The sequence below is a fragment of the Fructilactobacillus sp. X2R6C1 genome, from assembly GCF_059901295.1.
Window position 1 is genome coordinate 1 of sequence record NZ_JBWXUZ010000004.1, and the last position, 57,671, is coordinate 57,671.

The following is a 57,671-nucleotide window of genomic DNA, read 5'->3' on the forward strand; positions in this document are numbered from 1 at the left end:
CTCATTATTATTTGTTGTTATTCTTTTTCAAAAGAATTAAAAAGCGAATTGACTTCGCAAATGTTTAATTTTAAGTTGTAGAACTTAAAATTACCTTACACTTGTAATCAAAATCTTGTTCAGTTTTCAAAGATCTACTCTGACGCAACGTCGTCTCATTGTACCTCAACGCCGCACGTAATAATATACCATGTGGTTAATTTATTGTCAATAGAAAAGTTTGACTAATTTTAACCAAATTGATATGCCGCACTTGACGACAACTAATACTATACTATCTATCACAGTTAACGTCAATACTTTTTTTAAATAAACCCAAATTAATTTAAATAAGAAAAAATTAAATTCAAAAATCCTCATTTTATTGATACACTTAAATAGTTAATGACTTATATAAAAAGAGGAAAAACATGGATTTTTTTAAATTTTTAATTGACTTTATATTACACATTGATCATCACTTAATCACGATCGTAAACATGTTTGGCGATTGGACATACTTAATCTTATTTGCAATCATATTTATTGAAACTGGAGCGGTCATTTTACCTTTCCTTCCTGGAGATTCACTTTTATTTGCAGCCGCTGCCCTATCTGCTAACTCCAATTATCATCTTAGTATCTGGATATTCATCATTATCTTCTTCTTAGCATCTGCCGGTGGAGACTCCCTTAACTTCTTTATTGGAAGAAAAGTTGGAAACGCACTAACTGAACACCACTTTTTTGGTAAATTTATCAAGGAAGAAGATCTAACTCGTGCACGTGAATTCTTCGATAAATACGGTGCAATTGCCATATTTTTGGCTAGATTCATGCCAATTATCAGAACCTTTGCCCCATTTGTAGCCGCTGGCACAGATTTCAGCTATAAAAAATTCCTTAAATACAACCTCATTGCTTGTATCAGTTGGGTACTGATTTGTTGTGGAGCCGGGTATTTCTTCGGAAATATTCCATTCGTTCAAGAACACTTTTCACTAGTAATCATTTTGATTATCGTAATTTCACTAATTCCAGCTTTAATTGGATATCTAAAAAGCAAGATTTCTACATCGAAATAGGTTTCAAACAAAAAGAGCCTGTCTATTAGATCTTAATCTTCTAGACAGACTCTTTTTTTAGTTGTCTTTTACCAATCCAAATTATAAAAGATAATCCCAAAAGAATAATTAAAAAAAACAACAAAAAGCACATTAAAAAATATTGATTCGGCAATACGTTAATGATTGGATCTTTCTTTGGCGTAAAAACCCAATCCTGATTTCTAAAAAGAACATCATGGAAATAAATAAAAACATCTTGAAAATCCAAAACACAAAAGACTCCAAAAAAAATTATAAATAAAATCGTCATCTCTGAAAGCAACTGAAACTTCCATAACTTCTTAAAGTAAAGGAAACGAATCATAATGACAAGTAAAACCATGGATACAATTAACAATACCAAATTATTAGTTAATACCAACGCTCTTACATTGTTAAAATGTACCATTCCATTTGCCGAAATTGGAAACTGGTCCAAACTTAATTTAGACGCAAATGGATTCTGAATGAAACCAATCATTTTATAAAAATTACTCATTAATAATCCACTTGAAACATGAAATTGATTAGTTAAATTCAACACGGAAAATGCAACATAATAAAGCCAACTAGCATTGATAACAAAAAAAACGGCAAATGTTATTAAAAAAAGTAGTATTAAAACAAATACTACTAAATCTTTCAAACTATAAAGTATTCCATTCATCTAAGCTATTTACCTCATAAGTAGGTTGAACTTCTTTCTTTTTTACCTGTTCCCTGGTAGACACACCAGTATAAGTCAGCAAAGTATCTACTCCATCGTTAATGCCGGCCATAATATCAGTGTCATAATTATCGCCTACCATGATTACGTCTGCTTTGCTTAAATTCAATTGATCTAAAGCTTTTCTAACAATTAAGGTCTTGGGTTTGCCAATCATCACCGGCTCAACCCCTGAAGCATACCGAACTGAGTCGATAATTGAACCAGCACTTGGCAGCATCCCATATTCGCTTGGAATTCTCGCATCTGGATTAGTTCCAACAAATTTAGCTCCGTGGGCAATCCCCAGCACTGCTCGTGCTAATTTTTCATACGTCAAGTCACGATCAAGACCAACCACTACATACTCTGGATTATCTGTAAAAATATTGAAACCCATTTTCTCCATGGATTCCTTTAATCCATTTTCTCCAATAACGTACGCCGTTCTGGCTTTATCATCATGCGACTTCGCATCCTCACTAACAAAAGCAGCTGTAGCCATCCCCGAAGTATAAACGTTGTCATTTGTAACATGAATATCGTGATTAAGTGCCAAATTATGGACCACCTCACTTGGAGTCTTGGTTGAATTATTCGTAACAAATAAAAAAGGAATGTGATTTTTCTGGAGTCTCTCAATAAAACGCTTAGCCGCTGGGATTCGCTTTTTTCCTTGATAAACGGTTCCATCCAAATCAATTAAATATCCCTTATAACTCTTCATCAAGATTTCACCTATTTCTGTCTAATGGTAAAGCTACGCTTGCCATCTCTAAAATGTTTTGATTTAAAATTATTATTTGACGTCTGATTAGCATTATGCTTGCTTGCAGTTCCTGCTTTTCTATTTTTTCCACCAGCACGTTGTCTTTTTCTACTAGTTTTATGGCTTTGATTCTTTTCCTTTTCGGCTTCCAAATTGTGTAAGACAAAGTAATTAGAACCAAAATTGGCATCCTCAATAATATAATCTGGAATTGCCGCATGACGTAAACCCTTACTAACATTTCTAAAGTCAGCATAAAAACCCTTTAGCCGTAACTGATTATATCCCCAGTCACCAACAATGTAATCAAAACGTGTCAAAATGGGATTAAATTTATTGGCAAATTCACCTAAATCAAAAGCATTTCTAATATTAGCTTCAAGAACGTACACGTGGCCATTAATGCTTAAAGTTGTTTCATCAACCTGCTTAATAGTAGCCAAGGAATCTCTCTCATCATTCCTTGTTTCAATCAAACTCTCAATTTCGTTGTGATCCATTTTACTTCCCCTCGATCGGAAACTTCTTTGCTAGATAATCACCAAAAACATCCCGCAAAGTTTCACCATAAAAAATGTTATTTTTACCCACAATGCTAATCGCCGGGAAAAACGGAATAAAACTATAATGATCAATCAAAGCAATCGTGTATTTTTTATCGGGTTCTACTAGTTGATTATGATAGAATAACTGCTTTTTATTAGTGTCGTATCGAATCCCATCATAAATGAGCCTTCCAAAATATTTTCCCCGAAAACCCATTCCTTTTTGCTCAAAACGAACTAAAAAGTCCTTGTTCTTTTCCATTTCCATAATCATTTCCCACAAGTTATAACCATAAAATTGACTTTTCATAACGTGAATTGAATGTGGTAATAATTTATGGAGTTCGTTTTTGTCAACAATTCCCTTTTTTAAATCACCTAAAAACAAACCCGTGTTCAAAACGGCAGCAGTCGTCCCAGCTTTAGCTTCAATGGCCTTTAGTCCCAAGTCAACCAGTTCATTATCATCAGTTAGTGACGTTGTCATTGTATGAGGAATGTCAGCAACCTTACTACTTGCTAAAATTCTCTCACCGCGATCTTCAAGACGCTCAATCTCCTCTGCATCTTGCACATCGGTTTCCATTTCAGACGTTTTATATACACGTGCCTTAACGTTCTCTACTCTTTTTTCAGCGTTAACGTCAAAAGTAATTTCACCGACGTAGTGGCCCCATTTCTCAGCCGCGGTTAACATGGTTTGATTAACCATTTCACCATGAACTAACAAATGATGAGTGTGGCCCCCAACAATAATATTGATATCAGGAAATGCTTTCGCAATTCTTCGATCATTGCTAATCCCTAAGTGGGAAAGCAAAATCAGAACGTCATATTGCCTTTTCCAATCATTCAAGCAACGCTCAATAGTACTTTTAATTGGAAGTGAATTCCAATCCATGTATTGGTACGTGGGATAAGGTGCCGTTAAGCCCATAAAACGGACCCGAACATCATTTTTTAGCTTAAAATCACGATACGGGATCGCCCATTTTGGAAGTTGACCAGTTCTTTCATCAATCACATTATCCAAAACAACGGGAAAATTGGCATCATCATAAAGATGCGCCAGTTCGTCATGTGACATTGTTAGTGCTTCATTATTTCCAATTGTGGCAGCATCATAACCAACCGAATTCATCAATTCAATGTTGGCCTTACCAGTAGTAGCATCAGTCAGCGCGTTTGATCGGTCAATGGCGTCACCGTCATCAACTTTAAACACTCGATAACCCTGCTTTTCCAATTGTTTTGTTCTTAGTTTCATAAATCTTCTGATCTTGGGCCAATTTTCAAAATGAGAATGAAGATCATTGGTATGCAGAATTGCTACTTTATCATCCATAAAATTACTTCCTCAAAATGTTTTCTATAACTATCGCTAATTTCTATTTTAACATCCATCAATAACTATAATCAAAAAGTCGATGACTTTAATCATCGACTTCTTTGTTTTCTCTTCTTTTATCATTTAAAACTTTAAATCCATATAGAACAAGAAGCCAAACAACCGATCCAATTAATGCGATCAATGTTTGCATTTTGAAAATTAAAACAAAAGCAACGAAGACCATAAATCCAACAACGAAAAAGTCAGAATATGGGAAAAATGGCATCTTGAAGGTAAGTTTGTTTGTCTGTTCTTGGTTAAGTGACTTGCGATATTCATAGTGTGTAATAACAATTAAAGACCAAACAAACAAGAAACAAGTGGTAGCGATACTTGAAACTAATTCAAAAACACCGTCTGGCATCAAAATGTTTAACAACACTGAAATAGCAATCACAATCGTTGAAAACAAAATTGCATTTGCAGGAATGTGCCTTTTTGAAAGCGTTCCAAGCTTCTTTGCAAATTTATTTTGGCTCTTGTCGGTTAGAGAAAATAACATTCTACCGGTAGTAAAAATAGCACTATTACAAGAAGAGGCTGCAGCGGTCAAGACCACGAAGTTAATAATAGCAGCTGCTGACTTAACTCCAATGTTTGAAAACACTTGGACAAAAGGACTCGAATTTGCTGAAATGTACTGCCAAGGAAAAATACACATCAGAGCCAATAACGAACCAACATAAAAAATAATGATTCTAGTTGGGACTTCATTAATACATTTAGGAATGATTCTCTGCGGATCTTGGGTCTCTGAAGCAGTCATCCCAATCATTTCAATTCCTGCAAAACTAAAAAGAACCATTTGAAAAGAAAGGACAAATCCCGATGCACCATGGGCAAAAAAGCCATCAGAATACAAATTAGACACCTGTGCATAACCAACACTTGTCTTGTAATGCATCAAAACCAAAACAATTCCAATAATGATTAACGCCACAATGGCCACCACTTTAATCAATGCAAACCAGAATTCGGTTTCACCAAAAGCAGACACGGTGATTGAGTTCAACAAGAATAAAATCAAAATTAAGAAGGCAGCAGTTACCCACTGTGGCAGGTCAGGAAACCAAAACTTCATGTATAGACCAGCAGCGGTTACTTCTGCCATTGCAATGGCAATCCAGCAAAACCAGTAGGTCCAGCCTGCCACAAAACCAGTTTTTTCTCCTAGGTACTTATTAATAAATTCAATGAACGAAACACTATTCGTATTTGAAAGTAGTAATTCACCAAGTGCTCTCATTAAGAAAAAGCAAGCAACTCCAGCAATTATATATGCAATGATAATGGATGGACCAGCCAAATGAATTGATTGACCAGCTCCTAAAAACAATCCGGTTCCAATGGTCCCGCCTAGTGCCATTAATTGAACGTGACGACTTTTAAGTCCACGTGACATTTGGTTTTCATTATTTGTATTTTTTTCCAACAAAAACATCCTTTCTTTACGTATGCCTACATTATACACGGATACGTGAAGCTGTTTGCTACTTTTTATGGAAATTATACAGATATTTTGTAAGAAAAACTACCAAAATTTCAAAAAAGGTTAAATCAATGACATAAAAAAGAAATCTTGGATTTACCAAGATTTCTTTTAGGTTATTTACTTGCTTTCTTTTCCTTTTCAAGTCGCTGAACATCAAGGGCAATCATCAATTCTTCGTTGGTTGGTACCAAAAGGGTCTTAATCTTTGAGCCATCAGCACTCAAATCTCTAACCACCCCACGCACATTGTTCTTTTCTTTATCAACGCCAATCCCGAAGTATGACAATTGGTCAGTAACTTCTTGTCTAACGGTAATACTATTTTCACCAACTCCAGCAGTGAACACGATTGCATCAGCACCACCAAGTTCAGCTAGGTAGGATCCAATGTATCTAACAATTCGATTAACATAGATCTGCCGAGCAATTCTAGCACGATGATTAGTCTTTTGAGCAGCCTCAACCTCACGCATATCAGCAGAGACGCCCGAAATACCAAGTAATCCAGACTTAGTATTTAAGACTTTAATCATATCGTTGATATCTGTCATTCCTTCTTTTTCCATAACATAGGCCAAAAGAGAAGGATCAACATCACCTGAACGCGTAGCCATGGTTAAACCAGTAACTGGGGTAAATCCCATCGATGTGTCATAGGACTTACCGTTCTTAACGGCACAGATTGAGGCACCCGCACCTAAATGCATGATAATCATCTTTAAATCTTCTACGGGTTTACCCATTAACTCAGCTGCTCTTTGAGAGACATAGCGATAACTAATCCCGTGGAATCCATATTTACGAGCCGTATATTTTTCGTAGTACTCATAAGGAAGACTGTACAGATAATTTTTCTCGGGGATGGTTTGATGAAATGATGTATCAAAGACGGCAACGCTAGTCACGTTTGGAAGCACCTTTTCAAATGCCTTAATTCCTAAAACATTGGCTGGCTCATGCAAGGGTGCCAATTCATCCAAACTTTCGATCTTTTTGAGAACTTCAGGAGTAATGATTACCGATTGATCGAAATATTCTCCCCCGGCAACGACTCGATGTCCAACTCCGGTAATTTCGTTATAGTCCTTGATAATATCAAGATCGAGTAATTGATCTAACAAAATTTGGATTGCTTGTTCATGATCCTTAACATCTAATGTTTCCTCAAATTTCTTCCCATCATCATATTTAATTTCAACATGTGATTTTGGTAAGCCAATCCTTTCAATTAAACCTTCTCCAAGAACTTCTTCTTCTGGCATTTTAAACAACTTAAACTTTAAAGTCGAACTACCAGCATTAATTGCAATAATCTTACCCATGAGTAATCTCCTTAATTTCAACTATTTCTTCAATAAATCGTTTTCTTCCCAATCAACAATCTCAGCCATGAACTTTTGAAAGGCAGTCGTATCCTTAAACGAAGGAAACTCTCCTAACATCACTTTTTGAACTTGGTGACTATCTCCACCACGATTCTGCAAAATTAAAATGGCTTTTTGAGCACTTTTATCCCCAAACAACTCTTGGGGTAAATTCAGTACTCCCTGTAAATAAACCGAATCTTGAAACCACTTCAAAAGTCCCTTTGCTTCACTCGTTTCAAAAAGATTGCTTGGAACTAGGAACACTCCAAATCCAGCAGGCTTTAAGTAATTCATTGACTGCTCAATCAATAAATGATGAACATATGAATGACCAGATTGTGACCGCGTCGCATAACTTTTTGTCTTTTCATCAATTGGATAATAACCAACTGGGAGATCAGAGACAACTAAATCAACCTTAGGAACCAACAGATATTCAATACTATCCTGCTGAATTAGTTCAACATCTAAATCTTGCATTTCAGAACTAATACTAGCAATTGAAATCATTGAATCATCATTATCGATTCCATATCCCTTAACAGTATCATGAAGTGAATCGTGTAGCTGATTCATGACCGCTGTAAGTAAATTCCCAGTTCCAACTGCTGGATCAAGGATGCTCACGCTAGACTTGTGTTCATAAATCCGCGTAACTATGTATCCCATGATGTAAGCGATTGTATCAGGAGTTATTTGATGATTTGCCTGAATCTTATCTTCTTTAGTAGCTTTGATCATAACCATTTGAATAGCACGTCTAATCGATTCATTATCCATCTTTTTATAGTCAACCGTTTGATACAACTTAGTCAGTTCATCAACAACGTTGGATTTCGGAATACCATCCTCGACCCGAACGGTATTGTTATCAATCATATTATCGGCGGTTTCGATGAAAGCGTCTAGATACGAAGTACCTAACGCCTGACTCAAGACTTTACTGGATTGATCAAAAACTTGAAACAATGATATTGATTCTTTCTCAGACAGAATATCAACCCCTCTTCTTATATATCTAGGGTTAATATTACCAGAATTCACGCATATTATTCAAGATTTCTCATTTATCTATTAGAATTATTCAATTCTTTCGTTAGTCTTTGATATTTTGCGGTTCGAATATGATTATTTTGAATTTGAAAATTAATCTTTTGGTAACGATAAACAACTATTCCAGACAAAAAAGTTAAAAACAAAATTGCAACTAACGTTAAACTCCCGCTTCTCTTACAGGTGACTTTTGGCTTCATAATTGACCCCATTAATTCTAATTTGACTAGTTAATATATGATGATGTAATGACCAAGATGCCTTACTAACGTTTAATATGATTGGAATATGTCCACCATTTACTCCACGCAATCGAACCATGTCATGATAATGTTCCATTATATATTCCTTATTTTCCTTCTTACTCTTTAATTTAATGGCATCTTTAGTGACTTTAATCATCTTAAACTGATAATCAGGTGATTCAATCACATCAAGATAACGATAAAAGGTTCCCTGATTATCACTCCACTTTTCCTTTTGAACTAATTGACTAGTAATCATAATCAAGCTAAACGCCAACGAGACCAACAAAAGTGAACAAATGGACTCAATCAACGAAAAACCGGCTCGATCATTTATATTTTTTAAGTAATTCACGTTCATAGTTCATCCTAACCTGATGTGTTTCATACTGACTTTTTCTTAAGCAATGATATTCAAAATCATTAACGTTTAAATAAAAGACCACACCGCTGCAAATCAGAATTAGACCAACTAAAGAGTCAATCAACGTGAACCCTAATCTAATTTTACTTAATAGTCTCAAGATGATATGCACCCCATCCAAGTTGAATTTTTTGTAAAATCGTTTTCCTTTGGTTCTGCGAATACCATCGAATTGTTTGCGGTTTAACGTATCCATCACTTTTGATCTCAATATCATGGTAACTTTTAACGCTTAATCCCTTTGGCATCCTAATTATCTTATCTTTTTGTTTCGATTTGCCACACTTAGCAAACACCACTTCATCATCTGGATAAAACAATACGTCCGTTGAATGATGACTATTCTGTGACTCTAGTAACGCGTCGTTCCACCCTGAATCTAAAGTTTGAAAAAAGCGTTCCTCTTTACCCTCAAAAAATCCCAAATAGTTCCCGGCAACCAATGTGATCCCTAAAATAAGGGATGTTACAAACAAAACGAGGAGACTTTCCACTAACGTAAAACCCTCTTGATTATCTTTGAACGGCATGATTTTTTACTACGACCACTCTTTCCACTTGAGCTTGTTTAGCCTGCTTACTCGTTAAATAATGGCTTCTAACTAACTTGTTAATGGTTATATTTCCGTCATGCTTTTCGTCTTCATAAGCATCGATTTGAGTTTGAATAACCGACACCATCGCCGATCCATGAATTTTTTTGGCGTGATCCTTTTGATTGCTTAAGTTCGGAATAATAATTAGAACCAGTAGCGAGATAATGAATAAGACAATTGTCATTTCAATTAGTGTGAATCCTTTTCTCTTCATTAGTAAATTCCTTTCATTGAGTTATACATTGGCAGTAACATCTGCAAGTAAGCACCCACAATTAGGATGCCGATCACCGCAAATGAAATCGGCTGGATTAACTTAATCAGTAAATTCGACTTTTTGATCATGTCTTTAAAGCTGAGCTGACTTAAAGCTTTTAAATTTTGGGCTAATTCAGACTGAGTACTTCCATTTGATAGAAATACAATCATTTCCTCGGAAACAAAGGAATAATGAGCTAAACTTGATCCAAAACTAAGTCCATTGTTAAAACCATCTTGCATGGTCTTCCCAACATCATATAGAAGACTCTGATGATCAAATTTTAATAAACTAAAAACAACTTGTTTTAAGTCCAATCCTCCTTTGATCATTAGCGCAAAGTTGGAGGTCACAAAATATTGGTAATATGACTTAAACAATGAACCAAGTAATGGGATCTTTACCAACAAATTAATTCGATCAATACACTTTTTATTTTTAAAACTTTGATAACCAAAAATTCCCGCCACAAGCGCCATGAATATTAATCCATAAACGACATATTGAATAAAATGACTTCCATTAGAAGCTGATTTACCGGTTAAATCAGCAGTTTGGGGCATGATCAAAAACCTAACTGCAAAAATAATACTAAACAAGACCACAAACAAAAATGCTGGATAAATTACAACTCCCTTAATCTTTTCATTTTGAGCAATTCTTAACTTTAAGAACTCCCCGACCTCTTTCATCTCATTAATCAAATCTCCATGTTTATCGGCAATTTCTAATTGGTAATAAATTGATTCACTCAAAAAGAATCTCATCGATTCTGGCAGCGAATTCCCGTCCGCCAAACTTTGCATGATCCTAGTAACTATTTTCTGATTTTTTGTTGACACCACTTTAATAAACTTCAAGCTTTGTTGGATAGAAAATCCCATCGATAAAAGGTCTCCCAAGGTTGAGAACAAGAATGACTGTTGTTTAAGGGAAACACATTTACCCGTAATAGTATTCATCTTTAACTTTTTCACTAATTATTCCTTTCCTCGAAAGCTCATCAATTCGATTCTTCCAATCACTCATATCGTCTTTTAACAGCGCATGATCACCAAATTTATCTTTAATAGTCATAAGAGTCTCAGTCTTCTTTGAAACGGTTGGTATTAATCGTTGATACACCACTAAATTCAAAGCTGATTTGATTCTTTCATAATCAACCCCGAGCTCTAGCAATCTTTGAATTGTTCCTTCAGGAGACCTTGCATGAACTGTGCTTAGCACTAAATGTCCCGATAGAGCCGCTGAGATTGCCACTTCGGCCGTTTGATGATCACGAATCTCACCAATTATAAAAACATCAGGACGTTGTCTTAATCCCACTTTAAGTAAATCAGCGTAAGTCATTTGGGCCCGATCATTAACCTCAAGTTGTAAAAAATTTTCTTCATAAATTTCAACTGGATCTTCAATTGTCATCACGATCTGATTTTTACTAATGCTTCTAACGATTCGATAAATCGTGGTCGTCTTACCAGAACCAGTAGGACCAGCAAACAAAAGTAAACCACGTTTTTTACAAGAGGACTCGATCTTTTGAATTTGATCAGCATAAAAAAAGCCACTATCGACATGATTACTGTCATAGATAATCCTAATTACCATTGATTCATCTTGACTGAAATTACCCACCGATGACAATCGTAAACGTAATTTTTGACCTTTGATTACATAGTCCATCGATCCTAATTGGGGCCTGCGATTATCCGTAACCGACATCCCACTTTGATATTTACAATATGAAATGACTTTTTTAGCCATGTCTTTGCTCAAATCCGTAATTTGAATCGTCCGAACGGCCGTATGAACTTTGATACAATAGTCTTTTTCCTTAGGTAAAATAAAAACATCCGAAGCTTGTCGTTGAACTGCAAATTCCATAATATTGTTCAACCATTGTGTCACTTTCACTTTAATCACATCCTTCATAACTAAATACGAAAAAAAGATGCAATCTAATTAAAGATTGCATCTTTTATAAACTAATTTAATTATTTAGCTTGATTAGGTAATACGGCAGCTTCATAAACATCTTGAACATCGTCGTTATCTTCTAATTCATCAATTAGACCACTGTACTGTTCAACTTTATCTGAAGGAACTTCTGTCGTATTCTGTGGAATCAACTTAACTTCGGCATCCAATTTGTATCCTGCATCTTGTAATGCATCACGAACACTAGCCATGCTAGCAGGATCAGTAAGAATTTGATACTCATCATCCGTTGATTTCATATCATCAGCACCAGCATCCAACGCTGCCATCAACATACTATCCTCGTCGTCATCAGTATCTGACTTTGAAATCGTAATAAGACCCTTTCGGTCAAACATATATGAGACCGATCCGTCAGTTCCAAGGGAACCACCATGGTGAGTGAAAGCTGAACGAATAGCAGCAGCGGTTCGGTTTTTATTATCGGTTAAAGCAGAAACCATAACGGCAGTTCCACCAGGTCCATAACCTTCATATGTTACTTCTTCAAATTTAGCTCCACCAACTCCTGAAGCCTTGTCAATTGCTCGTTGAACGTTATCTTTTGGCATGTTTGCTTCACGAGCTTTTTCCATTTCTAGTCTTAATTGAGGATTTCCTTCGGGATCACTTCCACCAGCTTTTGCAGCTTGATATAAGTTACGTGAGATCTTCTGGAAAATCTTTCCACGCTTAGCATCTTGGGCGTTCTTTCGTCCTTGAATGTTATGCCACTTTGAATGTCCTGACATGATCACAACTCCTCTCTCTTTAAACATATTAACTCTACAATTATATCAATTGGTGGCCCTAGTATCAAGCATAGTTCTATTTGGTCGATTCACGCTTCTTTAATCCAAAGGGTAAAAAGACCTTGTTTTCATCAATTTCTTCATTATTCATCAACTTGGTTAAGAGTCGCATGGCAACAGCTCCAACATCATAAAGCGGCTGAGTAATAGTTGACATAGTTGGTCTAGTCATCTCAGTCAGTTTAGTATCATTACTAGTGGCCAGTTCAAATTCCCCGGGGACACTGACACCGTCATCGGTCATTGAGTTCATCACCCCAGCAGCCATATCATCATCGGTAACAATTGCCGCAGTTACTTCATTCTTTTTTAGTTGCTCTCTTAAAGCATATCCACCAGAATAGCTTACATCGGTCTCAAATAATAATGCTTTCTCAAACGGAATTCCAGCATCTGAAAGCGCGTCTTTATACCCTTTTAACCTGAAATCTTTATTAATCGATCGGTTTAAGGGTCCGGAGATAAAAGCAATACGATCGTTCCCGTTACTAATCAAATGGGTAACCTCGGAATACACGGCTTGGCGATAATCAATGTTCACACTAGGAATCTTACCACTAGCATCAACTGAACCTGCCAAAACAACTGGGGCGTGTGACTTTTTAAATTCAGTCCGAAGTTCATCAGAAATTTCATTTCCCATAAATACAATTCCATCAACTTGCTTGGCTTGCAATGTATTCATTGAAGTGAGTTCACGCTGATTGTTCCCATCCGAATTAGTCAAGATAATATTGTACTTATACATCGTTGCTATATCGTCAATCCCGCGTGCAAGCGAAGCAAAATAGGTATTGGTAACATTGGGGATAATAACTCCAACCGTCGTTGACTTTTTGCTTGCTAGTCCCCTAGCAACTGCGTTAGGTCGATAGTCAAGTTTATCAATGACACTCAAAACCTTTTGTTTGGTAGCATCTTTCACATTCTGATTCCCATTTACTACCCTTGAGACAGTTGCCATTGAAACATTGGCTTCACGAGCTACATCATAAATTGTCACATTTTGTTTTTTCAAATTTGGTTTCTCCTATTATGTACTACTAGACCATTAATTATTATAAATATATCAAAGTAAAAGAACTCATTCAAGTGAAATCGGTTACATTTTGAGGCAAAAAAAACCGGACTACCGTCCGATTTGGGTAAATAAATTACTTTTCGTGATGTTCGTGAATTGGATAAATTGTTTCTGCTCGATCTTGATCACTAAAGGCATCATCAGGATCAATCACAATGTCATCAGATTCTTTTTCTTTAGCAAGATCATCTAATTCATTTCTAGGAGCAGGATGTTCCTCAACGTTCGCCCTTAATGAATTAACAGCCTCTTGCAAATCAGATAACTTATCCCCCAGTGATTCATTTACTTTTTGCACTGAGTCTTTAGCATCATCCATCTTATCTGAAGCAAGATCCTTAAGGTCTTCAGCAGTATCATTTGCGTAATAGACGTAATCTAGCGCACGATCTTTAACATCTTCAGTGGTATCAAGAAGAAAGTCTTTGATCTCACGCTTTCTCGATTCATCTAATAATTTGTATGCTATAAATGCAGCAGTTCCACCGATTACTGATCCTAAAAGCATTCCCTTTTTAAAATTCATAACCAATCCACCCCTTAATTTGTTCCTTCAGAATTTTTGTTGCGTTTGGAGAACAATCTACCAATCATTTTACCAGCAAAAGTTAAAGCCGAAGTCTTAGCTAACAAACCACTCTTCGATCTAACTTTTTCAGTTGCAGTTCTAGTTGCTTCATTTAAATCTGAAACACTAACACCTAAATCAGCAGCAGCCTGAAAAACTGGGTCGACTTGATCCAACTTTGAGTTAACATTATTTAACAATGTATTTGAAATCACCATAATCTGCTCACACTCTTTGCTAATATGATTTGCATCATTAGTAAGACTATCAACATTTTCACTTAAGTCTTTAACCGTTTTTGATAAACGGACCAAAAACAAGCATAAAAATACAACTAATACTAAAAAAGCAATTGCAGCAATTAGCGCTGCTAACTCACCAATCCCCATTTAATTATCCTCCTAATGGCTTCTTCTCCATTTAGAATAGCATTATCTAACCCATATGACAATTTAAAAAGCTTAATTTTATTTGGGTCTCGTCTCTGTTAAAATGTTGATAATCGAAGAATTAGGAGTGGAGGACATTATGAACATATTTATCCAATTAGTGGCTAACGGAGCTAACGCTTCATCGGCCCTTAAATCAGGATCCGTTGAAAACGTAGCAAATCCATCGTTTTTAACTAAGTATTTTAGAAGTTTTGACTGGGCTAAAATATTCTCTAATCTTACTACCAAGATTATCAGCATTATCTTAGTTTCAATTTTATTCTTAATTATAATAAGAATTGGAAGAAAATTTATTAAACACTATTTTAACAAACGTCAAAATGATATCTCGCAAAAACAAGATAAATTGCCAAAAATAACCGGAACGTCAGAACCCATTGCTGCCAGACGAAATAAAACGATGTACACCCTTACCACCAACATTTACTACTACACCGTCGTTTTCTTCTGGTTATATTCCCTATTGTCAATGATTGGAATCCCAGTTGGAACGTTACTCGCAGGAGCCGGAATCTTCAGTTTAGCAATTGGACTTGGAGCACAAGGATTCGTCAGTGATATTGTTAGTGGCTTTTTTATCCTAGCTGAACATCAAATCGACGTGGGGGAACGCGTTATTATTAACAATATTGAGGGGTACGTTAAAGCCGTTGGACTTCGCACGACTCAAATCACAAGTATCAATGGAACTTTAAATTTCATCCCTAATCGTAGCATCACCACCGTTTCCAACCTTTCCCGTGGAGAAATGATGACCATCATCAATATTCGAATTACTCCTGAAACCCCAATCCACAAGGTCGAAGATATCATTGCTAAAGTTAACGAAGAAAAGTGTCCCAATGACCCTGACATTGTTGGTAAACCAGTCATCTTCGGGACTAACTTCTTACAAGATGGCTCGCTTGCAATCTCCGTTTTCTTACACACTAAGAATGAACGTGAATTCGACGTTAACGCTGAATATCTAGGAGCATACCTGACTGCTATTAATAAGGCCGGAATTAATCTCCCACTTTCACCTTTAGTGGTGCCAGAACCACCACAAAGCACAAACTAAAAAAGAGCCTATCACTAATCGTGATAGGCTCTTTTTTACCACCAATCTTCAATTACACTAGTTAACTTACGCAAAGCACTGCCACGAGCACTGTAGTGATTCTTTTGGGCGTCCGTTAACTCCGCCAAAGTTTTACCAACGTCAGGAAGATAAAAGAGAGGATCATAACCAAATCCATTTGTCCCTTTTGGAGTTTCTACAATCTGACCGTTAACTCTTCCCACCACCACTAGTTGTTTACCATCCGGTCTTCTCACAATCAGTGTTGTATTAAAATGGGCGGAACGATCCTTTTGACCCGCCATGTTCTTTAACAATTTAGCTTTATTAGCCTCATCATTATGATTGCCAGCATAACGCGCTGAGTGAACTCCGGGCGCTCCACCTAAAGCATTAACCACCAAACCTGAATCATCAGCTAACACCGGCAAATTTAAGTAGTCAGAGACGACCCTGGCTTTAATACTTGCATTCTCTTCAAAGGTTGAACCATTCTCATCAATCGGTGGAACATCTTCAAAATCATTAATTGATTTCACGGTTAAGCCTAATTTTGAAAGCATCTCCGAAAACTCATTGATTTTACCAGGATTTTTTGAGGCAAGAACAATTTGATTATTTTTCATCAGTATTTCTCCAATTGTTTAACAGGAATCAACTTAGCATCAATATCAGTATGCAACCAGTTTTTACCCACTTTATCAAATCTTTCAACATCGGCAGTGGTGTAAAAACAATCACTAGCCGATTCCACGTTTGCTAGTTCACCCTTTTGTTTTAATTCATTTTTAACAGCATTAACCGTTTCATACCCAGGATTAACCAAAGTAACATCGGGACCCATCACATCCGCAATTAAGTCCGCAATAATTGGAAAGTGAGTACAACCTAACACTAATGTATCAATGCCACTATCCTTAAACGGTTTCAAACCGTCAATAATCGTTTTCTTAGCAGTCGAACTTTGATAATCACCACTCTCAACAAGTGGAATAAAATCTGGACACGCCACTTCTTTCACAGTGATATTAGAATCAATGCCTTTAATGGTATCTCGATAAGAGTGACTAGTAACCGTGCCCTTGGTTGCAATCACACCAATTTTTTGATTTTTAGTTTTTTTAACTGCAGCTAAGCTTCCCGGTTCAATAACTCCAATCACGGGAATTGGAAGGATCTTTCTTAAATACGAAAGAGCTGCTGCCGTGGCAGTATTACAAGCAATCACCATCATCTTAGCGCCTTGATCAACAAAAAAACTCCCGATCTCAGCTGAGTACTTGCGAACCTCATCTGCGGTTTTTTCGCCGTAAGGAAGTCGTGCTTCGTCTCCAAGATAAATCATGTTTTCATGTGGTAATTTTGAAAGTGCCACTTTTGCAACTGTCATTCCACCAATTCCAGAATCCATATAAGCTACTGGTGATGATTTCATATTATCCCTCCTATTAACTTCAAATCTAATTATGGCGTTTTTTTAAATTTAGTTCAAGTTGCCTTTCTCCTTTATTTCACGGTGTTCTATGATAAAATGTTATTTGTAAAGTATCTTTTTGGAAGAGGACTCTGATATGAATAAATACGAAAAGTTTCGCAAAGAACATTCTGATTCACCCTTTTGGGGAATCGAACTTTTAAGAGATAGTCTTTTACCAGATTTGTTGGATCAAGATATTCACGACATCTTATACTGGGCTGGCAAGGATCTTGCCACTAAGTTCCCACTAGCATCAAATGATGATCTTCAAGTATTCTTTAAACAAAGTCAGTTTGGTAATCTAGAACTTAAAAAGGAAAGTCTCAAAAAAATCAACTGGAAATTAGCTGGACCAGAAGTCGAAACCAGATTAAAGCTGAACAAGGATCCCGATTTTATGCTTGAAGCTGGCTTTTTAGCACAAACGAAACAGCAGATCGATCAAATCGCAACCGAATGCGAAGCAACCATTAAATTAAACAGTGTGAACTTTATAGTTGTTTCTGATCCCAATGCTCCGGTCAACAATCCTAGTGATTTTAAACCAATTATCATCGCAAAATAAAAAAGAGCCATTTGGCTCTTTTTTTATGCTGTATATGCAGACAACAATTTCTTTAACTGATCCTTTGAATGAAAGCCGACAATTTGGTCGATAACCTTGCCATCCTTAAGCACCATCAAAGTTGGAATACTCATAATTCCAAATTCACGTGAAGTATTTGGATTATCATCAACATTCATTTTAAAGAATTTAACCTTATCTGCTACTTCAGGATCCTCAGACAAGTCTTCAACTACTGGTGATTGCATCTTACATGGGCCACACCATGGTGCCCAAAAATCAACAACTGAAATCCCATCGGCAGTGTCTTCTTTAAAGTTTGCATCATTAGTTTCATTAACCATAACATTTGCCTCCTTAACTTCTTACTATGAGTAAGTATAAACACGTATTGATTCAAATGCAACTAAGTTGCATACAATCTACTTAAACTTGACAACAGTTGAGCCGTCCCCACCAGCATTTGCTGGTGAAAAACCAAATTCCTTAACGCGGCGATTGCGTTTTAGATAATTTATGACTCCCTTACGTAGAGCCCCGGTTCCCTTCCCATGAATAATGGTAACGGACGGATAACCAGCCAAAAGAGCGGAATCAATGTAACGATCTAGTTGTTGCATGGCTGATTCATATCTTTCACCACGTAAATCAAGGGTTGGTGAAATCCCACTTGAACGCGTTCGCCGCACACTAGGCGTGTGCTTTTTCGGCTTTGAAGTCTCTTTTTGAACCTTTTCAAGGTCAGACTCGGAAACTTTCATCTTTAAAATTCCAAGTTGCACTTCCCAATTATCTCTACCAATCTTATTAAGCAGAACACCCCTTTGCCCATAAGACTTAACCAGTACGTCATCACCCTCTTTAAAGTTATGCTTTGCTTTTTCTCGTTTCAAAACACGATTATGTTTAAGTTCTGGGTGCTGTTCAAGAGAATTGATCTTTCCCTTAGCATCAATTAATTCATTTTCTTTGACTGATTGTTTACTTTGACGTTGAAGGTGATGAAGATGATTAATAATTTCGTTAGCTTCTCGTCTTGTTTTTGAAACAATTTGATTGGCCTGACGCTTGGCATCATTAACCATCGTATCTTTATTATTATTAAACTTAGTGAGTTGCTCGTCTAACCTAGCGTGCAATTGTTCATTATCTGCCAGTTCCACCTTGAGTTTACGGGCACGTTCATCGGCAGCTTTAGTCTGTTTTGTTAGTTGCTTAATCATTTTATTAATATCTTGACTATTAGAATCCATTAGTGAACTAGCTTCAGAAATGATCGACTCATCCAATCCCAGTCGCTTAGCAATGTTTAAAGCATTACTTTGCCCTGGAACCCCCATCAATAGTCGATAGGTTGGCTCAAGGGTCTTCTCATCAAATTCCATTGAGGCGTTGATCGTTTCTGGCCGATTGTATCCATAAACTTTCAGTTCTGGGTAATGAGTGGTAGCCAACACTTCACTACCTGATTCACTGATTTTATCTAGAATCGACATAGCTAATGCAGCTCCTTCTTTAGGATCCGTTCCAGCACCTAGTTCATCAATTAAAATTAAGCTTCTCTTAGTAATGTGTTTTAAAATGTCAATCAAATTATCCATATGAGACGAGAAGGTACTAAGATTAGCCTCAATCGACTGTTCATCCCCAATGTCAGCAAACACATTATCAAAAACACCAATTTGACTACCTTCATTTGCCATTACAAAAATTCCAGATTGGGCCATTAACTGATTTATCCCAAGCGTTTTGATGGTAATCGTCTTACCACCCGTGTTCGGACCAGTAATAATAATTTGTCGAAAATCAGATCCAATTGAAATATCATTTCCAACAACTTTTTGCTGGTCAATTAACGGATGCCTGACATTTTTTAAATTAACATGATTATCCCTTGAAACACTTGGCTTAGTTGCATTCATCTGATCTGCAAACTTGGCTTTAGCATTGATCAAGTCAAAATGGCCTAATTTAGAAGCATTTTCCATGAGTTCCTCTTGATAAGGTCTAATCATGTCGGATAATTCACCCAAAATTTTATGAATCTCTTTGCGCTCATCTAGTTGTGATCTTCTCAGATCGTTATTAGATGAGACTACACTTTGAGGTTCAATGTACAAAGTCAATCCACTTGTACTTTGATCATGAACGATTCCACCAAATTTTTGTTTGTCTTCTGCCTTAACTGGAATAACATAACGACCATCTCGAACCGTGATGATTGGCTCACTCAAATATTTCGATTGTTTGCCATGGATAAACTTATTCATGGTAGTTTTGATATTAGCTTCTAAGCGCGCGATTTCTCTTCTAATAGAACGCAACTGATTAGATGCCGAATCTAACACTCGTCCATCTTCGTCAATTGACGTCTCAAGTCGTTTTGAAACTTCCGGAAGATCATTAAAGTTCTTGGCTTCATCGTACAAAACGTTCAAATCAATTTTATCATCCGCTAAATTATCAAAGAAAGTTTTAACCCGCACACTTGCAAGTAAAACCGCACTAACTTGAGCCAACTCAGTACCGTTTAAATCGGCATTAACCGCTAATCGTTTCACGTATGGAGTAATGTCATTTAACCTAGGAACTGGGATCATTTTGTTTAGGCGATAAATATGTGAGCCGTCATCTGACTCATCCAATGAGTGAGAGACTACATCATAATCACTACTTGGCCTTAATTGTTTTAATTCTCTTGATCCATTTTCAGTAGTTAGAAATTGACCCAGCAACTGCTTCACTCTGTTATATTCTAATGTATCAAGTACTTTTTCGTTCATTTTTTCATCCCATTTTACCGATTTATCATTTGATTAAATAAGTGTGGAGAATCCATCGTGATCATCTGTGAGACGGTTGAATTTTGATATTCAGTATTTACCCAATTATTGTTAGTCAATAATAATCCATCAAGTATTAACATTATCACTAACAAACTAATGATTACGCCAACAACCGCACCCAAGAGTGAATTCAGTTGTCTTAACACTGGCAAAGAAACAATTCGATTCAATAGATGTGAAACCCATCTTAAAATAACCGCCACTACTACAAAAGTTATCAAAAATGATAGTCCCCGCCAGAAGCCAGTATTGCTGTAAGCATGGGTCGCTAAAATCATATTAGAGACGGTTCTTAAAAAATCAGCAACCGGAATCACATAAACAAACGCAATTATTGCAGCAATCAAATAACTAATAAAGCTGAATAACTCATTTACCAGGCCACGATGATAACCATGGACAATCGAAAAGATTAGTATAATTATGATGATAATTGTAAATAACATTAGTCTTCGTCATCCTCCGCTTTATTGTTAATCTTATCAAGTTCTAATTGTTTTTTTAATTGATCAGAAATTGCATTAAACGCAATTAAAATGGCAGCATCTTCATCACTTACACCCTTGGAGATGTTTTTTAACTGTGCCAACTGATTGTTTAAGATACGCGCAGTTGTCTCCATGTGTTCATCTGAAGCATCCCCAATAAAAGTATATTCCTTCCCACCAATTTTAGTTTTAAATCTATTTTTACCAGCCAAAGTAAAACCTCCCGCAATGCTTCCATTTTATCATGAAAATCATTTAAATTAATTAAAAAAAGGATGCTGGATTTCCAGCATCACTTAATTATTTAATTATTTTTGATCTTGTCCTGATTGCAGGAATGTATCAAGCATTTCTTGAACCATTTCCCACTCATTGTCATCTTCAATTGGTTCTAATTCTCCACCACTTGGATTAGCAGGATCATCATCCTTTGGCAATGCATAAGCCTCAATATCTACTTCATCGTTATCATCATCTGTTGCTGGATAAATAAAAATATAGGAACGATTGTAATCATCAGATGAGAAGGTAAATAAAATATTATACAAACTTTCTTTTCCATCTTCATCGACAAGCGTAACTTGTTCTTGTTGGTTGTTCTCGTTTTCTTTACTCATATTAGTTCCTCTTTTCTAATTAGAAATTACATAACTTACCTTTACGATCAAGGTAACTCTGTAAAATCAATTCAGCCGCAACCTTATCAATAACTTTTTTTCGTTTTGCTCTTGAAACATCAGCTTGTTCAATCAGCATTCGTTCAGCTTCAACAGTGGTGAGTCGTTCATCTTCAAAATCAACTGGCAGATTAAAATTTTTCTTTATCAAATCCCCATAATTTTTCGAAGCTTCTACTCTTGGACCAGAAGTATTATTCATATTCTTAGGTAGTCCAATGACAACGCCTTTGACATCATATTTCTGGATTAATTCCTTCATTCGTTTTAACCCAAACTCTTTTTCATCTTCGTTGATTTTAACGATTTCGATTCCTTGAGATGTCCACCCTAAAGCATCGCTCATGGCTACACCAACGGTTCTCGATCCAACATCTAATCCCATTAATCTCACTAATCTGACGTCCCATCCATTGATGGTGTTCTACCCTTCAAATATGAATGTAAAAGCACATCAATTATTTCTTCTCGATCGTAATGACACATTAGCGTCCGCGCATTATTCAATTTTGGAAGATATGCTGGATCGCCAGATGTTAAATAACCAACTAATTGAACATAAGGATCATAACCCTTTTCAATTAAGGCTTGGTAAACAGTCGCCAGCGTCTTATGAATATCTAGATTCGACTTGTCTTTAAATAATGAAATGTTTTCTTGTTTGTGCTCCATCATAGATCCCTCCCCTACAAAAAAGATAATACACGACTAATTTTCAAATAACAACTATTACTTATGTTCCTTAATCCAGGTCTTGGCAGCTTTTAAAGCATCATCAATACCAGCTGGATTTTTACCACCAGCTTGGGCCATGTTAGGACGACCCCCTCCGCCACCGCTGATATTTTTAGAAATTGATTTAATTAAATCACCAGCTTTAATTCCAGCCTTCACTTGATCCTCACTAACTGCAACTAATAAATTAGCTTTGTCATCAGTACCAGTCCCAAGAACAAGAACGTCTGAAGCGTTTTTATCTCTCCAGGTATCAGCTAATTCTCTTAGTTGACTCATATTAGCATTTTTTAAGTGTCCTGCAATCAAAGTGACTCCGTTAACGTCTTGAACATCATCAAAAATGTCTACGGCTTCCTGGTTAGCTAGCTTAGTTTCAAGTGATTCTTGTCGACTTTCCAAATCCTTAATTTGACCTTGTAATTGTTTAACACGGCCGGGAATTTCATCGGTTGTTGGCGACTTAACTGTCTTTCCAATTTCCTTTAACATTCGTTCCTCATCATTTAAAAGATTAAAAGCATCTTTAGAGGTAACAGCTTCAATTCTTCTGACTCCAGATCCAACTCCGGTCTCAGAGACAATTTTAAATAATCCCAACTGACTGGTATTTTTAACATGATCGCCACCGCAAAACTCAATTGAAAAATCATCAATCTTTACTACTCGAACTTCATCGCCATACTTTGCGTCAAAAAGTGCAATAGCACCCATTTCTTTTCCGGTTTTTTGGTCGGTCACAACGGTTTGAACGGGAATGGCAGCAAAAATCTTTTGATTAACCATGTTCTCAACTTTTTGCAGTTCAACGTCAGTGACTTGACCAAAATGGGTAAAGTCAAAACGAAGATAATCAGGACGAACTAGTGAGCCAGCTTGTTGCGTATGACCACCAAGAACATTTCTTAGTGACTGATCTAATAGATGAGTTGCCGTATGGTTATTCTCAACCCGATCATGGAAATTGCGGTCAACAACTAACTCGTACTTCTCACCTTTCTTCATATCACCGGTAATTTTAACAGTATGAAGATTTTGACCATTTGGAGCTTTTTGGACATCCTCAACTTCAGCCACTTCGTCACCATTTTGGTTATAAATCTTACCACTATCGGCTACTTGACCACCCATTTCAGCATAGAATGGTGTTTTATCGAAAATTAATTCAGCTTCTTTTTGGTCCGGCGTGATCTGATTTGTCAGCTTTTCATCAAAAATAATATCATTAAGTTTAGCAGCATCAACGGTTAGTCGATCGTATCCCACGTATTCACTAGGAGTTTTAATATCAAGTAACAAATCTCGTTGAACTTTCATCGATTTCTTCGACCCACGAGCGTTTCTAGCCCGGTCTTGTTGCTTTTGCATTTCAACATCAAAACCAGTTTCATCAACTTTAACCCCTTCATTACCAGCATATTCCTCGGTAAGTTCAAGGGGAAAACCATAAGTATCGTAGAGTTTAAAGGCATCTTTACCAGAAATTTCTTTTTTAGAATTGGTCTTAGTCTCAGAAATAAGGTTATTAAGCAGTTGCAAGCCATCGCTTAGCGTGGTGTTAAAACGCTCTTCCTCATTTTTAACGATCTTTTTAATATAACCACTCTGTTCAAGAACATCGGGGTAATAAGATTGCATGATTTGACCAACAACGGGAACTAGTTTATACAAAAAGGCATCATTAATACCTAATTCGTGTCCATTAACAGTTGCCCGTCTAATCAGGCGTCTAATGACATAACCTCGTCCTTCATTTGAGGGAAGGGCCCCATCACCAATGGCAAAGGTAATTGCCCGAATGTGATCAGCAATGACCTTAAAGGGGATGTCATCTTTCCGATTACCATCATACTTCTTACCATCACTTAATTCCTCAGTTTTCTTGATAATTGGCATAAATAAATCGGTTTCAAAGTTAGTTGGTGCATCTTGGAAAATTGATACAACCCGTTCAAGTCCCATTCCAGTATCAATGTTTTTTCTTGGAAGTGGCTCATAGGTTCCTTCAGGCGTGTGATTAAACTGAGAAAACACAATATTCCAAACTTCCAAATATCGTTCGTTTTCACCGCCAGGATAATTTTCGGGATCATCAGGTGCCAAGTTATCGTACTTTTCACCTCGATCATAAAAAATTTCCGAATCAGGACCTGAGGGACCCTGACCAATGTCCCAAAAATTGTCCTTTGCTTCAACAATATGATCAGGCGCAATCCCAACCTTTTCCCATAATTCCTTTGTTTCTTTGTCATCAGGATAAACGGTGACGTATAAATTATTTGGATCCCATCCAAACCACTTCGGACTAGTCAATAACTCATATGCCCATGGAATGACTTCTTTTTTAAAATAATCACCAACCGAAAAATTACCAAGCATCTCAAACAGAGTTTGGTGTCTTGCCGTTTTACCAACGTTCTCAATATCATTAGTTCTAATACTCTTCTGCGAACTAGTTAATCGTGGATTACTTGGAACTTCTGAACCATCAAAATACTTTTTCATGGTGGCAACCCCAGAATTAATCCAAAGTAAAGTGGGATCATCCTTTGGGACTAGTGAGGCACTTGGTTCCACGGTATGACCCTTCTCTTTGAAAAAATCAAGAAACATTTGACGAACTTGACTACTGCTGAGCTTTTTCATGATATCCTCCATAATAATAAAAAATAAAAAACACCCTTGCTAGCAAAGACGCCGGGACGCGGTACCACTTTACTTGCAACGATGTTGTCATTACCTCTTTAGTCCCTATAACGTGGGAAACGATCTACTGTTTGGTAGCATCAAAATAACTAAGTACGGTCTGTTTTCATTTTTCAAACCTTCCTGTAGTACTTCACTAATTTGACATATCCAACTAATTTAAATTATATCCAGAAAATAAACTACTGTCAATTAGACTCTTACTGATAACGCTGCGAGCTACGCTTTTTTTGCTTCTTGCGGGCTCGAATTTGATTTCTGATCTCAATTTTACGATCTTCATCACTTTTTTGCTTAATAGCACGGCGAATCTTCTTTTTGTATCCAGGTTTAACGTTTTTCTTCTTTTTCTTAATCAAACCAATCATAGTAGGATCCAATTTATTTTGGGGCTCACGACGTTTAGCTCGCCGTCTTCTATCATAAGTATCAACTACTTCTCCATGTTTAATTTCTTTAGGAGTAAATTTAATCCCCATTTTCTCCAATTCAGAGATCTTTTGTTCTTCACCTGGTGCATATAGAGTGATGGCAGTCCCTTTCATCCCATTTCGACCGGTTCTTCCAACTCGGTGAATAAAATATTCTAGATCAGTTGGAATATCATCATTAATAACATGAGAAACTCCTGAAATATCAATTCCACGGGCCGCTAGATCAGACGCCACCACGAATTGATAATCAAGGTTTTGAATCTGCTTCATAACCCGCTTTCTAACTCGCGGTTGCATTCCTCCATGGATTTCAGCAACTTTTAATCCACGTTGTTTTAGATAATCATAGATCTCATCTACCCGCTCATGCGTATTCGCAAAAATAAGTACCAAATACGGCTCACCCATCGTGATCAGCTGATAAATTAAATCATTTTTATCTTTTCCCTTAGTCGAAATCAACCAGTTAGAAACATCCTGATTGATAACCGTTTTGGTGGGAATATCATCCATGACCGGATTCTTCATGTACTTTTTTAGAAATGGCCTTAACTTCGGTGGAACAGTAGCAGAAAATACCATCATTTGTAAATCCTCGGCCATTTTAGAAGCAATCTTGTCAATTGTATCTAAAAAACCCAAGTCTAGAGTCATATCGGCTTCATCAATTACTAGCTGACGAGCACGATGGATTTCAAGATCACCATTTTTAACAAGATCCCAGATTCGACCCGGAGTACCAATCACTACTTGTGGTTGTTCATGCTCAAGCTTTAAAACTTGGCGTTCCTTATCAGTTCCTCCGACATAATTTCCAATGTGAATGGTTTTATCAGAAAATTTAGCAATTTGTTTTGCATTGTCATAAATTTGATATGCTAATTCCCTACTGGGGGTTGTAATGACAACCTGAACATCTTCTTTATTAAGATCTAAACCATCAAAAATGGGCAAAAGAAAGGCATGAGTTTTTCCACTACCAGTAGCAGACTTACCAATCACACTTTTTCCATGTTTAATGGTTGGAATTACCTTAGTTTGAATTGGAGTAGGATTATGAAATCCCAGGTCCTGAATGGCATCACTAATGAAGGGTTGAAAATGATAATCTTTAAATGAAGCTCCCATTAATTGTTCTCCTTTTTGTACTGTTTCACAATTTCTCCTAGCTGCTTAACAACTTGTTTAATCTCATCCTCATCAGCAGCTTTAGCTCCACTTGCAAGCGCATGACCACCACCGTTGTGTTCTTTAGCCAATTCGTTAATGGATGGTCCTTTAGAACGCAATCGAATGCGATAATTTCCTTCTTTTTGTTGGACAAAAATCGCCCAAGAAACTACAGTGCCAATATTACCGGGCAACGGAACCACTGATGACGTACTATCATCACCTAGGTTGAGGTCCTTAATTACTTCATTAGTCAAAACTACATATGCAGCCCCATTGTCGTCAATTTTCAAATTATTGTATACATAAGCAGCCAAACGGGCTTGGGCAGTATCAATTTCATCTTCAATTTGGGCCACGTTGGTAATCGAAAAATCGTACTGGTCTAATTTGCCTGCCACTTCAAACGTATGCGATGAAGTCGATGAATACTTAAACCTACCGGTATCTCCGATGATTCCAGCATACAATAAACGAGCTGCATCATCTGTCATCTTTAAATCATCATTAGCAGCAAATAAATCATAAATTAATTCGGAAGTGCTTGATGCTTCTGGTTCAACCCACATCAAATCCCCAAATTGATCGTCATTTGGATGATGATCAATTTTAATTAAATATTTTCCCTTTGTATAACGATCATCATCAACTCGCGGCTGGTTAGCAGTATCAACCACAATCACTAAAGCATTCTTGTAATCATCGTCACTTGCTTTCGTAACTTTTCCTAACCAATCAAAGCCTGGATACTGTTTTCCAACGGTCAAAACCTTTTTATTCGGATAAGATGCCTTAATAATGCTAGCCAACCCAATTTGAGAACCAACCGCATCTGGATCAGGACTCTGATGTCTGTGAATAATAATCGTCGGATATTCCTTGATTTTTTCGTTAATTTGCTGCTTTGTATTCATTAAAATAGCCTCTAATAATCTTAATTATTTAACAGTTAAGTATAACCCACAAACACTATAATTCAAAGTGAGGATCTGAATACAAGGGAAGCTTAACGTTTTGAAACCCTAAGTCTGAGAGACTAGTAAGTGTTATTCCCAACAATCTAACGCCATTAGTGGCATCAGGAAGCAAATCAAAAAGCTCCATTGCCAAATCATAAAAAAGACGGGCATCGTTTTCCATAAAATCATTCCACGAAACTCTTTTGGTTAACGTAGTAAAGTCACTGTACCTGACCTTTAAGACTAAAACTTTTCCATGTTTCTCATGCTGATTTAATGACTGCTCCACCATCTCAGAAATCTTATGGAGTTGTGATTCCACTTCTTGTCGGCTTTTTAACTCAGGACCATAAGTTCTTTCTTTTCCAATTGATTTGCGCTCTCTTTGATACTCAACCGGTCGATCATCGGATCCGCGAACTCGACGATACAAAAAATAACCAAACTTACCAAAATTCTTGATAAGATCCATCTCTGATTGTTGGTATAAATCATAACCATTTTGGATGTTTAATCGTTGCATTTTTTGAAGCGTCTTTTTTCCAACACCCCGATAACGTTCAATGGGAAGTTTCATCAAAAATTCGTGACTATCTTCCACATCGATGACAGAAACCCCAGCAGGCTTCCGGTAATCAGAAGCCTCCTTGGCCAAAAACTTATTGTAAGAAATCCCGGTGGAAGAAGTTAGATGAGTCTTTTCCCATATTTCACTTTGAATCAAATGAGCAATCAGTACTGGATTATCAATTCCCTTTTTGTTATCTGAGATGTCAAGATAAGCCTCATCAAGCGCAACGGTTTCAATTCGGTCGGTATATTCATGAAAAATCGCATGAATTTGATGCGAGACGCTTCGATACAATTCAAATTCGGGTGCCTTAAAAATTCCCTTAGGACAAAGTTCAAGTGCTTTACTAGCAGGCATTGCTGAATGAACGCCAAACTTTCTCGCTGGGTAATTAGCAGTGGTCACTACTCCACGACCACCAGTCGTCCTTGGATCTTTAGAAATAATGAGTGGTTGATCAACAAATTCAGGATGCTCACGTTGCTCAATTGAGGCAAAAAAAGCATCCATATCAACATGTAAAATCCGACGTGAATGATTGATTTGAATTGATTCTTCCAAAAGTTCACCCTCTGTCCCAAACGTACGTTCTTGTTCATCCAATAAAAAAGATCGGACTCATCCGACCCTCTTATTAAGCGTTGTCATCATTTGAATTATTACTTACATCAGATGCTTTTTCTGATTCGTCTTTTTTGGAAGTATCCTTCTTTTTTGAATCATCTGAAGCACTATCTTCTCCTGGACGACTTGCACTTGCAATCGCGTTGAGGTCAAATACTAAATAAAGACCATCACAGTCTAAAGTAACCGTTCGCTTTTCATTATTAATTTGATCAACAATTCCATGAAGTCTGCCAATGGTAACCACATGATCACCCTTACGCAAGTTCTTCAAAGTGTTTTGATGCTTTTGTTGTTGCTTCTTTTGTGGTCTGATCATCATAAAATACATTAAAACGAACAAAAGAATTAATACAATAATTCCAGCATATTGTGATATGTTCTGCATGTTTTCACCTCATTCTTTATTTAACAATAGCTTACCAAATTGTCGATAAAATTTCCAATTAATTTAATTAGCTTCAGGATATTTTCGGCCCAAATGTTTATAGCCAGATCTGGTTACCATCCGTCCTCGAGCAGTCCGCTTGAGATATCCAATCTGTAACAAATATGGTTCATACATCTCAGAAATTGTTTCCGATTCTTCGCCAATATTGGCGGCTAAGGTATTTAATCCAACTGGACCACCATCGTAAAAGTCGATCATCGTTGAAAGCAAATTGAGATCAGTTCGATCTAATCCGTTCTTATCAACGCCTAAGGCATTAAGTGCGGTATCAACGCTATCAACATCAATCTCATCATGATTGGCCACCTGTGCAAAATCTCTCACCCGTTTTAACAATCGATTAGCAACTCTGGGAGTTCCTCTGGAGCGCAGCGCAATTTCGTGAGCACCATCTTCTTTAATCTTACTATGAAAGATTTTAGCTGAACGTTTCACAATCTTTTCTAAATCACGATCATTATAGTAATTCATCCGTTCAACAATACCAAACCGATCTCTAAATGGTGAATCAAGCAATCCAGCCCTTGTGGTAGCTCCGATCAGCGTAAACGGTGGTAATTCAAAGTGAACGGGGTGCTTGGTTGAATCGTCATTTCCAATGATAATATCAACATAGTAGTCTTCCATCGCGGAATATAACATCTCTTCAACTTCTTTAGGTAGACGATGAATTTCATCAATAAAAAGAATATCACCGGGTTTTAATTCGTTTAAAAGAGCCACCAAGTCACCTTTTTTTTCAATGGCGGGACCGGTGGTTGTCTTCATATCAACGCCCATCTCATTTGCAATCACGTTTGCTAGTGTGGTCTTTCCAAGACCAGGTGGTCCATACAATAAGACATGATCAAGCGATTCTTCTCGCTGCCTAGCGGCTTGAATGTAAATCTTAAGTTTCTTTTTTAAATCATCTTGACCAATATACTGGTCAAAACTTTGGGGCCGAAGTGACATTTCAAAAGAATCATCGTTTTCATCATCACTTGATCCAGAAACTATTCGATCATCTGCCATTAACTTCCTCCTAATCTACTTAGTCAATAGTTTGAGACCTGAACTAATATATTGATCAGTTGTATAGTCTGCTTCTATTTTCTGTAGTTTTGTTTTAACTTTATCAACCTCGCGTTGCTTAAAGCCAAGAGCTTGTAATGCACTCAGTGCATCGTCTAACTGCTTATTTCCAGTGTCTTCAACGTCATTTACCGAAACACTACCAACAAATACGTCATTAGATGTAATCTTATCCTTTAGGTCCAACACAATTTGTTGGGCAGTCTTTTTCCCAATTCCGGGAAATTTAGTTAAATACTTAATGTTTCCAGCATTAATGGCACTAATTAAACCATTACTGTCATTACCAGCCATAATTGCCAAGGCACTTTTTGCTCCAATCCCTGAAACATTCAGTAATTGTTCAAAAAGTTGTTTATCCGCTAACGAAATAAATCCATATAATGCAATCCCATTGTCTGAAACCGACTGGTGGATATAAACTCGCACCTGTTGGTCAGTACTATAGTGATATGGATTAGCTACATAAACTAAGTAACCAACTCCATCAACGTCTAAAACAATGTACTTGGGGGTCACATCCGTAATTATCCCATACAAGTATTCATACATACAATCAACTCATTTCCTATTGGATTAAAAATTCACATCTCTACTTTGATGCGGGTCCTGAATTCGCTTAAACATGGTCTCCAGATCTGAATTAGAAAAATGAACTAAAACAGGACGGCCATGGGGACAATTAAAAGGATTCTCACACTGTGGTAATTTATCTAACAAGGCCTGAGCCTGGCGCTTATCCAGATGATGATTAGCTTTAATTGCTCGTTTACAACTCATCATGATGGCAGCTTTTTCTCTAAACTGTGCAATCGAAAGCTGTTGATTACTCAAAACCCAGTCAATCATTTCTTTAATGGTATCTTCTTCCTGACCAGCTTTAAACCAAACCGGATGCTGCCTAATGACAAAACTATTTTTCCCAAATGACTCTAAATGGATTCCATTCTGCTCTAAAAGATCCAAATGATTTGAAATAATTAAAGCATCACTGGAAGTGTAATCAAGAACAATTGGAACCAATAATTTCTGCTCGTCTTCACTCACATTGCCAACTTGTCTTCGATAGTATTCATAATTAATCCGTTCTTGAGCAGCGTGCTGATCAACAACATACATCCCATCTGAACTTTCAGCAATTAGGTACGTACCATGAACTTGACCAACATACCGTAATTGTGGAAAATCATGAGACGAATTTGGACTTTGCTGATTGTCACCAAACGGTAAGTCGACCACTTCATTTTCGTACTTTGCTTTAAATTTACGAGCGGAATTCGAATCTAAATCATTTTTTCGATAAATCATAATCGGCTGATGATGAGCTGGATAAGCATTGTGATTAGCCACTGACTTCATCGAGTCTGACTTACTAACCTGTGGAATCGAACTTTTTTGTGTATTTTGATCTTCATAGAGTTGATTTAAATTAAGTGAAATTTCCGTAGAGTTATGACGTGCAACCCCATTTTTTAAAGTCTGGTTATTCATAGCATCCGGAATCAGATTTTGTTTTGCTAAAGCATCATAAATTGTTTGTGAGACGAATGAACTTAATTCCTTCTTTTTGGAGATTCTGATTTCCTCTTTTGAAGGATGTACATTAACATCAACTAAAGTTGGATCCATCTCGATACTTAAAACGACAATCGGATATCTTCCAACCATCAGTTTTGATCCGTACCCATCAATAATCGCGTGATCAATGCCAAAGTCACGAATAAATCGCCCATTAACGATCACAGATGTATATTTACGGCTTGCTCTAGTTAATTCTGGCAAGCTGACGTACCCACTTAATTTAAAGTCCGGATTTTCAGCACTAATCGGAATCATTTGCTTCATACTTCGATTGCCATAGATTCCAGCAATAACTTGTTGCATGTTGTTTCGACCCGAAGTCCGTAGGAGTTCTCGACCATTATGAGTCAAAGAAAAAGCAATTTCAGGATGGCTAAGAGCCAATCGATTGACAATATCAGATATCTTAGATAGTTCCGTAGATGGTGCCTTTAAATATTTTAGCCGGTTAGGGGTATTAAAGAACAGATCAGAAACGACGACCGATGTTCCTCTTCGTGCCTGTGATGGCTCCACCTTTACAACCTTGCCACCATGAATTTTAATTTCAGACCCCTGTTCTCTACCATCCGAAGTCCTCATTTCCACATCAGAGACAGAGGCAATACTAGGCAACGCTTCGCCACGAAATCCTAATGATTTAACTCGAAACAAATCACGTTTATTATTAATTTTACTCGTAGCAAAACGTCGAAACGCCAACTCAACTTGATCAGGAGCAATTCCAGATCCATTATCAATCACCTTAATCTTTTTAAGGCCATAATCAACCACTTCAATGTCAATCTTACTACTACTGGCATCAATTGAATTTTCAACTAATTCTTTTACTACCGATGCTGGCCTCTCAACAACTTCTCCAGCTGAAATTTGATCGGAAAGGATTGTCGGTAATTGATGAATTTCGGACACAATATCACCACCTTAATTTTCTAACTTAGTTTTCCATTTATACACCAAATTCATAATCTGAATTGGAGTCTTACTCATAAGATCAGTATTCTCAATGTCCTCAATAATCTTACTTTTATTTTTATCTAATGACTTATCACTTTTGGGATCATCCACTTTAAACAACGCCATTTGTTCCGAATCATTTAAATCAATTGAACTAGATGGCGTGGTAGATGCTGGGTTATCCTTATGAACGGGACTTTGAGCTTGAGTAGCATGATTATCATTACTTTTTTGTTGCTCATCATCTTCTAGCTTTAAAAGAACCGTGCTAGCCCGCTTCAACAACTGATCAGGAAGGCCAGCTAACTTAGCAACATTAATCCCATAGGAACGATCGGCTGGTCCATCCATAATTTTATGAAGAAAAACCAGGTTGCCATCTTTTTCAACTGCCCCAACGTGAACGTTCTTTAAATGTTTTAACTCTTGATCTAATTCGGTTAATTCATGGTAATGAGTCGAAAATAGTGTTTTAGCACCAATATTATCATGAATATACTCAATGATAGATTGTGCAAGTGCCATGCCATCATATGTGGAAGTTCCTCGTCCAATTTCGTCAAACAAAATCAATGAATTAGCGGAAGCATGTTTCAAGGCTTCATTGGCTTCCCTCATCTCCACCATAAACGTACTTTTACCCGAAATAAGGTCATCGGCAGCACCAATTCGAGTGAAAATTTGATCGAATATGGGCATCTCGGCTGCATCAGCTGGAACAAAACACCCCATTTGTGCCAGGATTACAATTAGAGCTAGCTGTCTCATGTATGTGCTTTTACCGGACATGTTCGGACCAGTAATTAATAATTCAGAAATATCTGGATTCATTATCACATCATTTGGAACATAACTTTGAGCCCCCATCACACGCTCCACAACGGGATGACGTCCTGCTTTAATGTTCAAATCATGACCATTATTAAACTTGGGCTTTACAAATTGATACTTCTCAGAAATAGTCGCAAAGCTCTGCAAAACGTCTAAACGTGAAATCCCACTCGCTAACTTCTGAATTCGCGGAATCTGCTTTTTAATCTTATCTCTGACCTGTGTAAAAATTTCATATTCTAAACTTTTAGATTTCTCTTCTGCTTCTAAAATAATCGATTCTTTTTCTTTTAGTTCCGGTGTTGAAAAACGTTCCGCATTGGTAAGTGTCTGAAGACGCTCATACCTACTATCATCAAGTTTACCAAGATTACCTTTTGATACCTCAATATAGTAGCCAAATACTCGATTATAACCAATCTTGAGGTTATGGATCCCAGTTTCCTGACGCTCTTTAGCTTCCATATCAGCTAACCATTTTTTACCATTTTTCATGGCATCCCGATACCGATCAAGTTGTTTATTATAACCATTTCTAATGACCCCACCATCCGTGACAGAAATTGGGGGTTCTGAAACGATGGCGTCTTTTATTAATTCATACACATCATTAACATCATCGAGTTTTTGATAAATTTCATCAAACTCTGGAGTATCTAGGTCATTTAAAACATGCTTAATTTTGGGAATTTGTTCAAGTGAAGTCTCCAGCTGAATCAAGTCTCTACCGTTTACTCCGCCAAATGAAATTCGTCCAGAAAGTCGCTCTAAATCATAAACTTTAATCAAATTGTCGGAAAGCTCACTCCGCTCATAATAATTATCTAAGAGCGTCCCAACTAGATTCTGGCGTTGCTCAATCTCTTTTTGATTAATTAGCGGCCGCTCTAACCACTGCTTGAGTTTTCTGCCACCCATTGCCGTTTTAGTATCGTCAACGATCCATAGCAACGTGCCACTCTTTTTGCCGGTCCTAATGTTTTTAGTTAGTTCCAGATTATATTGCGAATTATGATCAATTTTCAAAAAAGAACTTGGCTCATATCTAACTGCTGGTTGAATATGAGATAAACTACGCTTTTGTGTGTCCGAAATATAAGTTAATAACATTTTAAGGGAGTCAATTAGCGTTGGATCATCAATATTAGTAATGACATTTGACCCCACCTCAGAAGTTTGATTCTCTTTTGAAATAAGAACACCGATTTCCTTTAGTTGATGAATCAAATTATCATCGATCGAGTCGTTAACTACAATCTCTTTTGAATTAAGATTAATCACTTCGTTTAAGACAGCTTCATCGCTTGCTAACAAGCTAACCTTTAACTCACCTGTAGAAAGATCAATGTAAGAAAATCCAAAAGAATGCTCATCTTTATTATAAGTAACCGCGGTTAAGTAGTTGTTGACCTTGGCATTTTCGGCATTGGCATCAGTTTGAGTTCCAGGCGTAATTAGCTGAATAACATCCCGATCTACCATTCCCTTAGCAGTCCGAGGGTCTTCCATCTGTTCACAAATTGCTACCTTGTATCCCTTATCTACTAAGGTATCAATGTAATTTTGAACGGATTGATGAGGAACGCCACACATCGGAATGGGATTATCTGACTTCCTACTTCGTTTGGTTAAAGTTAACTCCAACAATTGCGCACCCTTAATAGCATCCTCGTTAAACAATTCATAAAAATCGCCAATTCGATAAAACAAAAAAGCATCAGGATATTGATCCTTAACTTTTTGATATTGTTGCATCATTGGCGTAGCTTGTTTTGATTTTGCCATTAACATCGCTCCTCTTTAAAATTCTTGATATGGGTGATCCTTGTTGATTAAAATATTCTTAATTTTTTTAGCTTTGCCAGACTGGTTATCGACATCAATGTAGCAACCTGACAACACTGCTGCGCCAGTCTCTTGAACCTCAAACCGATTAGGGCGTGCCGTCATAAACTTATTAATAACGGGTTCAAACTTCATTCCAATCACTCCATCATCTGGTCCAGTCATCCCTGCATCAGTTAAAAAGGCCGTCCCACTTGGTAAGATTTGCCCATCACTAGTCTGCACGTGGGTATGGGTACCCACTAATGCGGAGATTTTCCCATCCAAATGAAGCGCCATGGCCTTCTTTTCACTAGTAGTTTCGGCATGAAAATCCACAAAGATGATATTAAACCCATTGGTATGTAGCTTATCAAGAAGCGCATCCACTTTACTAAATGGATCATCAATTTCATCCATAAACACGCGACCTTGAAGGTTAATCACAGCTACCTTACTACCATTAACGTTCATTTCTATGTAGCCCTTTCCTGGGACATCTTTTCCAGGATAGTTAAGGGGACGAATTAAATTTGGGGTTTGATTAATAAAATCAAAAATTTCTGGATTATTCCAGGCATGATTCCCCAAAGTAATCACGTCTGCTCCGGCATGCATAATTTTTAAATAAAGATCATGATTAATCCCACGTCCCACCTTTGTTGCATTTTCGCCATTCACAATGGTTACCTGTGGTTTTAAGTCATGTTTTAGCAAGGGTAGATATTTTTCTACCGTCGCCACCCCAATATTGCCAACCGTGTCACCTAAAAATAAAAATCGCATATCCGCTCTCCATCTTCTACTGTAATACCCTTATTTTACACTGATAAATCAAAATAAAAAAGACCAGGATAATCTCTGATCTTTTACTTGGCATATTCAACTGAGCGGACTTCCCGAATCACATCTACCTTGACATGACCAGGATGATTCATTTCCTTTTCAATCTTATCTTTAATATCTCTGGCAAGTACAATTGCTTCTGTGTCAGAAATCTTTTCGGGTTTGGCAATCACTCTAATTTCGCGACCCGCCTGAACTGCATAACTCTTGGAAACCTCGTCAAAACTATTACTAATTTTTTCAAGTTTATCTAAACGATGAACGAAGCTTTCAAGTGAATCACTCTTTGCACCAGGTCGTGCCATTGAAATCTTATCGGCAACATCAACTAATTCTGAAATCATATAATGTGGCTCACTTTTTTGACCACCTAATTGAATTGTATCAATTACTTCTGGGCTCTCACCATATTTCTTTGCAATATCAATCCCAGCATCAACATATGAAACATCAGTTCCACTATTTGACGACAGACCAATCTCACGCAACAATCCCGCTCTTTTCGCTAATGTAACATCTTCACCTAACTCAGCAGCAAACACTCCCGCCAATTTTGCTACTTGAATGGAGCGTGATAAAACATTTTGTCCATATGAAATTTTATATTTCAATTGACCAATTAATTTAATCAAATCAGGGTTCATTGAATGAATCCCTAAATCAAAGACAACGTTTTCCCCAGTCTCTTGAATTTGAGCATCGAGTTCTTTTTTACTCTTCTCAACCATTTCTTCAATACGTGCTGGATGAATCCTTCCGTCTTTAATCAACTTTTCAAGTGCCATTTTGGCGACTTCACGTCGAACTGGATTAAAACCACTTAAAACCACCGCATTGGGAGTATCATCAATAATTAGATCAATCCCAGTCAATGATTCAAAGGTTCTAATGTTTCGACCCTCACGTCCAATGATTCTACCTTTCATATCATCATTGGGTAAAGTTACTACAGACACAGTAGTCTCTGAGACAATATCAGCAGAACTCTGTTGAAGTGCTTCAACAATCAAGTTTTTAGCATCCTTAGCAGAAGCTTCTTTAGCAGCATCGTAACTCTCTTTAATCATTTGAGCACGGGTATCAGCCAATTCTTGCTTAGTCTCATCAATTACCATCGTACGAGCTTCCTCTTTAGTTAAATTAGAAACTCTGGCAACTTCCTGTTGCCGTTTTTCAATAAGTGAATCTGCTTTTTGTTGTTTCTTTGTCAGTTCTTGCTTTTCTTTTTCAAGTTTTTCTTCTTGCCGTTCCAAAGAATTATCACGTTTCTCAAACGCACTATCCTTTCGATCAAGCGTTTCTTCACGTTTCAACAAACGATCTTCTTGTTTTTGAACTTCAAGACGACGCTTTTTCAACTCTTTTTCTACTTGAAGTCGATAAGCATTCCCCTTCTCTTTTGCCTCTAAACTAGCTTCTTTAAGCGAGTTCTCAGCTTGCTTTTCAGCATCAGAAAGGATATCTTTTGCGCTTTCATGAGCAGCATCTAACTTCTTCTCAGATACCTGCTTATAGGTGAACTGACCAATCAAAAAACCAACAACGACAGCGATAACAGCGGAAACAACTGTAACTATCATTTACATATGCCTCCGTATCACTAATAAAAAATTTATTTAAATAACTAGCATAAACGTTATTCACTTCTTAATTCTAAAGTTTAGAAAAATTAGTGTCAACTAGTATGTACAAAATAGGAGAACCAATATCCTCCTATTTTCACTTTAAATTATCATAAATCATTTTAAGACCGCATTTTGTAGCGTAATCACGAATTTCATTTCGATCCTTGCCAAAATTAAATTCACGGGTCTTAACCTCACCATCAGGTAATGAAATTCCTACCCAGAAATTCCCAGCAGGATGTCCTTCCAATTCATCAGGTCCAGCAACTCCAGTAAAAGAAACCGAAACGTCAGTATTGAGAATTGCTTTCGAATTTTTAGCCATCCAAACAGCCGTCTCAGATGAAACCACTCCATGCTTATCAATCACTTCGCTTGGAATGTGCAAGACATCCTCTTTCACTTTAACCGAATAAGTCACAAATCCACCTGGGAAAACCTCAGAGACACCTGAGACATCACCAAGCCGACTCTGAAACATCCCAGCAGTAAGTGATTCTGCCGCAGTGATCGACAATGCTTTCTTTTTAAGGATATTAACAGCTACTTTAGCCAATGAGTTATCATCACCAAAACCATAGAAATATTTCCCTACAATTGAGTTTACTTTAAAGATCATTTCATCAATTAAATGATCGACATCTGATTTTTTCTTTCCACTCGCAGTAATTCTTAGGGTAACTTCATTTCGCTTGGCGTACGTTGCTAAAGTTGGATTCGTTTGATGAGAAATCAAGGGCTTTAATTGGTCCTCAAGTTCTGTTTCACCAATTCCAAAGAAACGCATTACTTTGGAAGCAATAACGGGATTACCACTAGCTAATTTAGTCAAAATTGGAAGTGCATATTTAGTAAACATGTGTTGCATCTCAACTGGTGGTCCCGGTAAAACCAAGTAATCACAGTTTTTAGTCGTAAGAAACATACCAACGGCAAAGCCATTATCGTTTGGTAATACAGTCGCACCGTGGATATATTCAGCTTGAATATCAGCATTTTGAGGCTTTTCCATTGGATAATTTTTATGAAAATGATTAATTTTTTCCAGTGCTTTTTGATTAGTATCTAACCCAAGACCCAAATGCTTAGCTAGCACAATCTTAGTAATGTCATCTTCGGTAGGACCTAACCCGCCTGTCAAAACCACTAAGTTACTTCGACTTTCAGCAAGCTTTATAACAGCTTCTAACCGTTTGTAATTATCTCCAACGGTGTCTTGAAAGTAAACATCAATTCCTAAATTTGCCAGATGACGCGCAATAAAGGGCGCACTGGTGTCAGTAATTTCACCAAGGAGAATTTCCGTCCCAACTGATATTATTTCAGCATTCATCAAACCACTCCTAACTGTATTAATTAAAATGAATCAGAAAAAACTTTTCGGTTCTTGTAAAAGTACTCAATACCAGAGTAAATGGTAAAGAATAAGCAGATGTATAAACAGATTTGGCCCATCGGAAGATTAATGTTATTAAATAATGCATTATTTAATAACAGAATAATAATCGCAATCATCTGGAAAAAGGTTTTAATCTTGCCTGGCCACGCAGCCGCAACAACTTCACCATCATTTTCAACAACAATTAAACGTAAACCAGTCACGGCTAATTCACGACAAACAATGATAGCCGCAATCCAACTAGCAACACTGCCAAGACCAACTAAGACAATGAAGGCACACATTACCAACATCTTATCCGCTAACGGGTCAGCGAATTTCCCAAAATTAGTCACTAGGTGTTGTCTTCTCGCAATTTGACCATCCAAAAAGTCCGTTAACGCTGCCACAATGAATACCACGGTAGCTAAAACCTGTGTAACTGGAATCATGGTTCCCACGATCATCACGCTGCCAAGATCCATTGGCACAACCAGTAAAATTAAAAATATTGGTATTAAAATTATTCTAAATAAAGTTAATTTATTTGGTAAGTTCAAAAGTTTATCCTCCTGAGGTTAAACGCTAAAATAACGACCTGCTATCTTTAACAGATCGTTATTTAGGTTTGGGTTAAAGTTTATTTGTAATTTTAAAAGTGACATTTCTAACTTGAGCATTCCCATTGTTAGCGGGCTTCTCTAAATTAGCTTTTTGACCGTTAATCGTGATGTCAGTAGCGGGGGCATTGCCGAGGTTAACGTTAAATTCTTTCGTGTTAGCAGGAATGGTGACATCATGAGTCTGGTTGGGATTTAAAGTTCCTTGCCAAACCTGTGATCCATTAACCGAAACAGCTGACCAAGACTTAGCATTTCCCTTTAAAGTGACCTTTGTTTCTTTTTCATTGGTTTTAACATTGTACTCGTTCTCATTAGCACCCTTAGCAATCTGGGTTCCTTGGTTATTCTGATTCTTTGTTTTGGCCTCTTTGGCCTTATCCTGAGCGGCCTTCTTCGAACGCGAGCTGGCCATCGAACTTGAACTATCCGAAGATACGGAAACAGACGTTGTACTTGAAGTAGTATCTGAATTGTGATGAGCTAACTTTCCGGCTCCAACCCAGATGACGCCAATGATAATAATCACAATGACCACAATTCCAACAATCGGAATTAGTTTCTTCACACCAGATCCTGAAGGACCTGATTCTGGACTCGTTGAGTGATGTCTAACAGAACGTTGTTTGGGCATCTCAGACTGAACTGGTTGAGGATTTTCCTTAATGTTATTTTGACCCTCACCGTTATCGTCCTCAGAAGAGCCAAACTTTTCTCCACCAGGAAGCTCGGAGTCATATTTTTGAATAAACTCGCTTCCGTTTAAACCAACTGCATCTGCAAACTGTTTAACAAAAGCACGAACGTAAAAATCACCAGGCAGTGCCTTAAAGTCATCTTGTTCAATTGCTTCTAAATAACGTTTTTGAATTTTAGTTTTCTTTTGAACGTCATCAATTGAAATTCCTGAGTCAACTCTAGCCTTACGCAATAATTGACCAATGTTTACACTTTTTTGATTTTTTTCTTCTTTATCCATATGTAAAACCCCATCGTTTTAGATTTCATTGTCAGTATATCACAACGCGTTACCTTAAAAAAAGATATACATTAGGAAATAACCTTCAAAGTTGTTTTATTAAAGTCAAAGAATTTACTAGCAAAATCAATTACCTCATGAACGGAAAGTTGGTTTAAGATTTGAATTTCATCAAAAAGATTGGTATATCCATTTAGTGGATCTCCCATTTGATTCGCAATAGCCGAGTTGGAATTCATAAGTGAAATATACTGTCCAATCTCTTCTCGTTTAATTAGGTTAAAAATCTTAGACAATTTTGCGTCGTCATTTAATCCATTCTCAATTTCACGTTCAACGGCTTTTTGAAACTCTTCTGGACGATTTGAGTCTTCGGCAAAGATCACAAATTGATAACCATCTTCTAGATCAAAGTCATAACCAAACGAATCATTTATGATCTCCTTGGAATAGAGTTTTTGATATGGCTCAGCATCTTCAGAAAAAATCATCGACAAAAACAATCCCAGTGATAATTCGTTTTTAGTGAATTGGACCCCACTACTAATCTCGTCAGGTCCTCTAAATCCAACCGCAACTTTCCCTCTTGTCAAATTCATAGTAGTGTGCTCATCTGATATAATCGAGCTTTTCTTAATGGCATCGTTCGTTTGCCGCTTCAGGGTTAAAATCTCAGATTGACTAATTGAGGGAATGGTTCTTTCAAGTCTTTCAATCCTTTCAATCGCATCACTCTCGTTGACATTTCCAACGAGCATTAAATCCATATTGTTTGGAACATAATACTGGTTATACATTGCATACAAGTCTTCTGTCGTAATTTTGGCAATTGAATCAATTGTGCCCGCAATATCATGATCAAGTGGAGAGTTATGATACATATTTCCGATCGTATCAAAATAAATTCTAGAACCGGGATCATCTTGATACATCATAATTTCCTGTCCAATGATGCCCTGCTCTTTTTGAACTTTTTTTTCGTCAAAATACGGATGCTGAACCAAATCAACTAAAACATCTAAATTATCACCAACATGATTAGTTGTATTGAAAAGATAACTGGTTTGATCAAAACTCGTAAACGCATTTGAATCCGATCCAAATTTGCCAAACTGATCACTTGAATCATAATTTTGTTTATCAAACATTTTATGTTCCAAAAAATGAGCAATTCCGAGCGGCATCTTTCGGGATCGTTTATTTTCCAAAATCAAATTATTAATTGCACCAAAATGAACGTTTAAAATACCGTAGGTCGAATGAAAGCCTGGCTTAGAGTCAATAAATACTTTCATTCCGTTATCTAATTGATAGCGGTAAACCGTTTCATTTAGCTTGTCATACTTAATTTCAACCATTATTAATTCCTTCCAATAAAAATTTAGCCCGCAATTTAAACTTCGAAGCTACTTGACTTACATCGTCACTGGTAACCCCTCTAACTCTATTAATCCATTGACTGGGGCTCAAATCGATCCCATATAGTTCATTAATAAAATCACCATTAAGCGTTCGGCGTTGGCTATCAAATTTAGAATAATATCCATCAATCAATGCTGATTTAATGTCTAAAAATCGCTGATCCGAATACTCTTGTTTCTGAATTAAACTAACTTGCTCATCAATTAACTGGTTAACTTGATCCACATCTCCCGAGTTAATGCCACTTTCAATTAATACATACCCCAAAGTAGAATTATAATTACTCGAAATGTAATATGCTAAGCCATGTTTTTCACGAATATTGTGAAACATTAATGATTGTTGGGCTCCCCCAAGCAAAGCATTAAAAACAATTGCTGCGTAATAATCATCATCATTTACGAAAATAGGAAAATCAAAAGCTAAATCAAACTTGGATTGTTCTCCATTAATTTTTTCAACCTGAGTCCTGATCGGTAAGGGGCTAAAATTGCGATTCATTGGCTCATTAAATTCCCTTCTGGATAAAAACGGTAGATGCGTCTCAATCATCTGAGTTTGTTTCTCCGAAAGATCGCCTAAAATCGAAATATAAATATCGTCGTTTTTAAGAAGGTTTTCCCACTCTTTCACAACAGCCTCATTTTCTAAGTTTTTAATTTGCTCCTGATTTCCAATGATTGAATTGGCATAATTGGGTTGGTCGGAAAAGTAAAGCTCTCGAACTCTCTTCGCTGCATAATAACGATGGTCATCATTAAGAGAATCTAAATATTGAATTAAATTTTTTCGTTGAATTTCAAATTGTTCCTTGACGTAATGTTCACCATCAAGGTTGGGATGAAAAATAACTTCTGAAAGAAAAGTCAACGCATCGTCAAAAACGTCAGAATTATCCAGCGTAAATTCATCATTAACAAAGCTCATAACCACTCTCAACACACTACGATTGCCAACTTTAAACACATTTGTTCCAAAGCTGGCACCAAATAGTTCGGAAAGTCTTCTAGCCAACTTTAATTTTGAATCGTACTTGTGACTATAATTTTCCATCATTTCCGAGACCATGGTTCTAGCAGAATAATCTGCATAGTTTAACGGGGCAACAAAGTCAATTGTGATCGATGTTGTTTTGAATTTATTACTCTCATGAACATTTAAATGAACCCCATCTGTGATTGTTTTTTTCAAACTAATTCCTCCAAAATAAAAAGTTCCCATAGAAAGAATTCTAAGAGAACTTTATCAATTAGTATAACTAATTCTTTGTAAATACGTGTTTGAATTTAGACCAAAACCCTTTTTTCTGTGGCTTAATTTTCATCAATGGAACGGTTTCTCCAAGCAAGCGTCGTGCGATGTTACGATAAGCCGTTGATGCAGGATCATCAGTGTCTAAAACTACTGGTTCGCCATGATTTGAAGTAGTAATCACCTTATCATCATCAACTACAACTCCAAGTAAACTAATTCCCAGGTGATGAGTAATTTCGTCAACATCCATTACATCGCCATTGTCCATCATACTTGGTCGAACTCGATTAATAACCAACCTTGGAGCTTCTTTTAAAGGATGCTTTCCTAATAGCCCTACAATTCGATCTGCATCTCGAACCGCAGAAATTTCCGGTGTGGTAACCACAATGGCACTATCTGCTCCGGCAACGGAATTGAGAAACCCTTGTTCAATTCCTGCCGGACAATCAATCAACACGAAATCAAACTGTGGCTTTAATTCATCAACAATATCTTTAACTTGGTCCTCTTTTAAGGCCGATTTATCTGTATTTTGAGCGGCTGGTAATAAGTATAAATTATCGTCAAAGCGTTTATCCTTTACCAATGCTTTTTGCAGTGGAACCCGTCCATTGGCAACGTCAACGATGTCATACATAATTCGATTATCTAGTCCAAGAACCACGTCAAGGTTTCTAAGGCCGATATCCAAATCCATCAAACAGACGCGCTTCCCCATTAAGGCTAAAGCAGTCCCGATGTTAGCTGAAGTAGTTGTTTTACCAACTCCACCCTTTCCAGAGGTAATAACGATTGCTTTTCCCATTATTCGGTTCCTCCTATTCGATTATAAAACTTCGGACTAATGTCTTTAATCTGATCTAAATTGCCATACTCGATAGTATGTAAGTCATTAATGTAAATAACAGTACGGCTGTTTTCAGAAATTCTATTCTTATTATCGCTGACGATATCAAACTGTTCTCCAATCCGAACCTGCTGGGCATCGTTTAAGTTGCCAATTACAATGGCCTCTTCATCGTTCGGAAATCCAGCGTGCACAATTCCTCTCACATATCCTAAATTATAAACGTTACCGCCCGCAAGTAATTTACCTCCCTCATGAATGGCACCAAAAAAAAGGACGTCGCCCTTGGCTGTAATCTCTTCACCATTTCTGATGGTTCTCCCAATGACGGAAACCTTATTTAAGTCCCGGATTCGGTATGCTTCTGATGTAGTAACCACATCAGCCATAAATCGCCTGATACTCATCCTTGGATATTTAGAAACAATCTCCCTTAACGTTTGCTTTTGCGCTCCGGTGAGAATCCGATTCCCGGTAAAAACATCAAAAGAAAATTGTTTAGCATTCCCTAACTCTTTTCCACTACTAAGTTGTTCCATCAAGTTCTTGAATTCATTAATGTCACTATCAAAACTACTGGTATCAGAAATATTAATTTCATAACCATTTTGAGTACCCTTTAAAACTACATTTTCCATACAGTCAATGCTCCTAGTTTAACTAAAATAATTGAAAAGTGCCCTGATTGGGAGATACAGAATTACAAATAAGATCAGGTTCAACACTAACGTTGGCCCTAAAGTATAAATCAATAACTGTACACCACTAAGAGAGGCAATATGTGCAATTCGGTCACCTAAGTAGCTCAAAATAAATACCACCAAAACATCCCCAACATAAAGTAGAGATGAAGTGACCATGTTTTCACGCACAAATTTTAAAACCATTCGATTAATATAAACCACCAGCGGAAATGCAAACGTAAAGATCCCAATAATTCCAACGTAATAAATATCATAAACGATTCCAATTCCTAAGGCCCACCAGCCCATGTGTAATTTCTCATGGCGCGCAAAAAGAGTGGCCATTACCAACCACAATAAGGTTAAGTAAGGTACCATTGAAAATTTGCCAAAAAGTACTGGTGAAAAAAGTTTAGAAATCGTTCCTTCCAGTAGAAATGAAATGACCAACCCAATTGGATATAAGAACTTTAACCGGGAAGGACGTCTCATTGGACTTCCTCTTCTAATCCTTCTTGCCAATTACGGTCACCGCCTCAATATCATCCATGTTTGCAGCTGGTTTAATGTTGACTTTTTCAGAAATACCATCACTATTTTGTTTAGTTCCAGCAACTTTTCCGACATAAAGTCCCTTAGGAGTCACGCCACCAAGACCATTAGTCATAACTTTCGTCCCAGTCTTGATCTTGTCTTGATTAGTAACACTTCCCATTACCAACTCATTAGTATCACGATTATAACCGTCAATTAATCCATTAACGACTTTCTTTTCTCCTTGAACCTGAACCGCAAAACGACTAGCAGTATCACTTTTGTCGGTGATTAGTTCGACTTTACTGTTTGTCTTATTAACTTCAGCAACCCGACCAACTAATCCCGAATTAACAATTACAGACATGTTCTTTTGAACTCCTGCAGCCGATCCCTTATTAATGATCAGTTGATTTTGCCATGAGGATGGCGTCCTAGTAATTACGCTAGCATTAATCGCCTTGTAATCCGTGGGAGTCCCCTTGATATTTAACTGTTGTCTTAATTTTTCATTTTCATTTTCCAGTGCTTGATTTTTAACTTGAGTTTGAGCTAATTGTTCAACCTGACCCTTTAAATGATTATTTTCCTGATAAGTATTTAACAAATTATCAGTGGCACCAAACAATGAGCCAACGCCATTGGCAGGAATACTAATAATTCGATCACCAAATCCAACAACATCATTTCCAACTTGTTGAATCAATGGAGGAGTAGCACGATTTTTTCGCACTGCCACTGACCCACTAATCAAACCTAAGCCAATAATTAAGCAAACGACAATGATTACTAGCTTTCGACTTGAAAAAAACTTGTGCATAATAATCCTCCGTACGTGCTTAAAATAAATAAGCGGGAATTCATCCCCGCTTATCCAATTTATTTTCTATTCATTGCCTCAATACTTTTAAGCGATTCACCGGTTCCAATTGCTACACAATCCATCGGATCTTTGGCAATTGTCACAGGAACTTGAGTGGCATCTGATACTACTTCTGGGAGATTTTTGAGTAGAGCACCGCCACCGGTAAGAACAATTCCATGATCAATCACATCAGCAGAAATTTCAGGAGATGTCTCTTCTAGAGTTTCTTTAATCGTAGTGATGATCTCAAGAATGTCTTCGTGCATTGCAGAAGCCACATCCTCCGCAGTTACTTCAACTGACTTAGGAAGGCCAGTCAATAAGTCTCTTCCACGAACGGTTTCATCATTCATGTCCTTTGCGGCACCAATTGATGCTGAACCAATGGTGCATTTCAAATGTTCTGCAGTTGGTTCACCAATTAGCACATTATAATTTTTTCTGATAAAGGTAACGATCACTTCGTTCAACTTATCACCAGCCATTCTTACCGAACGTGATGATACGATCCCACCAAGAGAAATAGTAGCGACGTCGGTAGTTCCACCACCAATGTCAACAACCATGCTTCCAGTTGGATCCATAACTGGTAGACCGGCACCAATTGCAGCAGCAAATGGTTCTTCGATTACATAAGCATCCTTTGCTCCAGCAACTCGAGTAGCATCAATTACGGCACGCTTTTCCACAGCAGTGATACCACTTGGAACACAAACCATTACGTAAGGCTTACCACCGTGGCTTCCCAATGCTTTATCGATATAATATTTCATCATGGTCACAGTAGTATCATAATCAGCAATTACACCGTCTTTCATTGGACGAATAGCTTCAATGCTGGCAGGCGTTCTACCAATCATAGATTCGGCTTGTTGACCAACAGCAACAATCTCGCCAGTTTTTGTATTTTTAGCAACCACAGAGGGTTCTCGTAAAACGATTCCTTTTCCATCAACATAAACAATGGTATTAGCGGTTCCTAAATCGATTCCGATGTTTTTTGTACCTAATCCGAACAATTTATTCATCCCTTCAATTTTAAGTTTTAATTTTTAAGTAATTACTTTGATAAGACTAGTATATCATACTGCATTTATATCAGTCAGAAATATAAGGCCAAAATTAGTTACTTAAGTTTTTCTTCATTTTCTTTAATATATTTTCTAACTTCCGAGATAAATAACAGCGATCCAGTAACCAAAATTAACTGATTATCATTTTTACTGTCACGGACCTTTTTTACCGATTTGTTCAGTGCTTTATGCCAATCGCTAACTAATGAAACATTGGGAAAGTTATTGATATCAAGTTTAGAAAAGTCAGCACTTGCTCGCTTTTCTCCCGCAGAAAACCGTGTCAAAATAACGTCACTATTAGATAAAGACTTAACAATTTTTAGCATTTCTGGATACTGTTTGTCAGCGAAAACCCCCATCACAATTGTAAGATGAGAATTCCTCCACTTACTACTTCTAAAACGAAGCGACGACAAAAGGCTCTGAATTGCTGGGACATTATGTGCCCCATCAATCATAATCGTGGGATCATTATTAATTACTTCCATCCTTCCAATCCATTTTGTTGAACTAATTCCCGCTTTGACCGAAGAAATCATGGATGGTTCTGTCATGTTTAAATAATTAAACGCATAAACCAAGAAAGCTTCAATCGCAATTGCAGCATCTTCCATTTCAAAGCTTCCAATTTGTTTCATTGAAATGTTATCAATGTTCAAATGATCACTTGAAAAATTAAAATGATTTTGATTTACCGGCACGAATTGATAATCACGCTTTAATTCCCAAATTGGACTATCTAATTTTATAGCTGCTCGTTCAATCACCTTTCTCGGACCTTCTTTGATTCCTCCAATCACACATGGACGGTTTTGGCGAATAATTCCAGCCTTATTATCCGCAATTTTTTCTTCCGAATCACCAAGCAGTGCCATGTGATCCATCCCAATGGTAGTAATAATTGACATTTCCGAATTAACCACGTTGGTTGAATCGGATCTTCCTCCAATTCCGGCCTCCACAATCACAACGTCAACGGGATGATCACGGAAATAGATGAACATCATAGCGCAAATGATTTCAAATTCAGAGGGACCTAAATCAGGATCATTCTTATCAATTTCATCGACAATCGGCTTAATTTCACGCACCAACTCTAAAATTTCATCATCTGAAATTGGTTGATTATTCACACTGATCCGCTCGTTGAACTTAATCATAAATGGTGAAGTAAAGGTTCCAACTGAGAGTCCAGAAGCCATTAACATGTTACTCAAATAGGCAACACATGAGCCCTTTCCATTAGTTCCCGCTACGTGAATGCAGTTTAGCGTTTTTTCTGGAAAATCCAATTTCTTCATAAAGTGAGCCATCCGCTTTTTAGGTGGTTCTTTTTTAATTCGTGGTCTACCATGGATATACTTTAATGCTGCACTGTAACTATCAATCACCATTGCAACTCCTCTAAAAAGAAGGCTCAGCTGTTTAGCTGAGCCTCGTATTTTACTTATTTAAAGCATCGATTACATCTTTAAGTCGGATTTTAACGGCTTTAAGTTTAGCCTCATTGTCGGTTTGCTTTTCTTTTTGCTCATTGACAACTGTCTCTGGAGCATTGTCTACAAACTTTTTATTAGCTAGTTTTTTCTGTGCTCGTTTGACTTCCGATTCAAATTTTTGGACTTCTTTTTGTAGCCGTTCTTTTTCATCATTGAGGTCAACCAGTTCATCCAGTGGGATGCTGATCTCAGCATCAGTAATTATCGATGTCATAGCCAATTTAGGAATATTAATGTCAGAACCAATCTCTAACTTATCAGGGTGACCAAATCGTTCAATGTAGTCACTGTTATCTTCTAGTACCTTTTTCAAATCGGAATTCTTAGTTTTAACTAGAATGTCAACTGGACTAGATAGGGGTGCATTAACCTCCGAACGGATATTTCTGACCGCTTTAATAACATCAATCAGATGATTCATATTTGATTCTGCTTTTTTATCATCAAATTCATCATGAGTTACTGGATACGCAGCTACCACCAATGATTCACCAACGTGCGGCATTGAAAGCCAAATCTTTTCAGTAACAAATGGCATAACTGGTTGGAGTAATCGCAAGATTTGATCCAAAACGTACGCTAGGATATTTCGCGTGTTTTGTTTGGCTTTTTCATCTGAGCCAGTCAAAATTTCCTTACTCATTTCAATGTACCAATCACAAAAATCATTCCAAATAAAATCATAAAGTGAACGGTTGGCTTCACCAAAGTTAAACTTGTCATATTCTTCGGTAACATGCTTAACAACAGAGTTTAATTTCGAAAGAATCCATCGATCGGATAAATTCCATTCTGATTGAGCTGGTAACTCTGGTTTAGACATGTCACCTAAATTCATGATGACATAACGACTGGCATTCCAAATCTTATTGACAAAATTCCAGGCTGATTCGACCTTACTATAACTAAACTTCATGTCCTGTCCAGGCGTTGTTCCAGTTGAAAGGCACCATCTCAAGGCATCGGCTCCGTACTGATCAATAACATCCATTGGATCAATCCCGTTACCTAAAGACTTACTCATCTTAACCCCATGTTCATCACGGATTAAACCATGTAACAGCACGTTTTTAAATGGACGCTTACCGGTAAAATGTAAACTTTGAAAAATCATTCTTGAGATCCAGAAGAACACCAGATCATAACCAGTTACAAGCGTGTTGGTAGGAAAATAGCGTTGATAATCTCTTGAGTCAGTATCAGGCCAACCAAGGGTTGTAAATGGCCATAAAGCTGATGAAAACCAGGTATCCAACACGTCTGGATCTTGCGTCCAGTTTTCGGGATCCTTAGGAGCGTTTTCGCCAACGTAAATCTTGCCAGTCTCATTATTGTACCAGGCAGGAATCCGATGTCCCCACCATAGTTGCCTTGAAATAACCCAATCATGAACGTTTTCCATCCATTGCATAAAGGTATGCTCAAATCGTTCTGGAATGAAACTAACCGCATCATTGGTCTTTTGATTCTCCATTGCCTTTTTGGCCAATGGTTTCATTTTTACAAACCATTGAGTCGAAAGACGAGCTTCAACCTGAACTCCGGTTCTTTCAGAATGACCAACTGAGTGAACAATGGGATCAATTTTAATCATCAAGCCTTGATCTTCAAGGTCCTTGACCATTGCCTTTCGAGCATCAAAACGATCCATGCCTTCATACTTCCCAGCATTTTCGTTCATCGTAGCGTCTTCGTTCATGGTATTAATCCGTTTTAAATCATGTCTGTTCCCAACTTTAAAATCATTAGGATCGTGGGCTGGGGTAATCTTAACCATTCCAGTCCCAAATTCAGGATCAACGTACTGATCGGCAATAATCGGAATCGTCCGATTTACGAGTGGAACAACGACCTCTTTACCTACTAAATCTTTATAACGATCATCACTTGGGTTCACTGCGACAGCAGTATCACCCATCATAGTCTCAGGACGAGTTGTAGCGATTTCAATGTAATTCTTTCCATTAAATTTCGTATCATCAGCAAACGGATACTTAACGTGATAGAAAGCGCCTTTATCATCTTTGTGAATAACTTCAATATCAGATAAAGCAGTCCGAGCCTTTGGATCCCAATTAATAATGTATTCACCACGGTAAATTAACCCTTGATTGTACAAGTCAACAAATACTTTCCTGACGGCTTTTGACAAACCATCATCCAACGTAAAGCGTTCACGACTGTAATCAAGTGATAATCCCAGTTTGGCCCACTGTTTATGGATCGTATCAGCAAAGTCGTCTTTCCATTCCCAAACCTTATCGACAAATTTTTCACGACCTAAATCGTACCGCGAGATCCCCTTCTCGTTAAGCATGGCTTCAACTTTTGCTTGAGTTGCAATTCCCGCATGATCCATCCCAGGAATCCAAACGGTATCATAACCTTGCATCCGTTTCTGTCTAATCAACATGTCTTGAAGGGTGGTATTCCAGGCGTGACCCAAGTGAAGTTTACCGGTCACATTTGGCGGAGGTAAAACAATTGAATATGGTTTTGCCTTTTTATCCCCATTTGGCTTGAAAACATCCTCATCAAGCCATTTCTTATACATCCCTGCTTCAACTGAGTTGGGATCATATTTCGTTGACATATCTACTTCTTTTGTCATTTCTTCACCTCATTTAAAATAAAAAGCATCCGTCCAGAATAGGACGAATGCTCGCGGTACCACCTAAATTGAATTATTGCTAATTCCAACTCACCTAGATAACGGCTAGTACCGATTACATCTTAATTCATTCAACATAACTGCTCACAAGCAACAATGATCATTTTAACGCATGGACTTTCCAGCACGTGTCCACTCTCTGCGCGTCATAACAACCAACCTCTTGATCAAAGCATTTAACATAATAAATATTACTCAATTTACAATCTTTAGTCAATCACATTAAAGTAATTCTGAAAAAACATCTTCATTAGCGTTCAAATAATCATCATTTGGGTGAATCTTACTAATCGTAATACCCTCAATGGCTTCTTTCATTAAACCATCCACGTCAATGTTTTTTTCAAACTTTCTGGCTTTCTCCACGTCCGGCTTCGTTTTCGGTGCTGGTGGAGTAAAGATCGTACAGCAGTCCTCATAAGGAAGAATTGATAAATCATAGGTGTCAATTTGTTCAGCAATCTTGATAATCTCAGTCTTATCCAAAGAAAGCAACGGACGTAGAACTGGCAAATTAGTCACATCATTAATGGCGCGCATACTTTCTAAAGTCTGTGAAGCAACTTGTCCTAACGACTCACCGGTAAATACTCCATCACAATGACGTGCAATGGTAATAGCTGCGGCAATTCTCAACATCATCCGGCGCTGAACCGTCATCAAGTATCCCTCTGGAACTTTTTCTTTAATCTCTTCTTGAATCTTAGCAAATGGGACTTGGATAAAATCAACGGTTCCACCTAATGCCGAAAGCTTCGCCGTGAGGTCCTTAGCTTTTGCTAGCGCTTGTTCACTAGTGTATGGAGGACTGTAGAAATGAATCATATCTAACTTTACCCCACGCTTCATGGCCATGTACGCCGCAACGGGTGAATCAATGCCTCCTGAAAGCATCATGGTACCACGTCCGCCAGTTCCAACTGGTAGTCCTAATGCTCCCTGAATCGTCTCACTTGATAAATAAATGCCAGACATTCTGACATCAATCTGTAAGTTAATGTCAGGTCTTTTCATTTGAGCTTTAATCCCATCTAAATGATCTAAAACATACCCGCCAACCTCATCATTTACTTGATAAGTGTTTAATGGATAATCTTTATTCTGGCGGTTAGTTGAAATCTTAAATGTTTGGCCACTCTGGAATTGATTCGAAATCATTGCAAGTGCCTTTTTCTGAATGTCTTCAATTGGGGTATTTTTTTCCAACTTAACAACTGGTGAAAAAGTCTCAATTCCAAAGACTTTTTTTAAGGCTGCCATCACTGGAGCTGCATCTTGACCATGCAAACTGACATGTAACCGATCCCGTTGGGCGTCAACGGTGACTCCATCAAACTGTTTTAAAACTTGCCTAATGTTATGTCCCAGCTGCCCAATAAAGACCCTGCGATTTTTTCCCTTTGTGGACAGTTCGCCGTAACGAACCATAATCTCACTATACTTCACACCCTCACTCCTTTACTATTCTTTAATGATTATCTAACTTAACTTTTTGAATTCTTCGTACAATTCATCAAATACTTGATTAAACTTATCAGCTTCATCTAAAGTATTTTTGTCTCCTAAGGAGATTCGAACGGCACTGCGAGCGATGCTTGGGTCTACTCCCATAGCATCTAAAGTTCCTGCCGTTTCCTCTTTTTTGGATGAACAAGCGCTCGTAGTAGAAATGTAAATCCCATGTTCTTCAAAGGCATGCACGATCGTTTCACCTTTCACTCCTTCAATTGCAAAGCAAAGAATGTGCGGAGCAAAGTGGTCTGATAAACCGGAGAAAGGATGAACCTTGTTGAACTTAGTAATATGAGCATAAATTCGTTCTCTGATCTTTTGTTCACGTGCAATGCTTTCAGATTCATGATCCGAAATGATTCTGAGTGCTTTAGCCATCCCTACTATCGCAGGCAGATTCTCAGTCCCACTCCGTTGCCCTCGTTCTTGGCCACCACCATCCATTAATGGAGCAATCTTACGACCGTTTTTCCCATATATCAAACCAATTCCTCTGGGAGCATGAAATTTATGCCCAGAAAATGTGACAAAATCAACTCGATCATTGAAAACCAAATCGTGTAGACCTTTACCAACAGCCTGGACGGCGTCAACATGAAAATGAATTTTGGGATATTGTTTTAAGACATCACTAATTTCATTGATGGGTTCAATAGCGCCCATCTCATTATTAACCGCCATGATTGACACCAAGATAGTATCCGGTCTAATAGCGGATTCTAAATCTTTTGCTGAAACTCGTCCCTCTTTATCAACGGGTAAATAAGTAACGTCAAATCCCAAATCTTCTAAAGCGTGCATTGAATTTTTCACCGCTGCATGTTCAACAGAAGAAGTGATGATATGCTTACCAAATTGATGTTTCTCTTTGGCGGTCCCCTTTATAACCCAATTGTCACCTTCAGTTCCTCCACTAGTAAAGTAGATTTCGTTAGGTTCTACTCCTAAAATTCTCGCAATTTGATTTCTTGATTGATTCAATAGATTAAACGATTGTTGACCAAAGTTATGAAGACTGGAAGGATTTCCCCAGATCTTTTCACTTACCTGATTATAGGTATCCAAAACCTGACTATCTACTTTAGTCGTCGCACTATTATCAAAGTAAATCATTTGGTACCCTCTCTTTCTAATTCGTCCAAATTACAACAAGATTTATTATACCAGCATTGAAACATAATAAAAACAAGCTGAATTGTTCCAACTCTAATTCAGCTTGTTCGTGCTTACTTTTGATTTTGTGAATCTTGCTTATTTTTGTAATAAGTATTTTCAATTCGCTTGTAGGACCCAGGATTGGCTTTATCAATCGCAGTGGCAATGGTTTCTAAGCTTTCAGGATACTTATATTCATCGTCAAACAGATGCTTAGCTTTTACCAGTGCTCTATTAATCTCTGGATCAGAATTTCGATAACGATTGGCATATTGCATCACTTGCTCAGCAAGCGATGAGCTATCAATCAAATCATCAGTCTTCTCTTCAAGAGTATCCCGATCTGATTTAATCACGCTTAACTGTTTTTGAACATCATCCATACTAATCTTGACCTTATCCATCGTCCGATTAAGATCCTTAATCTCGTCAGCCACAATGCCAAAGTAGTCAATGTAATCCTGTGATATACCCGGTAAATTCAGCTCATCAATCTTACGCTGAATCCCATGAAGTTCCAAATCAAGATCATCTAAGACCTGATGGGCCTTCTGCTCTTCATCTTTAAAGTCAGCAACCGAATCATTAATGGCCCGTTGTTTCTTTTCAATCTCCGTTAATTGACTATCGCTACTAGTAACGTTGTCAAGGATGTGAGTATAAATGGCTTTCTTGTTGTCAATTGCCTCACGATCTTTTTTATAGGTAGCTTCAATCTCATCAATTTGTTTTCCTAAAGCATTGGCCTTATCAATTTCACCATGTTCTAGTGAGTAATTATGACTGAGTCGATCTAATTCATCGATTAAAACCTGATTTTGTTTTTTGGCGTGTTGGATATATTCTCCGGTGATCTTAAATCCTTTATCAACTTTTTTCTTAGCAATTAATTGCTTTTCCATTAAATCGTAAAGACGATCAATCTTGGTCTCAATCTCACTATCAGAATCCTTGGCCAATTTTAAATCAAGGTGAGCAATATTTTCAAGGTTATCGGAAACGGCTGTTCTTAATTCCTCTAAAGAGACGTCAAATTCATCATCAGCAAATTCATACCCACTTGCATTCATTTTAGAATGAGTTGAGCTAATCTCATCAATTTGATTTTTAAATTCTACATTATTAGTAGCATATAAATGAGGAATTTGTTGCACATCAGCTTCTAACTGATTAGTTGACTTATTTAAATCACCAAGAATTTTATCAGCCTTTTCGTGATCACCATTTTTTGATAGATTAGAAAAATCATCAAAGGTCCCTTCAATCGTCGACAACTGATTTTCAAGCGCATCAATTGCGGGCCCAAAGGAAGCATTCTTAGTAAGCAATTCTTTTCGAAGTTCTTTATAACGACCTTCTAAATCAGTAATGGCCTTCTTATGTTCAGAATTCAGCTGATTCATTTTAGCTAAAAACTGACGAATTACCCTTACATCATCTTCTGAGGTTTTAATTTGTTGTTCCGCATCTGAGCAAACTTCCCGTGTCTTAACAAAGTTAATTCCCTTTGCGTCACTTTTTACCGCTTCAACGTTATTTTTGACGGAAGGAAGTAAGTTATTAGTAACGTTATCAAAATCAGCTTGAGCACTATTAACGCTACTTAATGAATCACCGGTGAGGCCGATATCTTTCACCTTATTAATCTCATCTTGCAGATTCAAATCATTTAGGCGCTTAACGCGTTTTTCAATTGTTTCAGCAATTTTTAATAAATGGTGCTGATACATGACCACGGCACAATAAATTACAGCTACTACAACTAAAATTCCAATAATGACGTTAACCATTAAATACCCGTCCTTCAACAAATTAATTATGTATAAACTTTTCCTCGTTATTAAAGTAATTATATCATAAATGAGAAAAATTTATGATAGCATTCTGAGTTTTAAGATCATCAATTGCAACGTTGCATTGACTTTTAGGTGCTAATTTCATATAATTGGGCTTGTGTAAAATAATGCAGCAGTATGCGGTAAGCTCGTCAACATGTCCTTGCTACTTGTAGTTTAATTAGTAACCCACTGGCTGCTGAGGCGAAAGTTCAGAGGGATATGCACGAATACTAAGCGTACATCGTTATTTTACTCCAAATATTTTATTGGAGGATTCATTTATGTCAAGATATACAGGTCCAAGTTGGAGAATTTCTCGTCGTCTTGGAGTTTCTTTATCAGGTACTGGTAAGGAATTACAACGTCGTCCATATGCTCCAGGTGTTCACGGCCAAGGTCGTCGTCAAAAACTTTCAGAATATGGTGTTCAATTACGTGAAAAGCAAAAATTACGTTACATGTATGGTTTAACTGAACGTCAATTTTACTCATTGTTTAACCGCTCTGGTAAAATCCGTGAGGGTAAGCATGGTGATAACTTTGAAATTATGCTTGAAAGCCGTTTAGATAATATGGTTTACCGTTTAGGCTTAGCTACCACTAGACGACAAGCTAGACAATTAGTTAACCACGGTCATATTACCGTTGATGGCAAGCGGGTTGATATCCCTTCTTACGAAGTAAAGCCCGGTCAAGTGATCGGTGTTCGTGAAAAGGATAAGGACATGGGCATCATCAAAGAAGCTGTCGAATCAGTTGTGAGCCGCCCTGCTTATGTATCATTTGATGCTGATAAGCTTGAGGGTTCATTGACTAGATATCCACAACCAGATGAATTAAATGCAGACATCGATACTTCATTAGTTGTTGAATACTACAACCGTTAAAATATTGTGTCTGTTAAAGAAAAGGCGATCTCGATTGAGACCGCCTTTTTGTATCTCCAATTTCTTTAATGTTAAAATGTAGTAAATACTCAATAAGGAGCAAATATTATGACAGATGACAAAGGA

56 protein-coding genes and 1 other annotated feature (1 of these 57 running past the window's edge) are annotated in these 57,671 nt (G+C 37.3%); of the genes, 5 read left to right on the forward strand and 51 right to left on the reverse strand.

The genetic code is table 11. The features are described from left to right. Positions 1–410: 410 nt before the first annotated feature. Positions 411–1,064 carry a VTT domain-containing protein gene (locus tag AC6UDF_RS04835; RefSeq protein WP_500694417.1) on the forward strand — a complete coding sequence of 218 codons (654 nt, stop codon included), beginning with the start codon at positions 411–413 and terminating at the stop codon, positions 1,062–1,064. Between the two features lie 40 nt (positions 1,065–1,104). Here AC6UDF_RS04835 and AC6UDF_RS04840 read toward each other — a convergent pair whose 3' ends face one another. The 16 genes from AC6UDF_RS04840 to AC6UDF_RS04915 all read right to left on the reverse strand — a co-directional run bounded on the left by AC6UDF_RS04840 (position 1,105) and on the right by AC6UDF_RS04915 (position 14,758). Next, positions 1,105–1,752 (reverse strand): TIGR01906 family membrane protein, encoded by a 648-nt coding sequence (locus AC6UDF_RS04840; protein ID WP_500694416.1) that lies wholly within the window; start codon positions 1,750–1,752, stop codon positions 1,105–1,107. Further along, on the reverse strand, positions 1,733–2,518 hold the full coding sequence (locus AC6UDF_RS04845; protein WP_500694415.1) for a TIGR01457 family HAD-type hydrolase: 786 nt from the start codon (positions 2,516–2,518) through the stop codon (positions 1,733–1,735). Before AC6UDF_RS04845 ends, AC6UDF_RS04840 begins: the two co-directional genes overlap by 20 nt. A gap of 11 nt (positions 2,519–2,529) precedes the next feature. After that, a complete protein-coding gene (locus AC6UDF_RS04850; RefSeq protein ID WP_500694414.1) occupies positions 2,530–3,060 on the reverse strand; it encodes a YutD family protein in 531 nt (176 codons plus the stop codon). A 1-nt stretch (position 3,061) separates the two neighbouring features. Continuing rightward, positions 3,062–4,450, reverse strand: a complete 1,389-nt coding sequence (locus AC6UDF_RS04855) for a bifunctional metallophosphatase/5'-nucleotidase (protein ID WP_500694413.1) — start codon at positions 4,448–4,450, stop codon at positions 3,062–3,064. A gap of 88 nt (positions 4,451–4,538) precedes the next feature. Next, positions 4,539–5,897 (reverse strand): amino acid permease, encoded by a 1,359-nt coding sequence (locus tag AC6UDF_RS04860; protein ID WP_500701380.1) that lies wholly within the window; start codon positions 5,895–5,897, stop codon positions 4,539–4,541. Positions 5,898–6,100: 203 nt separating this feature from the next. Continuing rightward, positions 6,101–7,309 (reverse strand): acetate/propionate family kinase, encoded by a 1,209-nt coding sequence (locus tag AC6UDF_RS04865; RefSeq protein ID WP_500694411.1) that lies wholly within the window; start codon positions 7,307–7,309, stop codon positions 6,101–6,103. A 21-nt stretch (positions 7,310–7,330) separates the two neighbouring features. Continuing rightward, entirely contained in the window at positions 7,331–8,323 is a 993-nt protein-coding gene (locus tag AC6UDF_RS04870) for a class I SAM-dependent methyltransferase (protein ID WP_500694430.1), read from the reverse strand. Between the two features lie 261 nt (positions 8,324–8,584). Then, positions 8,585–9,013 (reverse strand): competence type IV pilus minor pilin ComGF, encoded by a 429-nt coding sequence (locus AC6UDF_RS04875; RefSeq protein ID WP_500723971.1) that lies wholly within the window; start codon positions 9,011–9,013, stop codon positions 8,585–8,587. Positions 9,014–9,159: 146 nt separating this feature from the next. After that, the gene (locus AC6UDF_RS04880) at positions 9,160–9,606 is read right to left on the reverse strand and encodes a prepilin-type N-terminal cleavage/methylation domain-containing protein (RefSeq protein ID WP_500694409.1); all 447 of its coding nucleotides are present in this window, start codon (positions 9,604–9,606) and stop codon (positions 9,160–9,162) included. Next, positions 9,590–9,886, reverse strand: a complete 297-nt coding sequence (comGC, locus tag AC6UDF_RS04885) for a competence type IV pilus major pilin ComGC (RefSeq protein WP_500694408.1) — start codon at positions 9,884–9,886, stop codon at positions 9,590–9,592. Before comGC ends, AC6UDF_RS04880 begins: the two co-directional genes overlap by 17 nt. Then, the gene (gene comGB / locus AC6UDF_RS04890; RefSeq protein WP_500694429.1) at positions 9,886–10,893 is read right to left on the reverse strand and encodes a competence type IV pilus assembly protein ComGB; all 1,008 of its coding nucleotides are present in this window, start codon (positions 10,891–10,893) and stop codon (positions 9,886–9,888) included. Before comGB ends, comGC begins: the two co-directional genes overlap by 1 nt. Then, entirely contained in the window at positions 10,874–11,863 is a 990-nt protein-coding gene (comGA, locus tag AC6UDF_RS04895) for a competence type IV pilus ATPase ComGA (RefSeq protein ID WP_500723973.1), read from the reverse strand. The genes comGB and comGA overlap by 20 nt, the downstream gene beginning before the upstream one ends. 62 nt (positions 11,864–11,925) lie before the next feature. Beyond that, positions 11,926–12,660 carry a YebC/PmpR family DNA-binding transcriptional regulator gene (locus AC6UDF_RS04900; protein WP_500694428.1) on the reverse strand — a complete coding sequence of 245 codons (735 nt, stop codon included), beginning with the start codon at positions 12,658–12,660 and terminating at the stop codon, positions 11,926–11,928. A 76-nt stretch (positions 12,661–12,736) separates the two neighbouring features. After that, positions 12,737–13,738 carry a catabolite control protein A gene (gene ccpA / locus AC6UDF_RS04905; protein WP_500694406.1) on the reverse strand — a complete coding sequence of 334 codons (1,002 nt, stop codon included), beginning with the start codon at positions 13,736–13,738 and terminating at the stop codon, positions 12,737–12,739. A 136-nt stretch (positions 13,739–13,874) separates the two neighbouring features. Next, positions 13,875–14,327 carry a YtxH domain-containing protein gene (locus AC6UDF_RS04910; RefSeq protein WP_500694405.1) on the reverse strand — a complete coding sequence of 151 codons (453 nt, stop codon included), beginning with the start codon at positions 14,325–14,327 and terminating at the stop codon, positions 13,875–13,877. Between the two features lie 14 nt (positions 14,328–14,341). Continuing rightward, complete coding sequence (locus AC6UDF_RS04915; RefSeq protein ID WP_500694404.1) at positions 14,342–14,758, reverse strand: DUF948 domain-containing protein; 417 nt, start codon at positions 14,756–14,758, stop codon at positions 14,342–14,344. Positions 14,759–14,897: 139 nt separating this feature from the next. On the opposite strand from AC6UDF_RS04915, the gene AC6UDF_RS04920 reads away from it, so the two are divergent. Beyond that, positions 14,898–15,881 (forward strand): mechanosensitive ion channel family protein, encoded by a 984-nt coding sequence (locus AC6UDF_RS04920; protein WP_500694403.1) that lies wholly within the window; start codon positions 14,898–14,900, stop codon positions 15,879–15,881. Between the two features lie 35 nt (positions 15,882–15,916). Here AC6UDF_RS04920 and AC6UDF_RS04925 read toward each other — a convergent pair whose 3' ends face one another. Together AC6UDF_RS04925 and murI are read right to left on the reverse strand one after the other, a co-directional pair. Then, complete coding sequence (locus tag AC6UDF_RS04925; RefSeq protein WP_500694402.1) at positions 15,917–16,507, reverse strand: XTP/dITP diphosphatase; 591 nt, start codon at positions 16,505–16,507, stop codon at positions 15,917–15,919. Further along, complete coding sequence (gene murI, locus AC6UDF_RS04930; protein WP_500694401.1) at positions 16,507–17,316, reverse strand: glutamate racemase; 810 nt, start codon at positions 17,314–17,316, stop codon at positions 16,507–16,509. The genes AC6UDF_RS04925 and murI overlap by 1 nt, the downstream gene beginning before the upstream one ends. 136 nt (positions 17,317–17,452) lie before the next feature. On the opposite strand from murI, the gene AC6UDF_RS04935 reads away from it, so the two are divergent. Then, positions 17,453–17,923, forward strand: a complete 471-nt coding sequence (locus AC6UDF_RS04935) for a YslB family protein (RefSeq protein ID WP_500694400.1) — start codon at positions 17,453–17,455, stop codon at positions 17,921–17,923. Positions 17,924–17,946: 23 nt separating this feature from the next. On the opposite strand, the gene trxA is transcribed toward AC6UDF_RS04935, so the two are convergent. From trxA to ezrA, 33 genes are all read right to left on the reverse strand, one after another. Continuing rightward, positions 17,947–18,267 (reverse strand): thioredoxin, encoded by a 321-nt coding sequence (gene trxA, locus AC6UDF_RS04940; protein WP_500694399.1) that lies wholly within the window; start codon positions 18,265–18,267, stop codon positions 17,947–17,949. Positions 18,268–18,345: 78 nt separating this feature from the next. Then, on the reverse strand, positions 18,346–20,706 hold the full coding sequence (locus tag AC6UDF_RS04945; RefSeq protein ID WP_500694398.1) for an endonuclease MutS2: 2,361 nt from the start codon (positions 20,704–20,706) through the stop codon (positions 18,346–18,348). Positions 20,707–20,720: 14 nt separating this feature from the next. After that, on the reverse strand, positions 20,721–21,215 hold the full coding sequence (locus tag AC6UDF_RS04950) for a CvpA family protein (protein ID WP_500694397.1): 495 nt from the start codon (positions 21,213–21,215) through the stop codon (positions 20,721–20,723). Continuing rightward, the gene (locus AC6UDF_RS04955) at positions 21,215–21,469 is read right to left on the reverse strand and encodes a cell division protein ZapA (RefSeq protein WP_500694396.1); all 255 of its coding nucleotides are present in this window, start codon (positions 21,467–21,469) and stop codon (positions 21,215–21,217) included. The genes AC6UDF_RS04950 and AC6UDF_RS04955 overlap by 1 nt, the downstream gene beginning before the upstream one ends. Positions 21,470–21,565: 96 nt before the next feature. After that, positions 21,566–21,874, reverse strand: a complete 309-nt coding sequence (locus AC6UDF_RS04960) for a DUF1292 domain-containing protein (protein ID WP_500694395.1) — start codon at positions 21,872–21,874, stop codon at positions 21,566–21,568. Between the two features lie 19 nt (positions 21,875–21,893). Further along, entirely contained in the window at positions 21,894–22,319 is a 426-nt protein-coding gene (gene ruvX, locus AC6UDF_RS04965) for a Holliday junction resolvase RuvX (RefSeq protein ID WP_500694427.1), read from the reverse strand. Positions 22,320–22,327: 8 nt separating this feature from the next. Then, positions 22,328–22,606 carry an IreB family regulatory phosphoprotein gene (locus AC6UDF_RS04970; protein WP_500694394.1) on the reverse strand — a complete coding sequence of 93 codons (279 nt, stop codon included), beginning with the start codon at positions 22,604–22,606 and terminating at the stop codon, positions 22,328–22,330. A gap of 57 nt (positions 22,607–22,663) precedes the next feature. After that, positions 22,664–25,315: an alanine--tRNA ligase gene (alaS, locus tag AC6UDF_RS04975; protein ID WP_500694393.1), complete on the reverse strand. Its 2,652-nt coding sequence runs from the start codon at positions 25,313–25,315 to the stop codon at positions 22,664–22,666. A 260-nt stretch (positions 25,316–25,575) separates the two neighbouring features. Continuing rightward, entirely contained in the window at positions 25,576–26,937 is a 1,362-nt protein-coding gene (locus tag AC6UDF_RS04980) for a DEAD/DEAH box helicase (protein ID WP_500723975.1), read from the reverse strand. After that, positions 26,937–27,893 (reverse strand): DHH family phosphoesterase, encoded by a 957-nt coding sequence (locus AC6UDF_RS04985; protein ID WP_500694391.1) that lies wholly within the window; start codon positions 27,891–27,893, stop codon positions 26,937–26,939. Before AC6UDF_RS04985 ends, AC6UDF_RS04980 begins: the two co-directional genes overlap by 1 nt. A gap of 55 nt (positions 27,894–27,948) precedes the next feature. Then, positions 27,949–29,070 carry a DNA polymerase IV gene (gene dinB, locus AC6UDF_RS04990; protein WP_500694390.1) on the reverse strand — a complete coding sequence of 374 codons (1,122 nt, stop codon included), beginning with the start codon at positions 29,068–29,070 and terminating at the stop codon, positions 27,949–27,951. A 73-nt stretch (positions 29,071–29,143) separates the two neighbouring features. Next, positions 29,144–29,521 (reverse strand): preprotein translocase subunit YajC, encoded by a 378-nt coding sequence (gene yajC, locus AC6UDF_RS04995; RefSeq protein ID WP_500706850.1) that lies wholly within the window; start codon positions 29,519–29,521, stop codon positions 29,144–29,146. A 63-nt stretch (positions 29,522–29,584) separates the two neighbouring features. Then, on the reverse strand, positions 29,585–30,598 hold the full coding sequence (gene ruvB / locus AC6UDF_RS05000; RefSeq protein ID WP_500723978.1) for a Holliday junction branch migration DNA helicase RuvB: 1,014 nt from the start codon (positions 30,596–30,598) through the stop codon (positions 29,585–29,587). Positions 30,599–30,613: 15 nt separating this feature from the next. After that, a complete protein-coding gene (gene ruvA / locus AC6UDF_RS05005; RefSeq protein WP_500723981.1) occupies positions 30,614–31,210 on the reverse strand; it encodes a Holliday junction branch migration protein RuvA in 597 nt (198 codons plus the stop codon). A gap of 24 nt (positions 31,211–31,234) precedes the next feature. Beyond that, positions 31,235–33,151 (reverse strand): DNA mismatch repair endonuclease MutL, encoded by a 1,917-nt coding sequence (mutL, locus tag AC6UDF_RS05010; protein ID WP_500723983.1) that lies wholly within the window; start codon positions 33,149–33,151, stop codon positions 31,235–31,237. 12 nt (positions 33,152–33,163) lie between these two features. Further along, positions 33,164–35,812, reverse strand: coding sequence for a DNA mismatch repair protein MutS (gene mutS, locus AC6UDF_RS05015; RefSeq protein WP_500723985.1), 2,649 nt, complete (start codon positions 35,810–35,812; stop codon positions 33,164–33,166). A 15-nt stretch (positions 35,813–35,827) separates the two neighbouring features. Further along, on the reverse strand, positions 35,828–36,637 hold the full coding sequence (locus AC6UDF_RS05020) for a TIGR00282 family metallophosphoesterase (RefSeq protein ID WP_500723987.1): 810 nt from the start codon (positions 36,635–36,637) through the stop codon (positions 35,828–35,830). Positions 36,638–36,720: 83 nt separating this feature from the next. After that, positions 36,721–38,277: a ribonuclease Y gene (gene rny / locus AC6UDF_RS05025; protein WP_500696083.1), complete on the reverse strand. Its 1,557-nt coding sequence runs from the start codon at positions 38,275–38,277 to the stop codon at positions 36,721–36,723. A gap of 139 nt (positions 38,278–38,416) precedes the next feature. Continuing rightward, positions 38,417–39,655: a competence/damage-inducible protein A gene (locus AC6UDF_RS05030; protein ID WP_500723989.1), complete on the reverse strand. Its 1,239-nt coding sequence runs from the start codon at positions 39,653–39,655 to the stop codon at positions 38,417–38,419. Positions 39,656–39,678: 23 nt separating this feature from the next. Next, positions 39,679–40,260, reverse strand: coding sequence for a CDP-diacylglycerol--glycerol-3-phosphate 3-phosphatidyltransferase (pgsA, locus tag AC6UDF_RS05035; protein ID WP_500694381.1), 582 nt, complete (start codon positions 40,258–40,260; stop codon positions 39,679–39,681). 73 nt (positions 40,261–40,333) lie between these two features. After that, the gene (locus AC6UDF_RS05040; RefSeq protein WP_500694380.1) at positions 40,334–41,299 is read right to left on the reverse strand and encodes a helix-turn-helix domain-containing protein; all 966 of its coding nucleotides are present in this window, start codon (positions 41,297–41,299) and stop codon (positions 40,334–40,336) included. Between the two features lie 71 nt (positions 41,300–41,370). Further along, positions 41,371–42,657 carry an EF-P 5-aminopentanol modification-associated protein YfmH gene (yfmH, locus tag AC6UDF_RS05045; protein WP_500694379.1) on the reverse strand — a complete coding sequence of 429 codons (1,287 nt, stop codon included), beginning with the start codon at positions 42,655–42,657 and terminating at the stop codon, positions 41,371–41,373. Continuing rightward, positions 42,650–43,912, reverse strand: coding sequence for an EF-P 5-aminopentanol modification-associated protein YfmF (yfmF, locus tag AC6UDF_RS05050; RefSeq protein WP_500723991.1), 1,263 nt, complete (start codon positions 43,910–43,912; stop codon positions 42,650–42,652). The genes yfmH and yfmF overlap by 8 nt, the downstream gene beginning before the upstream one ends. Before the next feature lie 67 nt (positions 43,913–43,979). Further along, positions 43,980–44,783, reverse strand: a complete 804-nt coding sequence (minD, locus tag AC6UDF_RS05055) for a septum site-determining protein MinD (RefSeq protein ID WP_500694377.1) — start codon at positions 44,781–44,783, stop codon at positions 43,980–43,982. Beyond that, positions 44,783–45,463, reverse strand: a complete 681-nt coding sequence (locus AC6UDF_RS05060; RefSeq protein ID WP_500694376.1) for a septum site-determining protein MinC — start codon at positions 45,461–45,463, stop codon at positions 44,783–44,785. The genes minD and AC6UDF_RS05060 overlap by 1 nt, the downstream gene beginning before the upstream one ends. An 18-nt stretch (positions 45,464–45,481) precedes the next feature. Then, entirely contained in the window at positions 45,482–46,030 is a 549-nt protein-coding gene (gene mreD, locus AC6UDF_RS05065; protein ID WP_500694375.1) for a rod shape-determining protein MreD, read from the reverse strand. Continuing rightward, positions 46,014–46,862, reverse strand: coding sequence for a rod shape-determining protein MreC (gene mreC / locus AC6UDF_RS05070; protein WP_500723994.1), 849 nt, complete (start codon positions 46,860–46,862; stop codon positions 46,014–46,016). Before mreC ends, mreD begins: the two co-directional genes overlap by 17 nt. 59 nt (positions 46,863–46,921) lie before the next feature. Further along, on the reverse strand, positions 46,922–47,926 hold the full coding sequence (locus AC6UDF_RS05075; RefSeq protein ID WP_500694426.1) for a rod shape-determining protein: 1,005 nt from the start codon (positions 47,924–47,926) through the stop codon (positions 46,922–46,924). Positions 47,927–48,033: 107 nt separating this feature from the next. Beyond that, positions 48,034–49,377 carry a bifunctional folylpolyglutamate synthase/dihydrofolate synthase gene (locus AC6UDF_RS05080; RefSeq protein ID WP_500694373.1) on the reverse strand — a complete coding sequence of 448 codons (1,344 nt, stop codon included), beginning with the start codon at positions 49,375–49,377 and terminating at the stop codon, positions 48,034–48,036. Between the two features lie 49 nt (positions 49,378–49,426). Beyond that, on the reverse strand, positions 49,427–52,093 hold the full coding sequence (locus AC6UDF_RS05085; RefSeq protein WP_500708194.1) for a valine--tRNA ligase: 2,667 nt from the start codon (positions 52,091–52,093) through the stop codon (positions 49,427–49,429). Between the two features lie 36 nt (positions 52,094–52,129). After that, positions 52,130–52,333, reverse strand: a binding site (T-box leader). A 42-nt stretch (positions 52,334–52,375) separates the two neighbouring features. Continuing rightward, positions 52,376–53,599 carry a tRNA uracil 4-sulfurtransferase ThiI gene (thiI, locus tag AC6UDF_RS05090; protein WP_500708196.1) on the reverse strand — a complete coding sequence of 408 codons (1,224 nt, stop codon included), beginning with the start codon at positions 53,597–53,599 and terminating at the stop codon, positions 52,376–52,378. A 33-nt stretch (positions 53,600–53,632) separates the two neighbouring features. Continuing rightward, positions 53,633–54,778 (reverse strand): cysteine desulfurase family protein, encoded by a 1,146-nt coding sequence (locus AC6UDF_RS05095; RefSeq protein ID WP_500694370.1) that lies wholly within the window; start codon positions 54,776–54,778, stop codon positions 53,633–53,635. A gap of 113 nt (positions 54,779–54,891) precedes the next feature. Next, positions 54,892–56,610, reverse strand: coding sequence for a septation ring formation regulator EzrA (gene ezrA / locus AC6UDF_RS05100; RefSeq protein WP_500708198.1), 1,719 nt, complete (start codon positions 56,608–56,610; stop codon positions 54,892–54,894). Between the two features lie 329 nt (positions 56,611–56,939). Here ezrA and rpsD point away from each other — a divergent pair, with 329 nt between their 5' ends. Continuing rightward, complete coding sequence (rpsD, locus tag AC6UDF_RS05105; protein ID WP_039144319.1) at positions 56,940–57,545, forward strand: 30S ribosomal protein S4; 606 nt, start codon at positions 56,940–56,942, stop codon at positions 57,543–57,545. A 108-nt stretch (positions 57,546–57,653) separates the two neighbouring features. After that, positions 57,654–57,671, forward strand: partial view of a YueI family protein gene (locus AC6UDF_RS05110; protein WP_500694368.1) — the start only. 441 nt of this gene lie beyond the right edge of the window; 18 of the gene's 459 nt are visible here — the first part of the coding sequence; the start codon lies at positions 57,654–57,656; its stop codon lies off the right edge, out of view.

What these genes read in the sequence shown, in the direction of transcription:
- AC6UDF_RS04835 (WP_500694417.1), top strand. Translation starts at nt 411, where the DNA reads ATGGATTTTTTTAAATTTTTAATTGACTTTATATTACACATTGATCAT.
- AC6UDF_RS04840 (WP_500694416.1), bottom strand. Translation starts at nt 1,752, where the DNA reads ATGAATGGAATACTTTATAGTTTGAAAGATTTAGTAGTATTTGTTTTA.
- AC6UDF_RS04845 (WP_500694415.1), bottom strand. Translation starts at nt 2,518, where the DNA reads ATGAAGAGTTATAAGGGATATTTAATTGATTTGGATGGAACCGTTTAT.
- AC6UDF_RS04850 (WP_500694414.1), bottom strand. Translation starts at nt 3,060, where the DNA reads ATGGATCACAACGAAATTGAGAGTTTGATTGAAACAAGGAATGATGAG.
- AC6UDF_RS04855 (WP_500694413.1), bottom strand. Translation starts at nt 4,450, where the DNA reads ATGGATGATAAAGTAGCAATTCTGCATACCAATGATCTTCATTCTCAT.
- AC6UDF_RS04860 (WP_500701380.1), bottom strand. Translation starts at nt 5,897, where the DNA reads ATGTCACGTGGACTTAAAAGTCGTCACGTTCAATTAATGGCACTAGGC.
- AC6UDF_RS04865 (WP_500694411.1), bottom strand. Translation starts at nt 7,309, where the DNA reads ATGGGTAAGATTATTGCAATTAATGCTGGTAGTTCGACTTTAAAGTTT.
- AC6UDF_RS04875 (WP_500723971.1), bottom strand. Translation starts at nt 9,013, where the DNA reads ATGAACGTGAATTACTTAAAAAATATAAATGATCGAGCCGGTTTTTCG.
- AC6UDF_RS04880 (WP_500694409.1), bottom strand. Translation starts at nt 9,606, where the DNA reads ATGCCGTTCAAAGATAATCAAGAGGGTTTTACGTTAGTGGAAAGTCTC.
- comGC (WP_500694408.1), bottom strand. Translation starts at nt 9,886, where the DNA reads ATGAAGAGAAAAGGATTCACACTAATTGAAATGACAATTGTCTTATTC.
- comGB (WP_500694429.1), bottom strand. Translation starts at nt 10,893, where the DNA reads ATGAATACTATTACGGGTAAATGTGTTTCCCTTAAACAACAGTCATTC.
- comGA (WP_500723973.1), bottom strand. Translation starts at nt 11,863, where the DNA reads ATGAAGGATGTGATTAAAGTGAAAGTGACACAATGGTTGAACAATATT.
- AC6UDF_RS04900 (WP_500694428.1), bottom strand. Translation starts at nt 12,660, where the DNA reads ATGTCAGGACATTCAAAGTGGCATAACATTCAAGGACGAAAGAACGCC.
- AC6UDF_RS04910 (WP_500694405.1), bottom strand. Translation starts at nt 14,327, where the DNA reads ATGAATTTTAAAAAGGGAATGCTTTTAGGATCAGTAATCGGTGGAACT.
- AC6UDF_RS04915 (WP_500694404.1), bottom strand. Translation starts at nt 14,758, where the DNA reads ATGGGGATTGGTGAGTTAGCAGCGCTAATTGCTGCAATTGCTTTTTTA.
- AC6UDF_RS04920 (WP_500694403.1), top strand. Translation starts at nt 14,898, where the DNA reads ATGAACATATTTATCCAATTAGTGGCTAACGGAGCTAACGCTTCATCG.
- AC6UDF_RS04925 (WP_500694402.1), bottom strand. Translation starts at nt 16,507, where the DNA reads ATGAAAAATAATCAAATTGTTCTTGCCTCAAAAAATCCTGGTAAAATC.
- murI (WP_500694401.1), bottom strand. Translation starts at nt 17,316, where the DNA reads ATGAAATCATCACCAGTAGCTTATATGGATTCTGGAATTGGTGGAATG.
- AC6UDF_RS04935 (WP_500694400.1), top strand. Translation starts at nt 17,453, where the DNA reads ATGAATAAATACGAAAAGTTTCGCAAAGAACATTCTGATTCACCCTTT.
- trxA (WP_500694399.1), bottom strand. Translation starts at nt 18,267, where the DNA reads ATGGTTAATGAAACTAATGATGCAAACTTTAAAGAAGACACTGCCGAT.
- AC6UDF_RS04945 (WP_500694398.1), bottom strand. Translation starts at nt 20,706, where the DNA reads ATGAACGAAAAAGTACTTGATACATTAGAATATAACAGAGTGAAGCAG.
- AC6UDF_RS04950 (WP_500694397.1), bottom strand. Translation starts at nt 21,215, where the DNA reads ATGTTATTTACAATTATCATCATAATTATACTAATCTTTTCGATTGTC.
- AC6UDF_RS04960 (WP_500694395.1), bottom strand. Translation starts at nt 21,874, where the DNA reads ATGAGTAAAGAAAACGAGAACAACCAACAAGAACAAGTTACGCTTGTC.
- ruvX (WP_500694427.1), bottom strand. Translation starts at nt 22,319, where the DNA reads ATGGGATTAGATGTTGGATCGAGAACCGTTGGTGTAGCCATGAGCGAT.
- AC6UDF_RS04970 (WP_500694394.1), bottom strand. Translation starts at nt 22,606, where the DNA reads ATGGAGCACAAACAAGAAAACATTTCATTATTTAAAGACAAGTCGAAT.
- alaS (WP_500694393.1), bottom strand. Translation starts at nt 25,315, where the DNA reads ATGAAAAAGCTCAGCAGTAGTCAAGTTCGTCAAATGTTTCTTGATTTT.
- AC6UDF_RS04980 (WP_500723975.1), bottom strand. Translation starts at nt 26,937, where the DNA reads ATGGGAGCTTCATTTAAAGATTATCATTTTCAACCCTTCATTAGTGAT.
- AC6UDF_RS04985 (WP_500694391.1), bottom strand. Translation starts at nt 27,893, where the DNA reads ATGAATACAAAGCAGCAAATTAACGAAAAAATCAAGGAATATCCGACG.
- yajC (WP_500706850.1), bottom strand. Translation starts at nt 29,521, where the DNA reads ATGCAGAACATATCACAATATGCTGGAATTATTGTATTAATTCTTTTG.
- ruvB (WP_500723978.1), bottom strand. Translation starts at nt 30,598, where the DNA reads ATGGCAGATGATCGAATAGTTTCTGGATCAAGTGATGATGAAAACGAT.
- ruvA (WP_500723981.1), bottom strand. Translation starts at nt 31,210, where the DNA reads ATGTATGAATACTTGTATGGGATAATTACGGATGTGACCCCCAAGTAC.
- mutS (WP_500723985.1), bottom strand. Translation starts at nt 35,812, where the DNA reads ATGGCAAAATCAAAACAAGCTACGCCAATGATGCAACAATATCAAAAA.
- AC6UDF_RS05020 (WP_500723987.1), bottom strand. Translation starts at nt 36,637, where the DNA reads ATGCGATTTTTATTTTTAGGTGACACGGTTGGCAATATTGGGGTGGCG.
- rny (WP_500696083.1), bottom strand. Translation starts at nt 38,277, where the DNA reads ATGATAGTTACAGTTGTTTCCGCTGTTATCGCTGTCGTTGTTGGTTTT.
- AC6UDF_RS05030 (WP_500723989.1), bottom strand. Translation starts at nt 39,655, where the DNA reads ATGAATGCTGAAATAATATCAGTTGGGACGGAAATTCTCCTTGGTGAA.
- AC6UDF_RS05040 (WP_500694380.1), bottom strand. Translation starts at nt 41,299, where the DNA reads ATGGATAAAGAAGAAAAAAATCAAAAAAGTGTAAACATTGGTCAATTA.
- yfmH (WP_500694379.1), bottom strand. Translation starts at nt 42,657, where the DNA reads ATGGTTGAAATTAAGTATGACAAGCTAAATGAAACGGTTTACCGCTAT.
- minD (WP_500694377.1), bottom strand. Translation starts at nt 44,783, where the DNA reads ATGGGAAAAGCAATCGTTATTACCTCTGGAAAGGGTGGAGTTGGTAAA.
- AC6UDF_RS05060 (WP_500694376.1), bottom strand. Translation starts at nt 45,463, where the DNA reads ATGGAAAATGTAGTTTTAAAGGGTACTCAAAATGGTTATGAAATTAAT.
- mreC (WP_500723994.1), bottom strand. Translation starts at nt 46,862, where the DNA reads ATGCACAAGTTTTTTTCAAGTCGAAAGCTAGTAATCATTGTCGTTTGC.
- AC6UDF_RS05080 (WP_500694373.1), bottom strand. Translation starts at nt 49,377, where the DNA reads ATGGTGATTGATAGTTACAGTGCAGCATTAAAGTATATCCATGGTAGA.
- AC6UDF_RS05085 (WP_500708194.1), bottom strand. Translation starts at nt 52,093, where the DNA reads ATGACAAAAGAAGTAGATATGTCAACGAAATATGATCCCAACTCAGTT.
- AC6UDF_RS05095 (WP_500694370.1), bottom strand. Translation starts at nt 54,778, where the DNA reads ATGATTTACTTTGATAATAGTGCGACGACTAAAGTAGATAGTCAGGTT.
- ezrA (WP_500708198.1), bottom strand. Translation starts at nt 56,610, where the DNA reads ATGGTTAACGTCATTATTGGAATTTTAGTTGTAGTAGCTGTAATTTAT.
- rpsD (WP_039144319.1), top strand. Translation starts at nt 56,940, where the DNA reads ATGTCAAGATATACAGGTCCAAGTTGGAGAATTTCTCGTCGTCTTGGA.